The sequence below is a fragment of the Streptomyces sp. NPDC045021 genome, from assembly GCF_056432645.1.
Genome location: NZ_JBWKIQ010000022.1, coordinates 57,672 through 104,821 on the forward strand (window position 1 = coordinate 57,672; position 47,150 = coordinate 104,821).

The 47,150-nt window shown below is 71.2% G+C and carries 36 protein-coding genes (1 of these 36 only partly in view); 17 read left to right on the forward strand and 19 right to left on the reverse strand.

Features of this window, described 5'->3' with window-relative positions:
- The 3 genes from AC07DC_RS39320 to AC07DC_RS39330 all read right to left on the reverse strand — a co-directional run.
- On the reverse strand, positions 1-625 hold the 5' portion of the coding sequence (locus AC07DC_RS39320; protein WP_478919620.1) for a polysaccharide deacetylase family protein. It extends 146 nt beyond the left edge of the window; 625 of the gene's 771 nt are visible here — the first part of the coding sequence; the start codon lies at positions 623-625; its stop codon lies off the left edge, out of view.
- A gap of 106 nt (positions 626-731) precedes the next feature.
- On the reverse strand, positions 732-1,871 hold the full coding sequence (locus AC07DC_RS39325; RefSeq protein WP_478919622.1) for a CapA family protein: 1,140 nt from the start codon (positions 1,869-1,871) through the stop codon (positions 732-734).
- A 60-nt stretch (positions 1,872-1,931) separates the two neighbouring features.
- Positions 1,932-3,047, reverse strand: a complete 1,116-nt coding sequence (locus AC07DC_RS39330) for a ferritin-like domain-containing protein (RefSeq protein ID WP_478919623.1) — start codon at positions 3,045-3,047, stop codon at positions 1,932-1,934.
- Positions 3,048-3,208: 161 nt separating this feature from the next.
- On the opposite strand from AC07DC_RS39330, the gene AC07DC_RS39335 reads away from it, so the two are divergent.
- The 6 genes from AC07DC_RS39335 (at position 3,209) to AC07DC_RS39360 (ending at position 9,651) form a co-directional block, all read left to right on the forward strand.
- Positions 3,209-4,099, forward strand: coding sequence for an AurF N-oxygenase family protein (locus AC07DC_RS39335; protein ID WP_478919624.1), 891 nt, complete (start codon positions 3,209-3,211; stop codon positions 4,097-4,099).
- A gap of 80 nt (positions 4,100-4,179) precedes the next feature.
- Positions 4,180-4,935, forward strand: a complete 756-nt coding sequence (locus tag AC07DC_RS39340) for a TetR/AcrR family transcriptional regulator (protein WP_478919625.1) — start codon at positions 4,180-4,182, stop codon at positions 4,933-4,935.
- Positions 4,932-5,228, forward strand: a complete 297-nt coding sequence (locus tag AC07DC_RS39345; protein ID WP_478919626.1) for a hypothetical protein — start codon at positions 4,932-4,934, stop codon at positions 5,226-5,228. The genes AC07DC_RS39340 and AC07DC_RS39345 overlap by 4 nt, the downstream gene beginning before the upstream one ends.
- A gap of 162 nt (positions 5,229-5,390) precedes the next feature.
- Positions 5,391-7,016, forward strand: coding sequence for a chitinase (locus AC07DC_RS39350; protein WP_478919627.1), 1,626 nt, complete (start codon positions 5,391-5,393; stop codon positions 7,014-7,016).
- A gap of 104 nt (positions 7,017-7,120) precedes the next feature.
- The gene (locus AC07DC_RS39355; protein WP_478919628.1) at positions 7,121-8,359 is read left to right on the forward strand and encodes an outer membrane protein assembly factor BamB family protein; all 1,239 of its coding nucleotides are present in this window, start codon (positions 7,121-7,123) and stop codon (positions 8,357-8,359) included.
- Between the two features lie 176 nt (positions 8,360-8,535).
- Positions 8,536-9,651, forward strand: coding sequence for a C40 family peptidase (locus AC07DC_RS39360; RefSeq protein WP_478919630.1), 1,116 nt, complete (start codon positions 8,536-8,538; stop codon positions 9,649-9,651).
- 60 nt (positions 9,652-9,711) lie between these two features.
- Here the strand turns inward: AC07DC_RS39360 and AC07DC_RS39365 are convergent, their stop codons facing one another.
- Genes AC07DC_RS39365 through AC07DC_RS39385 form a run of 5 tightly spaced genes read right to left on the reverse strand, consistent with a single transcriptional unit; the run spans position 9,712 to position 14,922 of the window.
- Positions 9,712-10,965: a styrene monooxygenase/indole monooxygenase family protein gene (locus AC07DC_RS39365; protein WP_478919631.1), complete on the reverse strand. Its 1,254-nt coding sequence runs from the start codon at positions 10,963-10,965 to the stop codon at positions 9,712-9,714.
- 43 nt (positions 10,966-11,008) lie between these two features.
- Entirely contained in the window at positions 11,009-11,617 is a 609-nt protein-coding gene (locus AC07DC_RS39370) for a GTP-binding protein (RefSeq protein ID WP_478919632.1), read from the reverse strand.
- Entirely contained in the window at positions 11,598-11,996 is a 399-nt protein-coding gene (locus AC07DC_RS39375; RefSeq protein ID WP_478919633.1) for a DUF742 domain-containing protein, read from the reverse strand. Before AC07DC_RS39375 ends, AC07DC_RS39370 begins: the two co-directional genes overlap by 20 nt.
- Complete coding sequence (locus tag AC07DC_RS39380; RefSeq protein WP_478919635.1) at positions 11,996-12,511, reverse strand: roadblock/LC7 domain-containing protein; 516 nt, start codon at positions 12,509-12,511, stop codon at positions 11,996-11,998. The genes AC07DC_RS39375 and AC07DC_RS39380 overlap by 1 nt, the downstream gene beginning before the upstream one ends.
- Positions 12,508-14,922: a sensor histidine kinase gene (locus AC07DC_RS39385; RefSeq protein ID WP_478919636.1), complete on the reverse strand. Its 2,415-nt coding sequence runs from the start codon at positions 14,920-14,922 to the stop codon at positions 12,508-12,510. The genes AC07DC_RS39380 and AC07DC_RS39385 overlap by 4 nt, the downstream gene beginning before the upstream one ends.
- Before the next feature lie 311 nt (positions 14,923-15,233).
- On the opposite strand from AC07DC_RS39385, the gene AC07DC_RS39390 reads away from it, so the two are divergent.
- Complete coding sequence (locus AC07DC_RS39390) at positions 15,234-16,004, forward strand: hypothetical protein (protein WP_478919637.1); 771 nt, start codon at positions 15,234-15,236, stop codon at positions 16,002-16,004.
- A gap of 46 nt (positions 16,005-16,050) precedes the next feature.
- Here AC07DC_RS39390 and AC07DC_RS39395 read toward each other — a convergent pair whose 3' ends face one another.
- Positions 16,051-16,476 (reverse strand): MarR family winged helix-turn-helix transcriptional regulator, encoded by a 426-nt coding sequence (locus AC07DC_RS39395; protein ID WP_478919668.1) that lies wholly within the window; start codon positions 16,474-16,476, stop codon positions 16,051-16,053.
- A 211-nt stretch (positions 16,477-16,687) separates the two neighbouring features.
- On the opposite strand from AC07DC_RS39395, the gene AC07DC_RS39400 reads away from it, so the two are divergent.
- Positions 16,688-17,545: a lysozyme gene (locus AC07DC_RS39400; RefSeq protein WP_478919639.1), complete on the forward strand. Its 858-nt coding sequence runs from the start codon at positions 16,688-16,690 to the stop codon at positions 17,543-17,545.
- A gap of 102 nt (positions 17,546-17,647) precedes the next feature.
- On the opposite strand, the gene lon is transcribed toward AC07DC_RS39400, so the two are convergent.
- Positions 17,648-20,065, reverse strand: a complete 2,418-nt coding sequence (lon, locus tag AC07DC_RS39405) for an endopeptidase La (protein WP_478919640.1) — start codon at positions 20,063-20,065, stop codon at positions 17,648-17,650.
- A gap of 202 nt (positions 20,066-20,267) precedes the next feature.
- Between lon and AC07DC_RS39410 the strand changes: the two genes are divergently transcribed.
- From AC07DC_RS39410 to AC07DC_RS39420, 3 genes are all read left to right on the forward strand, one after another.
- The gene (locus tag AC07DC_RS39410; RefSeq protein WP_138350883.1) at positions 20,268-20,984 is read left to right on the forward strand and encodes a response regulator transcription factor; all 717 of its coding nucleotides are present in this window, start codon (positions 20,268-20,270) and stop codon (positions 20,982-20,984) included.
- Positions 20,981-22,057, forward strand: a complete 1,077-nt coding sequence (locus AC07DC_RS39415; RefSeq protein ID WP_478919642.1) for a HAMP domain-containing sensor histidine kinase — start codon at positions 20,981-20,983, stop codon at positions 22,055-22,057. The genes AC07DC_RS39410 and AC07DC_RS39415 overlap by 4 nt, the downstream gene beginning before the upstream one ends.
- Positions 22,058-22,287: 230 nt before the next feature.
- Positions 22,288-26,064, forward strand: a complete 3,777-nt coding sequence (locus AC07DC_RS39420; RefSeq protein ID WP_478919644.1) for a multifunctional oxoglutarate decarboxylase/oxoglutarate dehydrogenase thiamine pyrophosphate-binding subunit/dihydrolipoyllysine-residue succinyltransferase subunit — start codon at positions 22,288-22,290, stop codon at positions 26,062-26,064.
- Between the two features lie 104 nt (positions 26,065-26,168).
- Here the strand turns inward: AC07DC_RS39420 and fxsT are convergent, their stop codons facing one another.
- The 7 genes from fxsT to AC07DC_RS39455 form a co-directional block, all read right to left on the reverse strand.
- Positions 26,169-29,165 (reverse strand): FxSxx-COOH system tetratricopeptide repeat protein, encoded by a 2,997-nt coding sequence (fxsT, locus tag AC07DC_RS39425; RefSeq protein ID WP_478919646.1) that lies wholly within the window; start codon positions 29,163-29,165, stop codon positions 26,169-26,171.
- A gap of 49 nt (positions 29,166-29,214) precedes the next feature.
- Positions 29,215-30,651, reverse strand: coding sequence for an aKG-HExxH-type peptide beta-hydroxylase (locus AC07DC_RS39430; RefSeq protein WP_478919647.1), 1,437 nt, complete (start codon positions 30,649-30,651; stop codon positions 29,215-29,217).
- Positions 30,648-31,838, reverse strand: a complete 1,191-nt coding sequence (locus AC07DC_RS39435; RefSeq protein WP_478919649.1) for an FxsB family cyclophane-forming radical SAM/SPASM peptide maturase — start codon at positions 31,836-31,838, stop codon at positions 30,648-30,650. The genes AC07DC_RS39430 and AC07DC_RS39435 overlap by 4 nt, the downstream gene beginning before the upstream one ends.
- A gap of 115 nt (positions 31,839-31,953) precedes the next feature.
- Positions 31,954-32,181, reverse strand: a complete 228-nt coding sequence (gene fxsA, locus AC07DC_RS39440; protein WP_478919651.1) for an FxSxx-COOH cyclophane-containing RiPP peptide — start codon at positions 32,179-32,181, stop codon at positions 31,954-31,956.
- A gap of 97 nt (positions 32,182-32,278) precedes the next feature.
- Positions 32,279-35,716 (reverse strand): SAV_2336 N-terminal domain-related protein, encoded by a 3,438-nt coding sequence (locus AC07DC_RS39445; RefSeq protein ID WP_478919652.1) that lies wholly within the window; start codon positions 35,714-35,716, stop codon positions 32,279-32,281.
- 4 nt (positions 35,717-35,720) lie between these two features.
- The gene (locus AC07DC_RS39450; protein WP_478919653.1) at positions 35,721-36,770 is read right to left on the reverse strand and encodes an AAA family ATPase; all 1,050 of its coding nucleotides are present in this window, start codon (positions 36,768-36,770) and stop codon (positions 35,721-35,723) included.
- A 100-nt stretch (positions 36,771-36,870) separates the two neighbouring features.
- Positions 36,871-38,982: a VMAP-C domain-containing protein gene (locus AC07DC_RS39455; RefSeq protein ID WP_478919654.1), complete on the reverse strand. Its 2,112-nt coding sequence runs from the start codon at positions 38,980-38,982 to the stop codon at positions 36,871-36,873.
- Between the two features lie 169 nt (positions 38,983-39,151).
- Between AC07DC_RS39455 and AC07DC_RS39460 the strand changes: the two genes are divergently transcribed.
- From AC07DC_RS39460 to AC07DC_RS39470, 3 genes are all read left to right on the forward strand, one after another.
- The gene (locus tag AC07DC_RS39460) at positions 39,152-39,334 is read left to right on the forward strand and encodes a DUF6104 family protein (RefSeq protein WP_478919655.1); all 183 of its coding nucleotides are present in this window, start codon (positions 39,152-39,154) and stop codon (positions 39,332-39,334) included.
- Positions 39,335-39,503: 169 nt separating this feature from the next.
- The gene (locus AC07DC_RS39465; protein WP_478919657.1) at positions 39,504-40,385 is read left to right on the forward strand and encodes a DUF4097 family beta strand repeat-containing protein; all 882 of its coding nucleotides are present in this window, start codon (positions 39,504-39,506) and stop codon (positions 40,383-40,385) included.
- Between the two features lies 1 nt (position 40,386).
- The gene (locus tag AC07DC_RS39470) at positions 40,387-41,361 is read left to right on the forward strand and encodes a PadR family transcriptional regulator (protein ID WP_478919658.1); all 975 of its coding nucleotides are present in this window, start codon (positions 40,387-40,389) and stop codon (positions 41,359-41,361) included.
- 56 nt (positions 41,362-41,417) lie between these two features.
- Here the strand turns inward: AC07DC_RS39470 and AC07DC_RS39475 are convergent, their stop codons facing one another.
- Together AC07DC_RS39475 and AC07DC_RS39480 are read right to left on the reverse strand one after the other, a co-directional pair.
- Complete coding sequence (locus AC07DC_RS39475; protein ID WP_478919660.1) at positions 41,418-42,383, reverse strand: zinc-binding dehydrogenase; 966 nt, start codon at positions 42,381-42,383, stop codon at positions 41,418-41,420.
- Positions 42,384-42,587: 204 nt separating this feature from the next.
- Entirely contained in the window at positions 42,588-43,784 is a 1,197-nt protein-coding gene (locus AC07DC_RS39480; protein WP_478919661.1) for an NAD(P)-dependent malic enzyme, read from the reverse strand.
- A gap of 514 nt (positions 43,785-44,298) precedes the next feature.
- On the opposite strand from AC07DC_RS39480, the gene AC07DC_RS39485 reads away from it, so the two are divergent.
- The 3 genes from AC07DC_RS39485 to AC07DC_RS39495 are packed head-to-tail and all read left to right on the forward strand — an operon-like array spanning position 44,299 to position 46,996.
- A complete protein-coding gene (locus AC07DC_RS39485; protein WP_478919662.1) occupies positions 44,299-45,255 on the forward strand; it encodes an ABC transporter substrate-binding protein in 957 nt (318 codons plus the stop codon).
- A gap of 29 nt (positions 45,256-45,284) precedes the next feature.
- Positions 45,285-46,232, forward strand: a complete 948-nt coding sequence (locus AC07DC_RS39490; RefSeq protein ID WP_478919663.1) for an amino acid ABC transporter permease — start codon at positions 45,285-45,287, stop codon at positions 46,230-46,232.
- Positions 46,229-46,996: an amino acid ABC transporter ATP-binding protein gene (locus tag AC07DC_RS39495; protein ID WP_478919665.1), complete on the forward strand. Its 768-nt coding sequence runs from the start codon at positions 46,229-46,231 to the stop codon at positions 46,994-46,996. The genes AC07DC_RS39490 and AC07DC_RS39495 overlap by 4 nt, the downstream gene beginning before the upstream one ends.
- Positions 46,997-47,150 lie beyond the last annotated feature (154 nt).

Here is a 47,150-nt window from a genome sequence, read left to right on the forward strand (position 1 = left end):
TGTTCACGATCGTGCTGACACCGGGCTTGGTGAAGTCCTTGGAGTCCACGTTCCAGCCGAGCGGCCGCATCCCGTGCGCCGCGGCGAGCTTGCGGTTGAAGGGGGTGAAGGCACCGCCCGGGGCCCGCCAGTACTGCACCTTGACGCCGCCCGAGGCCTCCTCGATCAGCTTCTGCGCGTCGAGGATCTCCTGGCTCTGGTAGGCCTCGGACTTCTTGTCCATCCCCGTGTCGTGGGTCATCGAGTGGTCGCAGAGCCGGTGGCCGGCCGCCACGATCTGCTGGATGAGTTCAGGGTGGGCCTTCGCCTGCGGACCGATCACGCAGAAGACGGCCTTCACGTCGTACTGCTTCAGCACCTCGAGCACCTTCGGCGTCCAGGTGGGGTCAGGGCCGTCGTCGATGGTGATGTTGACGGCCTTGCCGCCGCTCTCCGGCGCGTGCACGATCTCGATCGGCACCGGCCGGGCGGGCTTCGCGTCCACCACGGGCTTGGATTCCTTCGCCTGCGCCTGGGCCTTGTTGTACCCGGCGACCGCCAAGGCTCCGGCTATCGCGGCTATCAGGGCGATGACCGAAGCCACGGTTATCGCTATGTTCCGCTGGCTCGCGGTGAGTCGCGCCATGGGTTGAGTCCCCTTCTCTCGTCGCGTCGCAGCACGGCAGGACTGAACACACAGCCAAACCCCCGTACATCTGCACTGATAGATGCCGACAACAGCGCGGCGGTTCCTACTTTTTCGGCGCCGCTGTCAAACCCGTGCAGCCGCGCAGCCCGGCGCGACGGTCGTTGATGCGCTTGGCCCCGGCGTCCTCCTGGGGCATGGGCACACCGCGGTTGTCGACGAAGGCGGGGGCGAAGCCCTCGCCGGCGACCTTCCCCTTGGCGATCGTCAGGGTGGTGATGCCGGTGTCGTTGGAGTTCGGGTAGGGCGAGGTGCCGTACCAGAGCAGATTGCCCATGCCGTAGGCGACATAGGTCTTGCGCAGCATCCCCGAGCCCAGCATCACGTGCGCGTGCGTGCCGACGACCGCGGTCGCCCCGGCCGCCGCCAGCTTGGCCGCGATGGACTTCTGCTCGGGCCCCGGGCAGGACTGCCCCTCGGTGCCCCAGTGCAGATAGACGACCACGACGTCGGCCTGCTTCCTGGCCGCCTTGACCGCCGCCACCAGCTTCGTCGGATCCAGCGCCGAGGCGATGCCCGGCTTGGACGCCGTGGCGCGCCAGTTCTGGTTGGTGATGTCCTGCACCTGGCTGGCGGCGAGGACGGCGAGCTTCACACCGCGGATCGTCTTCAGGTACGGGCGGTAGGCCTGGGCCTCGTTCGCACCGATGCCCACAACGGGGATCGGCGCGTCCTTGACCGCCGCGAGGGTGTCCGTCAGCCCCTGCGCGCCGTAGTCGACGGCGTGGTTGTTCGCCATGGAGACCGCGTCCACGCCCGAGTTCTTGAGCACGTCGAGCGCGTTGGCGGGGGTCCTGAAGTGGTACGTCTTGGGCTGCGGAGTGCCCCGGGTGGTGATCGCCGTCTCCAGGTTGACCATGGAGAAGTCGGCCGCCGCGAGGGTCTTGGAGAGCGGGCCGATCGCCGGCTCGGTCATCCCGTTGACCAGCCGGGGCTGCGTGCGCTCGGTGAAGTGCACATCGCCGCCGAACGCCAGGGTGATCGTCCCGGGTGGCGCCGGTGCCTTCGCCTCCGGCGCCACCGACCCCTCCGGTTGGCCGTACACCTGCGTGGTGGGCGCGCCGGACACCGGCGCCATCACCTCGGGTGACGACTCGGAGCCGGATCCACAGGCGGCGCTGAGGGTCAGCAGTGCGAGCCCCAGCGCCATGCGTACGCGCCGCCGCGCTCTCGGTCCTTCAAGCATCGAGCAAGCGTACGACTCCCGAGCGGATGTTTTTGACGTCCCGGGGAACTCGCTCCGGGTTCAGGCGGTCTCCGTTCCCGAGCCGAGCGTGATCGCGTCGGCGACCTCCGCGACGCGGGCCGACTCCTCGGCGGCGAAACGTTCGGCGTCGAGTTTCTCGGCGATCTCCTCGTCCTCGGCCATGAGCAGGTCGAGATTGGAGTCGCCCATCTCGAAGACACCCATATCGACATAGGCCTGCTGCAATCGCGGGCCCCACAGACCGATGTCCTTGACGCAGGGCACGATCCGGCTGAAGAGCAGTTTCCGGAACAGGTGAAGGTACTCGGAGTTCTCGCTGAGTTCCTCGGAGTCCTTTCGCGGGATTCCGAAGTTCTCCAGGACCTCCACGCCGCGCAGCCGGTCGCGCATCAGATAGCAGCCCTCGATGACGAATTCCTCGCGTTCGCGGAGTTCACCGTCGCTGAGCTGCTGGTAGTAGTCGCGCAGTGCCATCCGGCCGAAAGCGACGTGCCGCGCCTCGTCCTGCATGATGTAGGCCAGGATCTGCTTGGGCAGCGGTTTGTCGGTGGTGTCGCGGAGCATGCCGAAAGCGGCGAGCGCGAGCCCCTCGATGAGGACCTGCATTCCGAGGTAGGGCATGTCCCAGCGGGAATCGCGCAACGTGTCACCGAGCAGGCCCTGCAGGGAATCATTGATCGGATAGAGCATTCCGACCTTCTCCTGCAGGAACCGGGCGTATATCTCGGCGTGCCGGGCCTCGTCCATCGTCTGGGTCGCGGAGTAGAACTTGGCGTCCAGGTCGGGGACGGATTCGACGATGCGGGCGGCGCAGATCATGGCGCCCTGCTCGCCGTGCAGGAACTGGCTGAACTGCCAGGACGCGTAGTGCCGTCGCAGGTCCTTTTTGTTCTGTTCGTTCATCTTGTCCCAATAGGGAGTCCCATAGACCGTGAGCGCCTCGTCCGGGACGCCCAACGGGTCGTAGGGGTCGACCTCCAGGTCCCAGTCGATCCGCCGGACGGCGTCCCACTGCTTGTCCTTGCCCTTCTGGTACAGGGCCAGCAGCCGGTCGCGTCCGTCGTCGTACTCCCAGGAGAAGCGGGCCGCGCCGCTCGCCGGGACCTCCCAGAGCGCTTCGGTCGGTGCTTTCGTGTAGAGCTCGTGCGTCGACACTGACGCCTCCTCGTCACTCGCCCGAATTCGTTACGGGGTCCGGTCGTTGGCCGTGCAGTCGTTGGCAGACTCACACGCCGGTTACCGCCGGGTCAACAAGTTCTGCGCGAGGGATTGACGTCCTTGCTGACACGCAGTCTCATAAGCGTATGGCCCCCATCATGACCAAAATCACGGAGCGCGAGAAGGTCGCCGAGCGGCTGCTCGACGCTTCCGCCAAGCACTCCTTCGACCCCGACACCGAGCTGGACTGGGACGCCCCGTTCGAGGACGGCAAGTGGTTCTGGCCCCCGGAGCTGTGCTCGCTCTACGACACGCCGCTGTGGAAGCACATGTCGCAGGAGCAGCGGATCGAGCTGAGCCGGCACGAGGGCGCGAGCATCGCCTCGATGGGCATCTGGTTCGAGATCATCCTGATGCAGCTGCTCGCCCGGCACATCTACACCCTCGACCCGACCAGCCAACATGTCCGGTACGCGCTGACCGAGGTCGCCGACGAGTGCCGGCACTCGCTGATGTTCGGCCGGCTGGTCAAGAAGTCCGGCACCCCGGTCTACCGGCCCAGCCGGCTCCATCTGCACCTCGGCCGGATTCTGAAGACGTGCTCCACCACGCCGGGCGCCTTCACCGGGACGCTGCTCGTCGAGGAGATCCTCGACTGGATGCAGCGGCTGACCTTCCCGGACGAGCGCGTCCAGCCCCTGGTGCGCGGGGTGACCCGCATCCACGTGGTCGAGGAGGCCCGGCATGTGCGGTACGCCCGCGAGGAGCTGACCCGCCAGATGGCGACCGCCCCGCGCTGGGAGCGCGAGCTCACCCGGCTGACCTCCGGCGAGACCGCCAGGATCGTGGCGAGCTCGCTGGTCAGTCCGAAGGTGTACGAGTCGGTCGGGCTCAACCCGGCGTACGCGATGGCGCAGGTGAAGGCCAGCGGCCACCGCCGGGACATCATGCTGCAGTCCGCGAAGCGGCTCGTCGAGTTCCTGGAGGAGATCGATGTGCTGCGCGGGCCCGGCCGCAGGCTGTGGCGCGCCTCGGGCCTGCTCGCCTGACCGTCCGCCCTGACGACCTGACGACCCGACCCACCGTCGTCACCGGACCCGCGCCGTGCCCCAGCGGTTAGGCTGCGCCCATGAACGGCAGCGCGGCGCCCGCATACCGCCGACTCAGCGTCGAGCAACGCCGTACGCAGTTGCTCGCGGCAGCGGTGGACCTCTTCGGGCACCACCGTCCCGAGGATGTCTCGGTCGACGACGTCGCGGCCGCCGCCGGGGTGTCCCGGCCGCTGGTCTACCGGTACTTCCCTGGTGGCAAACAGCAGTTGTACGAGGCCGCGATGCACAATGCCGCCGATGAGCTGCGCAAATGCTTCATCGAACCCTCGCAGGGTGCGCCGACGCAGCGACTGGCGCACGCCCTGGACCGTTATCTCGCGTTCGTCGACGAGCACGACGCCGCCTACTCGGCGCTGCTGCGCGGCGGCAGCGTGGCCGAGACCAGCCGGACGGGCGCGATCGTCGACGGGGTGCGGCGGAGCGCGGCCGAGCAGGTGCTGCTGCACCTGGGCGCGCCGGATCCCGGCCCACGGCTGGCGATGATGGTCCGCTCCTGGATCGCCTCGGTGGAGGCCGTGTCGCTGACCTGGCTCGACGAGGGAAAGCAGCCGCCGCTGCCGGAGCTGCGCGGCTGGCTGGTCGACCACCTCACCGGTCTGTTGCTGATCACCGCGACCACCGATCCGGAGACGGCCGAGGTCGCCGCGGCGGCGCTGGCCCAGGAGACCCCCGACAGCCCGGCCGGCGAACTGGCCCGGCGGCTTGCCCCGATCGTGGAAGCCGTCACGCATCTGCTCCCCGACAGCGGCGACCGTGGGATGCTGGGCCCGTGAGAAGCGAGAACACGGAGTTCGTCGGCGGCCCGCTGGACGGGCGCCTGATGGGCGTCCTGGTCGGGGCGACCGGACAGCCGCCGAAGGTGTACACCGTGCCCGTACCGGATGCCCACGGGGGCAAACCCGTGGTGCACGTCTACCACCGCGAACCGAGCCCCGGCCCGCGTGCGGCGCGGCAGACCCGCTGGGTCTTCGTGTACGACCCCGAGGGGACCGTGCCGGACACCCGGCTGAAGTGGCCGTGGTCGAAGAGCGTACGGAACAAGGGGACGCGTCCGCCCCGGGATTGATGACATAACGGCGGATGACGGCCGCGCGGCGGCGCGGTGACCGCCGGGCGTCGCACGGGTGTTGGTTCAGACCATTGACAGGATTGGTCCAGACCTGTTTGCTGCGCCTTGTCATGCGCACTGCGTCATGCGCACTCCTTGAAGCAGAAGGAGCATCCCCCCGTGCTCACATCCCCCTTCCGCGGCCGGTCGAGATCCGTCATCGCCGGCACAGCCACCCTCGCCTGCGCCGTCACCCTCGGCGGCCTGGTCGCGCTCGCCCCCTCCGCCTCCGCCGGCGAGTTCCTGACCAACGGCGGATTCGAGACCGGATCCCTGTCCGGCTGGACCTGTGACGCGAGCGCCAAGGCCGTCACCGGCCAGGCCAGGAGCGGGAGTTACGCGCTCGCCGGCACGCCCGGCGCGAGCGACACCGCCCAGTGCAAGCAGACCGTCACCGTCGCGCCGAACACCGCCTACACCTTCTCCGCCCAGGTCAAGGGCTCGTACGTGTACATCGGCGTGGACGGCGGCACCAGCACCTGGACGCCGGGCACCGGCGGCGCGTACCAGCAGCTGAGCGTCAACTTCACGACCGGCGCGAGCCAGACCAGCGCCACGGTCTATCTGCACGGCTGGTACGGCCAGCCGGTCTACTACGCCGACGACGCCTCGCTCAGCGGGCCGGGCGGCCCGACCACCCCGCCCACGACACCGCCGACAACCCCGCCGACGACGCCGCCGACCACTCCTCCCACCACGCCGCCCACCACCCCGCCGCCCTCCGGCGGACTGCCCACCCACGCGCTGGTCGGCTACCTCCACGCGAGCTTCGCCAACGGCGCGGGCTACACGCGCATGGCCGACGTTCCCAGCACCTGGAACGTCATCGACCTGGCCTTCGGCGAGCCGACCTCCGTCACCTCGGGAGACATCCGCTTCAACCGCTGCCCGGCGACCGAGTGCGCCGGCGTCGAGTCCGACGCCGACTTCAAGGCGGCCATCCAGGCCAAGCAGGCCCAGGGCAAGAAGGTCGTCATCTCCATCGGCGGCCAGAACGGCCAGGTGCAGCTGACCACCACCGCGGCGCGCGACACCTTCGTCTCCTCGGTGAGCGCGATCATCGACAAGTGGGGGCTCAACGGCCTCGACATCGACTTCGAGGGCCACTCGCTCTCCCTCAACACCGGCGACACCGACTTCAAGAACCCGACGACACCGGTCGTGGTGAACCTGATCTCCGCGCTGAAGACCCTCAAGGCCAAGTACGGCAGCGGCTTCGTTCTGACGATGGCCCCGGAGACGTTCTTCGTCCAGCTCGGCTACCAGTACTACGGCTCGGGCCCGTGGGGCGGCCAGGACCCGCGCGCGGGCGCCTATCTGCCCGTCATCTACGCGATGCGCGGTGATCTGACCCTGCTGCACGTCCAGGACTACAACTCGGGTTCGATCATGGGCCTGGACAACCAGTACCACTCCATGGGCGGCGCGGACTTCCACATCGCCATGACGGACATGCTGCTCACCGGCTTCCCCGTCGCGGGCAACACCGCCAACATGTTCCCGCCGCTGGCGCCCTCGCAGATCGCCATCGGCCTGCCCGCGAGCACCAACGCCGGCAACGGCTACACCGCCCCCGCCGAGGTGAACAAGGCGCTGGACTGCCTCACCAAGAAGACGTACTGCGGCAGCTACACCACCCACGGCACCTGGCCCGCCCTGCGCGGCCTGATGACCTGGTCGGTGAACTGGGACAAGTACAGCAACTGGGAGTTCTCCAACAATTTCCGGTCGTACTTCGGAAGCTGAGACCAACCAGCAGCAACCACGCACCGCCCCCGGCCGAACTGGATTCCGGCCGGGGGCGGTCGTAGTCTCCCTCGACAGGCCCAGGCCAGAGGGGACACGCACGCATGTCGGACCAGCCCGCCGGGATGTCACGCCGGGCTCTGCTGACGGTGTCCTTCGGCGGCGCCGCGATGGCGAGCGCGGCCGGCATCGCCTGGCTGCGCAGCGCCCCCGGCAAGCCGCACACGGACGTCGGCGCCGACGGCACCACCCCCTCCGGCGACCGGTCCTCGCACCCCCGCCCCAAGGGGTCCCGGCCGCCCGGCAGCGCGCCGCCCCCGCTGTGGACGTACGACGGTCCCGAGCTGGTGGACGTCGCGCCGGTGGCGGTCGGCGACACCCTGCTCGTCCTCAAGGGGTACGACGGTCTGATCGGCCTCGACGCCCGCACCGGCAAACCGCTGTGGACCGCCGGCGGCTTCGAACCCGACGGCTCGCCACTGCCCACCGGTGACGGCCTGCTGGCGGACGTGGCCTACACCGTCGGCGCCGCGGCCCCGCGCGCGGTCGATCCGGCCGCCAAGGGCCGGGTCCGCTGGACCCTGGAGCCCGCGGGCGGTCTGCGGTTCGCCCAGGACGCGCTGCTGGCCTCCGACAGCGGCGCGCTGTACCTGACGGCGTCCCAGGGCAGCCCGCTCGACGACGACTACGCCGCCCTGCTGCTCGCCTACGACCTCAAGGACCGCCGCGAGCTGTGGCGGGCGACCGCGGGGCACGCCCCCTCCGAGGCGCCGGCCGCGGTGCTGCCCGGCGAGCGGCTGCTGTACTGCGACGGCAGCGCCCTGACCTCCCTCGACCGGCGGACCGGTGACCGGCAGTGGAGGCGCGCCCTGCGCGGCACCGGCAACGGCCGGCCGGCGGTCGCCGGTCCGCGCGCCTACGTGGCGGGCGCCGGAGTCACCGCCGTCGCTCTGGACGACGGCGCGGTCGCCTGGCGGTACGGCCCGCGCGGCCGGACGTACAGCGACCCGGTGATCGCCGACGGCGTCCTGTACGCCACCGGGTCCGACACGGGCGTGCTCGCCCTCGACGCCCGCACCGGCGGCCCGCTGTGGGAGAGCGGTCCGGCGATCCCGCTGGGCACGCAGTGCGCGCCGGTGGTGCACGGCGGGGTGCTGCACGCGCCCATCGCGGGCGGCCGCCCGTGCGTCGCGGCGTTCGACCTCCGTACCCGTAGGGCGGTATGGAGCTGTCGGGTTCCGGGGACGGGGACCGGCGCCGCCACGGGCATACGCCTCGCCGCCCGGAGTAGCGTCCTGTTCGTCCAGAACGGGAACGCGGTGACGGCCCTGCCGATGGGCTGAGCAGGCGAGGGGGATTCACCGCGAGGGTGACCCTATTGGGCGGATTCGCCCATTCCCACTGTCGAAGATACGACAACTCGTGACAGGATCTTGGCGCAGCAGGTGATCACCGCTGTGCGACCGAAGGTGAGGGGATGTCAGTGGCCCGACGGAACCGTGGGTGGATCCATCGAGCGGTGATATGCGGCGCGCTCCTCGCGGCCGCCGCCCTCTCGCTCCCCGCCCAGCAGGCGGCCGCCGCGCCCCATGACCCCCCGTCACAGCCGCTGCCCCAGCTGCTGACACAGCTCCAGACGCTGTATCTGCAGACCGAGCAGGCCACCGAGGCGTTCAACAAGGCCAAGGAGGCCGCCACCAAGCAGCGCGCCACGGCCGTCCTGCTGGACAAGCAGCTGGCCGACCAGCGGGTCGCGGTCGCCGAGGCCCGCGACCAGATCGGGCTGCTCGCCCGCCGGCAGTACCAGGACGGCGGAGTCTCGCCGTACCTCAACCTGCTGGTCGGCGACGACCCGCAGGGGCTCTTCTCCCAGAAGCACCTGCTGCAGCGGGCCGCCGGCAGCGAGGCCGACGTCCTGGAGCAGCTGAAGAGCGGCGAGGCGCGGATCGCCGTGCTGAACGCCGGCGCCCAGAGCGCGCTCGACAAGGCGCAACTGCTGCAGACCCAGCAGGGGGTCGCCAAGACCCAGGTCGAGGAGCACCTCAAGCGCGTCGAGACGATCATCGCGGGTCTGACGGGCGTTCAGCTCGACGAGCTCCAGCAGCTCGAGGAGAAGGGCATCAACCAGGCCCAGAGCGACTTCCTGGACTCCAAGGCCCTCGGCACCGGCAGCCGGGCGCCCTCCGAGGCGGGCAATCGCGCGGTCGGCTATGCGTTCCTGCAGCTCAGCAAGCCGTACGTGTGGGGCTCCGAAGGACCGGCCTCGTACGACTGCTCGGGGCTCACGTCCCAGGCGTGGCTGCACGCCGGGCGGGCCATCCCGCGCACCAGCCAGGAGCAGTGGGCGCAGCTTCCGAAGGTGCCGCTGAGCCTGCTGCGCCCCGGCGACCTCGTCGTCTACTTCCCGGGCGCCACGCATGTCGCCATCTACATCGGCGGCGGGCTCGTCATCCAGGCGCCGCGTCCGGGCTCCGTCGTGAAGGTCTCCCCCATCGCCGCCAATCCGATCCTCGGGGCGGTCCGGCCCGACTCCGCGCAGGGCCCGATGAAGGGCTACGTCCCGCCGGTGATCCCCAACGCGGACGCCGCGAAGCCGGTCACCGGTGGCTCCGACGAGGGCAACAACGTCGGCTAGCGGCGAGTAGGTTCCGGGGCCGGGCGGGCTCGTGTCACGGGCCCGCCCGGCCCCGCCGCGTTACGCGCTCTGTTCGGCCTGTTCGGCCTGGACCTCGCCGAGGTAGGCCGCGGCCAGGTCCGGGTCGAAGAACCACTGCTCGTAGTCGGCCGGGTCGTCGAACCCGTTGGCGAAGCGGTCCGCGACGGGCTGCAGCCCGCCCGCGGCCCCGATCAGCTGGAGGATGTGCTCGGGCGGCGGCGCGAGCATCGCGTTCGTCCACTTGGTGACGGGCTCGGCGATCTGCCAGTACCGGTCGAAGGCGGACTGCATCCACGCGCCGTCGAAGGGCTGGTCGCCGCGCTCGGTGATGCTCTCCAGGTACGAGGCCGCGCACTTGGCGGCGTTGTTGGAGCCCTGCCCGGTGATCGGATCGTTCGCGACGACGACATCGGCGACACCCAGGACGAGGCCGCCCGACGGCAGTTCGGCGACGCCCTGCCGGACGGTGGGCGCGTAACGGCCGGCGAGGGTGCCGTTCGCGTCGGTGAGCTCCACCGCGCGGGCCCGGTCGTACTCCCACGGAGTGAACTGCCGCATCAGGTCCAGGGTGAGGCGCAGTTGCTCCCCGGGGTCCTTGACGCTCTGGAAGGCATCCAGCGGACCGCCGGGTATGCCCTCCCAGAAGAGGATGTCGGCGGGGCCCGAAGTCGTGAAGGTCGGGATGACGATCAGCTCGCCGATGCCCGGCACCAGGTTGACGTTGACCGCGAGCCGGCCCTCGCTCTCCGGGCGCGGTGCGAGGCCGTGCACGTACGACACGGCCAGCGAGCGCTGCGGGGCCTCGTAGGGCGAGCGGGACGCGTCGCGGCGGAACATGGAGACCAGTTCGCCCTTGCCCGCGGCGACCAGCACCAGGTCGTAGGCGCGCGAGAAGTAGTCGAGGTCGGAGACGGCGACGCCGTGGATGACCAGCTTGCCGCCGCGCTCGGCGAAGGTCTCCATCCAGCCGGCCATCTTCACCCGCTGGTCGACGGATTGCGCGTAGCCGTCCAGCCGGCCGACCCAGTCGATGGGGCGTGACGCGTCCGGGGCCGCGACCGAGACACCGAGACCCTCGATGCGCGGGGTCTGGTCCTCCCAGAAGTTGATGCCCAGATCCCGCTCGTGCTGCAGCGCGGTGTCGAACATGCACTGGGTGGACAGCACCCGGCCGTCGCGTATCTCGTCGGCCGTGCGGTTGGACATGAGGGTGACTTCATAGCCACGGCCCTGCAGACCCAGGGCCAATTGGAGCCCGGCCTGCCCGGCTCCGACGATGAGTATCTTGCGCATGATGAAGGTCCGGCTTTCGTCAAAAAGTTCGTGAACGTATCGCTCAGAGAGGCTGTTCGGCCAGGGCGTGCGCCACCAGCGCCATGAGTGCCTCGACGACCGAATACCGCTTCCGGGCATCGCAGATCAACACCGGTATGTGCGGAGGTACGGCGAGCGCCTCGCGGACGTCCTGCTCGGTGTACTCCGGCGTGCCCTCGAACTGGTTGACCGCCACGGTGTACGGCAGTCCGCAGCTCTCGAAGTAGTCGAGCGCGGGGAAGCACTCGGCCAGCCGCCGGGTGTCCGCCAGCACGATCGCACCGATCGCACCGCGCACCAGGTCGTCCCACATGAACCAGAACCGCTGCTGGCCGGGGGTGCCGAAGACGTACAGGACGAGGTCGTCGTCCAGGGTGATCCGGCCGAAGTCCATCGCGACGGTGGTCGTCGTCTTGTCCGGGGTCGAGCCGAGGTCGTCCACCGACTCGCTGGCCCGCGTCATCACCGCCTCGGTGGTGAGCGGGGTGATCTCGGAGATCGAGCCGACGAACGTCGTCTTGCCCACGCCGAATCCGCCTGCGACCACGATCTTGGTGGAGACCGGCGCGCGTCCGCGCTCCGTCTGCCACGCCTGCGTGCCGCCGGTCTCCTCAAAGCCTGCGAAGTCCACCGAGCACCCTTTCCAGCAGCGCGCGATCCGGGCTACCGGGGCCGTGCCCCGTGCCGTAGACGCGGATCCTTCCCTGGTCAGCCAGGTCGCTGAGCAGTACGCGGACGACGCCGAGCGGCATCCGCAGCAGTGCCGAGATCTCGGCCACCGAACGCATTCTGCGGCACAACTCCACGATGGCGCGCATCTCCGGCATGACCCGCTCGGCCCAGCGGCCGGCGGTCAGCACGAAATTCGGTTCCTGGCCGTCGATGCTCGCCACGAACGTCTCGACGAACAGCACATGGCCGAAGCGGGTGCGACCGCCCGTCAGCGCGTACGGGCGGACCCGGGCGGTGCGGCGGTCGGCGCCGCGCTGCGGCAGGGACATGGCGGACATCAGCGACCGCCCCCGCTCTCGGCGCCGGCGGCTTCCTGGGTCCGGCGCAACTCGTTGCGGAGCGCCGGGGTCAGGACGTGTCCGGCCCGGCCGACGAACAGGGCCATGTGGTAGCCGACGACGCTCATGTCGCAGTCGGCGGAGGCGTGGACGCCGAGCAGCGACCCGTCGCTGATCGACATCACGAACAGGCTGCCCTCGTCCATGGCGACAGCGGTCTGCCGGACCCGGCCGCCGTCCATCAGGCGCGCCGCGCCGTCGGTGAGCGAGGCGAGGCCGGAGACGACGGTGGCCAGGTCCGCATGGGCGTCCGCGGGGCCGGCCGGCGGCTGCTGCCCGCCGGCTTCCGCGGCTGCCTCCGGGTCCGGGTTGGAGGTGATCAGCAGCAGTCCGTCGGAGGAGACCACGGCGACCGAGTGGACACCCGGCACCTCCTCGACGAAGTTGCTCAGCAACCACCGCAGATTCTGGGCTTCATGGCTCAGGTCCTTCGTGTCCGTACTCGCCGCGTTCAACGGCTCGCCTCCTCGATGGTTCCAGCTGCGCCTGCGCCCCCCGTTGGGCCTGTCTTCTCCGGGTCTGCCGCCCGGGTCTCCTGTTCCGCGTCCCGTCGTCCGTCCCGAAGTCCTTGTTGCAATCCGCCGAACTTACGCCGTAGCGCCTCCGCGTCCACCGGCCCGGTCCGCTCCGGCCGCCGCGCGGCCGGCTCTCCGGCCAGCCCGGTGCTGCGCGGCACGCGCTGCGGCAGGCCCTTGCCGGTGATGGCGCCCTCGGACCCGGCAGGTTCCGCGGGGATGTCGTCCGGCGCCTGCCGCGGCCGTACGACGCTGTCTGCGGCCCGGTCGTCCGCCGGCTCCTCCCCCGGTCCCGAATGCTCCGCGGAAGCTTCCCCGGCGGTCCCTGCGGCCCCGGCCGGAACCGCTTCCGGGCCGGCGGGTACCCGCACCGGCATCGGCTCGCCGGCGATCGCGGCCTCGACCGGGTTGGCCGGGGCGTCGTCGGGCCGGTTGGCGGGCAGCAGCCGGCGCGGCAGGATGACGACGGCCGCGATGCCGCCCTGCTTCTGCTCGCGCAACTGGACGCGGATCCCGTGGCGGGCGGCGAGCCGGGCCACGACGTACAGGCCCATACCGGTCGCGTTGCCGGGCGCGGCCGGCTCGGGGTCGGTGAGCAGCGCGTTCAGCTCGGCGAGCCGCTCCGGCGGAGCGCCGATGCCCTGGTCCTCGACGGAGATCATGACCTCGCCGTTCTCCAGCATCCAGCCGGAGAGCTGCACTTCGGCCTGCGGCGGTGAGAACGCGGTTGCGTTGTCGAGCAGTTCGGCCACCAGATGGCTGGTGTCGTCGGCCGCGTGCCCGGCGAGCTGACCGGCGGGCAGCGCCTGGATCCGTACCCGCTCGTAGCGCTCGATCTCGGAGATCGCGGCGCGGGCCACATCGACCAGCGGCACGGGCTTGGAGCCGCCGCCATGGCTGTGCTCGGTGCCCGCGAGGACCAGCAGATTCTCGCTGTTGCGGCGCATCCGGGTCGCGAGATGGTCCAGCCGGAAGAGCGTCTCCAGCCGGTCCGGGTCCTGCTCGCGCTCCTCCAGGCCCTCGATCAGGGCGAGCTGGCGCTCCACCAGGCCCAGGGTGCGCAGCGAGAGGTTGACGTACGTGGTGTGCGCGCCGGTCCGGTCGGTGCCGGGCCCGGCGCTCACGGCGCTCGCCGCGCTCATGGCGTCCCGCTCGCGCAGCAGGCTGTCGCGTTCCGCGGCGAGCGCGTCGCGGATGCCGCGCAGCCGGGTCTGCTCCGCGCCGAGTTCCAGGCCGCGGGCCTGTACGGCGCGCAGCTCCGTGACGAGCACGTTGATGCGGCGGGCGACCGTCGCGAACTCGTCGTTGCCGACGACGCGCGCCTCCTCGGACTTGCCGGTGGCGAAGCGGTGCAGCGCGGCGAGCGGCCGGGTGAGGGAGCGGGCGGTGGAGACGAGGACGCCGACGGCGATCAGCAGGCACAGCGCGGTCAGGGCGACGCGCAGTTCGAGGGCGGTCACCGCGTCGTCGCGCCGTTCGCTCGCCGCGTCGGCGCCCGCGGTGGCGAGCGAGGACTCGACGCTGCGCATCAGGTCGATCCTGGCGGTGAGCGCGGCCTTCACCTCGGCCGTGCCGAGCGCCCGGTCGGAGCCGGTCAGCTGCGGCTGGTCGGTGAGGAGGCGCAGGTCGTTCTCGGCCTCGGTGACGTCCGCGCCGGTGACGGTCTGGCTGTACTGGTCGCGCAGGTCCTGGGGGGCGGTGGCGCGGAAGTCGGCGAGCGCTGCCCGCTCCTGCACCGCGACGGTCTGCGCGTCGGTGGCGAGCTGCCGCTGGGAGCCGGTACCGGTGAGCGCGCTCACCAGGAGCCCGCGCTCGATGGCGGCCAGCGCGGCGGCGCGGCTGAGCGGTGAGGCCGTCGGCCCCGTCACGCGCCCCAGGGCGTCCAGCAGCGGGGTGTACGCGGCGACGACGGCCTGCGGCGGACCCGTTCCGGTCAGCGCGTCCTGCCGGATCTGCGGGAGGGTCGCCAGCACTTCGCGCAGTTCCGCGGCGGTGTCCTCGTCGGCCGAGAGGCTCTGGGTCTGCCGGTCCACCCGGTTGCGCTGCGATTCGGAGAGGCCGGGGGCGCCGGTGCCGGGGGCGGCGGAGCGGCCGCCCGCGACGAAGGCGGCCATGTCGTCACGTTCATCGGCCAGGGAGTGCGCCAGCGAGATCGCCCGGATGGCCAACTCGGCGCTCGTCACCTCGTCCTGCGCGTCGGACACGTCGCCCACGGCGACCGCCAGACCGGGCGCGGCCGCGGCCGGCACGATGACAGCACAGATCAACAGGGCGGCCAGCAGCCGTCCGCGCACCCGTCCCTTGCCCGCCGCCGGGGGGACCCCGTCGCGCGGTTCACGTCGTCTTCGCACCGGAGCTCGCAATCCCGTCTCGCCTGGTCAATGGGCCCGACCTTCTCAGCCCTTTGTAGACGGGGCCGCGCGTCCCCCTCCCCGACACCCGAACGAGTGAATCGCACCCATGAGTTGACGGACAAGTCCGGCGCGGAACGTCTCAATCCGTGATCGACGGGCGGGTTTGGCGCCGCGCCCGCGCCCTGGCAGGATGCCCGCCCGCATCCCATCCCCCCATGTCAGACGCCTTGGGATCAGGACGGAGCCGGCTCCGGAGCCCGCAAGGTACGGACCAAGAGGTTCGAACGGCGGTCCGGCAGAATTGAGCCATGCGCATCGAGAGCAGCACCGAGCCCGGCACCCCCGACCTCCCCAACGAGGACTTCATCTCGCTGGCCCTGCCCGCTTCCGGGCAAGGTGGCGTGCTGGTTCTGCTGGATGGCGTGACGCCGAGGCCCGGCAACGGCGACTGCATCCACTCGGTGCCCTGGTTCGTGGCGCGGCTCGGCGGCAGCCTGCTCGAACTGTCCGTTTCGCGCCCGGAGATGACACTCTCCGACTGTTTGGCGACCGCAATTGCCCGTACGGCGGACGCACATCGCGACACCTGTGATCTTTATCACCAGCTCACACCGCAGGCCACAGTGGTCACAGTCCGGTGGAACCGGGACAGCGTGGAGCATCTGGTGCTCTCCGATTCGGTGCTGCTCCTCGAAGCCCCCGACGGCAAGATCACGCCGGTGCTGGACGACCGCATCGACCGGCTGGTGGCCGAGGGCCGGGCCGTCCCGGCCCTGCGCAATGCCGAGGGCGGCTTCTTCACCGCCGCCGCCGATCCCTCCGTGGTCTCCCGCGCGGTCACCGGCACCACGCCGCGCGCCGACGTCCGCGCGTTCGCGGCACTGACCGACGGGGCGACCCGGCTCGTCGAGGTCTTCCACTCGGACGACTGGGCCGGCACCTTCGCACTGTTGCGCGAGGAGGGACCGCAGACGCTGATTCGGCGGGTGCGTGCCGCGGAGGCCGCCGACCCCGAGGGCCGTGCCGTCCCGCGCGGAAAGCCGTTCGACGACGCGACGGCCGCCCTCGTGGAGTTCTGACGCGCCCGGTCCTGATCGACCCCGCCGAGAGCGATCGGCCCGGGTCCTACTCCTCCGAGCCCTGCAGTTCGTTCAGCCGCTGCAGCAGCCGGGCGAGTTCGCTGACCTCGCCGCGGTCCCAGGCCGCCAGCCGCCGGACGTAACGGGAGCGCCGGGCGGCGCGCACCCGGGAGAAGCGTTCGCGGCCCTCGGACGTCATCCGCATCAGGAAGGCGCGGCCGTCGGCGGGATCCGGCTCGCGGGTGACCAGTCCCAGCTCCTCCAGCGCGCGCAGCTGCCGGCTCATGGTGGCCTTGCCGACGCCGAAGTACGCGGCGAGATCGGTGGCGCGCTCGGGCTCGCACTCCTGGAGCCGGACGAGGAGTCCGTAGGCGGCGGGTTCCAGTTCCGGGTGCAGCTCGCGGGCCATCTCGCCGGAAGACGCGCGGGCCCGCCGGTAGAACACCGTCAGCTCGCGTTCCAGGGCTTCCATCTGCTCGTCCACAGCGCTCCCGCTTTCAGGGGGCTGAAAGTTTCTTTCAGCGATCGTCGTTCCCGCAGCTGCTCAAGTATTTCGTAGGTGTAGACCAACGGCGGTTCCCGGGGACTCTTCCACGCGCGTAGTTTTCGCCCCTACCTTCATCCTGTCATGGCCATCCCAAGGTCATGGTGCGCGTCAGGCCCCGTCCCCCATGGAGGAACGTATGTCCTTCGGAGCCCAATCCGCCGTGCACAGATCAGGATTCTTCCGCAGCAGAATCGCCCTCGCGGCCGGGCTGCTCGTCACTCTCCTCGCCCTCTTACTCACCCTGCCGAACACCGCCGCCGCGGTCGGCAGCGGCCCGATGACCCACCCCGAACTCGACTGGATGGGCTCGACCATCCGCGCCCACGAGGGCGGCAGCACCACCGGACACGTGGCCACCCCACTGGTCACCCAGACTCCGGGCATGGACGTCAGCGGCTACCAGGGCAACGTCAACTGGTCGGCGGCCTGGTCCAACGGTGGACGGTTCGCCTACATCAAGGCCACCGAGGGCACCTCGTACACCAATCCCTACTTCGCCCAGCAGTACAACGGCTCGTACAACGTCGGGATGATCCGCGGCTCGTACCACTTCGCGCTGCCCGACAACTCCGGCGGCGCCGCCCAGGCCGACTACTTCGTCAACCACGGCGGCGGCTGGTCCGGTGACGGCAAGACGCTGCCGGGCGCGCTCGACATCGAGTACAACCCGTACGGCGCCACCTGTTACGGCCTGAGCGCGGGCAGCATGGTCAACTGGATCGCCGCGTTCAGCAACGAGTACCGCGCCCGTACCGGCCGCTACCCGACGATCTACTCCTCCACCAACTGGTGGACCCAGTGCACCGGCAACAGCAGCGCCTTCGCGGCCAACAACCCCCTGTGGATCGCCCGCTACTCCACCAGCGTCGGCACCCTGCCGGCCGGCTGGGGCTTCCACACCATCTGGCAGTACGCCGACTCCGGCGTCTTCCCCGGTGACCAGGACCGCTTCAACGGGGCCTACGACCGGCTGCAGGCCTTCGCCAACGGATAGCCGTCGGGTCGCGGGACCGCACACGGGAACAGGGCGCCGCCCCTCCGCACGGGACGGAGGGGAGCGCCCTGTTCACCGCTGTACCCGCAGCGGCGTCTACGGTCAGGCGGCGACCGGGATCCGGTCGTCCGCCACCGACTGCTCCAGCGCCAGCTTCAGCACCTGCCGGACGTCGGTGACCGGGTGGACCTCGAGCTTCTCCAGGATCTCGGCAGGCACGTCGTCCAGGTCGGGCTCGTTGCGCTTCGGGATGATCACCGTGGTGATCCCGGCCCGGTGCGCCGCCAGCAGCTTCTGCTTGACACCGCCGATCGGCAGCACCCGCCCGGTCAGCGACACCTCACCGGTCATGGCCACGTCGGTGCGGACCCGCTGCCCCGACAGGAGCGAGGCGAGCGCCGTCGTCATCGTGACGCCCGCGCTCGGGCCGTCCTTGGGGATGCCGCCGGCGGGCACGTGGATGTGCACACCGCGCTCCTTCAGGTCGCCGACCGGCAGCTCCAGTTCCGCGCCGTGCGAGCGCAGGAAGGAGAGCGCGATCTGAGCCGACTCCTTCATCACGTCGCCGAGCTGGCCGGTGAGGGTCAGCCCCGAGCCGCCCGTCTCCGGGTCGGCCAGCGACGCCTCGATGAACAGGACGTCACCTCCCGCACCGGTCACGGCCAGGCCGGTCGCCACGCCGGGGACGGCGGTACGCCGCTCGTCCGGCTCCTGCGCGGACTCCGGGGTGTGGTGCGGCCGCCCGATCAGCGCCCGCAGATCCCCGTCGGTGACGGTGAACGGCAGCTTCTGCTCGCCCAGTTCGTGCCGGGCCGCGATCTTCCGCAGGATGCGGGCGATCGACCGCTCCAGGGTGCGCACGCCCGCCTCTCGGGTGTACTCCCCGGCGAGCTTGCGCAGCGCCGAGTCGTCGAGCGACACCTCGTCGGTGACGAGACCGGCCCGCTCCAACTGGCGCGGGACCAGGTGGTCACGCGCGATGGTGACCTTCTCGTCCTCGGTGTAGCCGTCCAGCCTGACCAGTTCCATCCGGTCGAGCAGCGGCTCGGGGATCGAGTCCAGGACGTTGGCGGTGGCCAGGAAGACCACGTCGCTCAGGTCCAGTTCGACCTCCAGGTAGTGGTCCCGGAAGGTGTGGTTCTGCGCCGGGTCCAGGACCTCCAGCAGGGCGGCCGCCGGGTCGCCCCGGTAGTCGGAGCCGACCTTGTCGATCTCGTCGAGCAGCACCACCGGGTTCATCGACCCGGCTTCCTTGATGGCCCGGACGATCCGGCCGGGCAGCGCGCCGACGTAGGTGCGCCGGTGGCCGCGGATCTCCGCCTCGTCCCGGACGCCGCCGAGCGAGACCCGGACGAACTTCCGTCCCATCGCCTTCGCGACGGACTCACCGAGCGAGGTCTTTCCGACACCGGGAGGCCCGACGAGCGCCAGCACCGCGCCGCCGCGCCGTCCGCCGACCACGCCCAGACCGCGGTCCGAGCGGCGCTTGCGCACCGCCAGGTACTCGGTGATGCGCTCCTTGACGTCGTCGAGGCCCGCGTGGTCCGCGTCGAGCACCGAGCGCGCGCCCGGGATGTCGTACACGTCGTCCGTGGTGGTGTTCCACGGCAGTTCGAGCACCGTGTCCAGCCAGGTGCGGATCCAACTGCCCTCGGGCGAGGCGTCGGAGGAGCGCTCCAGCTTCTCGACCTCCTTGAGCGCGGCCTCGCGGACCTTCTCCGGCAGATCGGCGGCCTCGACGCGGGCCCGGTAGTCACCGGCCTCGTCCTCCGGCTCGCCGTTCAGCTCGGAGAGCTCCTTGCGGACCGCGTCCAGCTGCTGGCGGAGCAGGAACTCGCGCTGCGCCTTCTCCATCCCCTCCTGCACGTCCTTGCGGATGGTGTCCGCGACGTCCTGCTCCGCGAGGTGGTCGCGCAGCGTGGCGACGGCGATGCGCAGCCGCTCCACCGGGTCGCTGGTCTCCAGCAGCTGCACTCGCTGCTCGGTCGTCAGGAACGACGAGTAGCCGGAGTTGTCCGCGAGCTGCGAGACGTCCTCGATCTGCTGCACCCGGTCCACGACCTGCCAGGCGCCGCGCTTGCGCAGCCAGCTGGTGGCCAGCGCCTTGTACTCCTTGACCAGCTCCGCGACCGCGCCGGGCGCCTCGGTGACCGCCGGCTCCTCGACCTTGGTCGCCTCCACCCACAGCGCGGCGCCGGGACCGGTCGTACCGGCTCCGATCCGCACCCTCGACACTCCGCGGATGACCGCTCCCGGGTCCCCGTCGGGCAGCCGGCCGACCTGTTCGATCCAGCCGAGCGTGCCGACGGCGGCGTAATTGCCGTCGATCCGTGGAACAAGCAGCACCTGCGGCTTGCTCTTACTTCCTGAGACGTGCGCGGATTGCGCGGCCTCCACGGCCGCGCGTACCTCGGTGTCCGTCAGGTCCAGTGGCACCACCATGCCGGGCAGCACCACAGCGTCATCCAGTGGCAGCACGGGCAGGGTGAGCGGTCCGGACGATGCGGATATTGCAGCCATGATCTCTCCCTAAGCAAGCAAGTTGAGCTATGTGGACTCAATGCACTTGATGCCCCTGGTGTTCCCCAACGGGTGTTCGCTCTGAGCGATCACGTTCGTGACGCCCGCAAAGGGCGCCAGGTGCCCGTTTTGGGCCACGTAGCCGAGCGCCTCGACCGCCCCGTACGCTGCATGCCAACCGGGACGACCTTGTGGGGCGGCAATGGACAGCACACAGACGACACCAGGCGCACAGCGCCGGGTGCTGGTGGTGGAGGACGATCCGACGATCGCCGACGCCATCGCGGCCAGGCTGCGCGCCGAGGGGTTCCAGGTCCGCACAGCGGGCGACGGTCCCACCGCGGTGGAGACCGCGATCGCCTGGCAGCCCGACCTGCTGGTGCTCGACGTCATGCTGCCCGGCTACGACGGCCTGGAGGTCTGCCGCCGGGTCCAGGCTCAGCGGCCGGTGCCGGTGCTGATGCTGACCGCGCGTGACGACGAGACGGACATGCTCGTCGGCCTCGGGGTCGGCGCGGACGACTACATGACCAAGCCGTTCTCCATGCGGGAGCTGGCAGCCCGGGTGCATGTGCTGCTGCGCCGCGTCGAGCGCGCGACGATAGCCGCGCACAGCCCGCGCGGCGGCAGCCTGCAACTGGGCGACCTGGAGATCGACAACTCCCAGAGACGGGTCAGGGTCCGCGGCACGGATGTGCACCTCACCCCGACCGAGTTCGATCTGCTGGTGTGCCTGGCCCAGCAGCCGCGCGCCGTCCTCTCCCGCGAGCAGCTGCTCGCGGAGGTCTGGGACTGGGCCGACGCGTCCGGCACCCGCACCGTCGACAGCCACGTCAAGGCGCTGCGCCGCAAGATCGGCGCCGAGCGGATCCGTACGGTGCACGGCGTCGGCTACGCGTTGGAGACCCCGGCCCCATGAGGCTGTGGGCGCGCCTGTGGGCGGCGCTGAGGCCCTACGACCCGCTCCGGTCGATCAAGGCGGCCCTGCAGCTGCTGGTCGTCGTGTCGGTGCTGATCACGACGCTGCTGGTGATCGTCGCGATCCACTCGGCCACCGAGCTGCGGGTGATCACGATCTTCTCGATCATCGCCTGCCTGCTGATCACCCAGTTCGTGGCGCACGGCCTGACGGCGCCGCTGCGCGAGATGACCGCGGTCGCGCGGGCCATGGCGCAGGGCGACTACAGCCGCCGGGTGACGAAGGTACGGCGCGACGAGGTCGGCGAGCTGGCGGAGACGTTCAACCGCATGGCGGCCGATCTGGAGGCCGTCGACCAGCACCGCAAGGAGCTGGTGGCGAATGTCTCACATGAGCTCCGGACGCCCATCGCGGCGCTGCGGGCGGTCCTGGAGAACGTCGTCGACGGGGTCTCCGAGGCCGACCCGGAGACGATGCGCACCGCTCTGCAGCAGACCGAGCGGCTGGGCAAGCTGGTCAGCCAGCTGCTGGACCTGTCCCGGCTGGACAGCGGCGCGGTGCACCTGGACGCCAAGCGCTTCGAGGTCTGGCCCTATCTGTCGGCCGTGCTGAAGACCGCCAGCCTGGGCATGGAGGGCGCCGCCCGCGCCGGCTCGCGCAGCCGCCCGCGCGCCGATGTCCATCTGCACCTGGACGTCTCACCGCCGGAACTGACCGCGTACGCCGACGCCGAGCGGCTGCACCAGGTGGTGGCCAACCTCGTCGACAACGCCGTCAAGCACAGCCCGCCCGGCGGCCGGGTCACCGTCCGCGCCCGGCGCGGGGCCGTGCCCGGGAGCCTGGACCTGGATGTGCGGGACGAGGGTCCCGGCATCCCCGAGTCCGAGCGCAACCGGGTCTTCGACCGCTTCAACCGGGGCACCCACCCGGGCGGCGACGGCGGTACGGGGCTGGGGCTGGCCATCGCGCGCTGGGCGGTCGATCTGCACGGCGGGGACATCGAGGTGGCCGAATCCCCCCGTGGCTGCCGTATCCGCGTCACGCTTCCGGGTTCGGTTCCCGCGCAACGTTGACATAGGCTGGCAATACGGGTGCGGCGGACAGCGGGCCGTATTCGTACGGGGGACTGCCGTCACAACCCCTTAAGAGGGACCAATTTCCCGCCATGCACAGCGCCGAAACCCCTCTTCCGGTGTGACTTACGCGACGACTGACCCCCGGGCCTGCGCCGAACGGTCCGGTAGGCGTAGCCTTTATTCCCGCTGTCCACCATCTTGTGAAGCGGAAGAGGGCGGTTGCCGCCGTGTCGCCACAGTCCCCCAATAGCTCGAGTACCTCGATCGAGACCAACGGTCAGGGCAAGAGCCCTGCCGCGGGCTTCGGCCCCAACGAGTGGCTCGTCGATGAGATCTACCAGCAGTACCTCCAGGACCCGAACTCGGTAGACCGAGCCTGGTGGGACTTCTTCGCCGATTACAAGCCGGGAACGGACACGGGATCCTCCGTGGCCGCGCCGGCTCCGGCCGCGCCGGCCGCGGCTGCTGTCCCTGCCCCACAGGCCGCGCCGGCCCCCGCGAAGGCCGCCGCTCCGGCGCCGGCCGCCGCGGCAGCCACGCCCGCGGCCACCACCCCGGCCCCCGCCAAGCCGGCTGCTGCTTCCGCGAAGCCCGCGGCAGCAGCAGCCAAGGCCGCGGACCCGGCCCCGGCTCCCGAGGGACCGGAGTACGTCACGCTGCGCGGCCCGTCGGCCGCCGTCGCGAAGAACATGAACGCCAGCCTCGAACTGCCGACGGCGACCAGCGTTCGCGCGATCCCCGTGAAGCTGCTGTTCGACAACCGCATCGTCATCAACAACCACCTCAAGCGCGCCCGGGGCGGGAAGGTCTCCTTCACGCACCTCATCGGGTACGCGATGGTGCAGGCCCTCAAGGCCATGCCGTCGATGAACCACTCCTTCACGGAGAAGGACGGCAAGCCGACGCTGGTCAAGCCGGCCCACGTCAACCTGGGCCTGGCCATCGACCTGGTGAAGCCCAACGGTGACCGCCAGCTGGTCGTCGCGGCCATCAAGAAGGCCGAGACGCTCAACTTCTTCGAGTTCTGGCAGGCGTACGAGGACATCGTCCGCCGCGCCCGCGCGAACAAGCTGACGATGGACGACTTCACCGGCGTCACCGCGTCGCTGACCAACCCCGGCGGCATCGGCACCGTGCACTCCGTGCCGCGTCTGATGCCCGGACAGGGTCTGATCCTCGGCGTCGGCGCGATGGACTACCCGGCGGAGTTCCAGGGCACGTCGCAGGACACCCTGAACAAGCTCGGTATCTCCAAGGTCATGACGCTGACCAGCACCTACGACCACCGGGTCATCCAGGGTGCGGCGTCCGGCGAGTTCCTGCGCCAGATGAGCCTGCTGCTGCTGGGCGAGAACGGCTTCTTCGACGACATCTTCGAGTCGCTGCGGATCCCGTACGAGCCGGTCCGCTGGCGGACCGACATCGACACCGCGCACGACGACGACGTCACCAAGGCCGCGCGGGTCTTCGAGCTGATCCACTCCTACCGGGTCCGCGGCCACGTCATGGCCGACACCGACCCGCTGGAGTACCGCCAGCGCAAGCACCCGGACCTGGACGTCCTGGAGCACGGCCTCACCCTGTGGGACCTGGAGCGCGAGTTCGCGGTCGGCGGTTTCGCCGGCAAGTCGCTGATGAAGCTCCGCGACATCCTCGGTGTGCTGCGCGACTCGTACTGCCGCACCGTCGGCGTCGAGTTCATGCACATCCAGGACCCGAAGCAGCGCCGGTGGATCCAGGACCGCGTCGAGCGGTCGCACACCAAGCCGGAGCGCGACGAGCAGCTGCGGATCCTGCGCCGGCTGAACGCGGCCGAAGCGTTCGAGACGTTCCTGCAGACCAAGTACGTCGGCCAGAAGCGGTTCTCGCTGGAGGGCGGCGAGTCCGTCATCCCGCTGCTCGACGCCGTCATCGACGCGGCCGCCGAGTCGCGTCTCGACGAGGTCGTCATCGGCATGGCCCACCGCGGCCGGCTCAACGTGCTGGCGAACATCGTCGGCAAGTCGTACGCGCAGATCTTCCGCGAGTTCGAGGGCAACCTCGACCCGAAGTCGATGCACGGCTCGGGCGACGTGAAGTACCACCTGGGCGCGCAGGGCACCTTCACCGGTCTGGACGGCGAGCAGATCACCGTCTCGCTGGCGGCGAACCCCTCGCACCTGGAGGCGGTCGACCCGATCGTCGAGGGCATCGCGCGTGCCAAGCAGGACATCATCAACAAGGCGGGCACCGACTTCACCGTCATGCCGGTCGCGCTGCACGGCGACGCGGCCTTCGCCGGCCAGGGCGTGGTCGCGGAGACGCTGAACATGTCGCAGCTGCGCGGCTACCGCACCGGCGGCACCGTGCACATCGTGATCAACAACCAGGTCGGCTTCACCGCCGCCCCGGCCGCGTCGCGCTCGTCGATGTACTGCACCGACGTCGCCCGCATGATCGAGGCGCCGATCTTCCACGTGAACGGTGACGACCCGGAGGCCGTGGTCCGCGTCGCGCGGCTCGCCTTCGAGTTCCGCCAGACGTTCAACAAGGACGTCGTGATCGACCTCGTCTGCTACCGCCGCCGCGGTCACAACGAGGCCGACAACCCGTCGTTCACCCAGCCCCTGATGTACGACCTGATCGACAAGAAGCGCTCGGTGCGCAAGCTCTACACCGAGTCCCTCATCGGCCGGGGCGACATCACCCTGGAAGAGGCCGAGCAGGCCCTGCAGGACTACCAGGGTCAGCTGGAGAAGGTCTTCACCGAGGTCCGCGAGGCCGCCGCCACCCCTGCCGCCACCGAAATGCCGGTGCCGACGCAGGAGTTCCCGGTCAAGCTGGACACGGCGATCAGCCAGGAGACCATCAAGCGGATCGCCGCGGCCCAGGTCAACATCCCGGACCGCATCACCGTCCACCCGCGCCTGCTGCCGCAGCTGCAGCGCCGCGCGGCCAGCGTCGAGGACGGCACGATCGACTGGGCGATGGGCGAGACCCTCGCCGTCGGCTCGCTGCTCATGGAGGGCACCCCGGTCCGGCTCGCCGGCCAGGACTCCCGCCGTGGCACGTTCGGCCAGCGGCACGCCGTGCTGGTCGACCGGGAGACCGGCGAGGACTACACCCCGCTGCTCTACCTCTCCGAGGACCAGGCCCGTTACAACGTCTACGACTCGCTGCTCAGCGAGTACGCGGCGATGGGCTTCGAGTACGGCTACTCGCTGGCCCGGCCCGAGGCGCTGGTGATGTGGGAGGCCCAGTTCGGTGACTTCGTCAACGGCGCGCAGACCGTCGTCGACGAGTTCATCTCCTCCGCCGAGCAGAAGTGGGGCCAGACGTCCGGCGTCACCCTGCTGCTGCCGCACGGCTACGAGGGACAGGGCCCGGACCACTCCTCGGCCCGCATCGAGCGGTTCCTGGCGATGTGCGCGCAGAACAACATGACGGTCGCCAGCCCCACCACACCGGCGAACTACTTCCACCTGCTGCGCTGGCAGGTCCACAACCCGCACCACAAGCCGCTCATCGTCTTCACCCCGAAGTCGATGCTGCGACTGAAGGCCGCGAACTCCCGGTCCGAGGACTTCACCTCGGGCGGGTTCCAGCCGGTCATCGGTGACACGACGGTCAGCCCGTCCGCCGTCCGCAAGGTGGTCTTCTGCTCCGGCAAGGTCTACTACGACCTGATCGCGGCACGTGAGGCCAAGGGCGCGAACGAGGTCGCCATCGTCCGGATCGAGCGGCTGTACCCGCTCCCCGGCAAGGAGATCCAGTCCGAGCTGGCGCGGTACACCGGTGCCCAGAAGTACGTGTGGGCGCAGGACGAGCCGGCCAACCAGGGTGCCTGGCCGTTCATCGCCCTGAACCTGATCGACCACCTGGACCTGGTGCTGGGCGCCGCTCCCGACAACGCCGACCGACTGCGCCGGGTCTCCCGCCCGTCGTCCTCGTCGCCGGCCGTCGGCTCCGCCAAGCGCCACCAGGCCGAGCAGGAGTCCCTGGTCAACGAGGTCTTCGAGATCTGACCACGGGTCGCATGACGGCATGACCGTACGACGAAGGGCCGGGCCCGCCACCTGATGTCAGGTGGCGGGCCCGGCCCTTTGTGCTCTCCCGAACGACGCCGGCCCTAGTTGACCTGGGGCTCGAAGTCCCAGAAGGGGCGGGTGCGGGAGCGGGCCGAGACGGTGTGGACGTGCTGGGCGCCCAGCGTCGAGGCGAGCGTCGCGAGCGCCTCCTCCTCGACCTTCCCCGCCTCCTGGACCTTGCGCAGCCCCCGCAGGTCCGCGGCGAGCGCGATACGGGCGGAGAGCGTCAGCGGGTGTTGGGCGCCGAGGGTGGCCGCGGCCCGGGCCGCGGTGTCGCGGCTGAGTTCCGCGGCCGCCTCCGGGTCACCGGAGAAGTTCCGGGTGGCGGTGGCGTTCAGGGCGCAGCCCAGCGTCCAGGGGTGGTCGGGGCCGACGGCCTCGATCATGCCGGCGAGCGCCTCCTCGACCAGCTCCTGCGACTGCTCGCGTTCGCCGGCCGCGCGCAGCACCAGTCCGTTGTTGCCGACGGTGCCCAGCACGTACGGGTGGTTGGAGCCGAGGGTGGCGCGGTAGCGCCGGGTGACGGCCTCGCCGACGGCACGCGCCCGGTCCAGGTCGCCGTGTTCACGCGCCACGCAGCAGTAGCTGGCGGCGACCATCAGCGACAGCGGGTCGCTCTCGCCGAGCACCCGCTCCACCCGCTCCAGCAGCCGGGCCAGTACCGTCTGGGCGCGGCGGTCACCGACCCGGTACTGGCCCATGGCGAGGTTGTGCTCGGCGCGCAGCGTCTGCGGGTTGTCCGCGCCCATGACGTCACGGTGGGTGCGGACGCTGCGGTCCTGCACCGAGACGGCCTCCTCGTACCGGCCGAGCAGCCTGAGGTCGTAGGCGTAGTTGTTCTCCGACATCAGCGTCCAGTTGTGCCGCGGACGCAGGGCCTCGCGCCGGATGTCGAGGGTCTGCCGGTCGAGGTCCAGGGCCTCCTCGTAGCGGCCGAGGAGCCGCAGCGAGACCGCGAGGTTGCTGCGGGCGCTGAGGGTGCGTGAATCGCGTTCGCCCACGAGGTCGAGGTAGCCCTCCAGGACCAGCCGGGACACCTCGTACGCCTCGTCGTAGCGGGCCAGGCCGCGCAGCGAGGCGGCCAGTCCTGAGGCGGCGCGCAACAGGTCGAGGTCCTGCTGGCCGCGCTCCTCCCGAAGGTGGTCGACGGCGATCCGCGAGATCGCCTCGGCCTTCGCGTAGTCGCCCGTCGAGTGCAGCAGGTTGGCGTAGTGGTGGCCGACGTCCCAGATCCTGGGGTGGAGCTCGCCGAGCAGTGCCTTCCAGGCGACCAGGGCGCGTTCGGCCAGCTTCAGCCCGGACTTGTACTCGCCGGACAGGTACATGTAGCGCAGCGAGTTCAGCACCAGCTGCTGGACGTCCGGGTTGGTGCTCTCCAGCACCCCGGCCGCCTTGAGGTGCGGCGTCAGCTCGGCGTAGCGCGGCCACAGCCGGGTGTCGGTGGGGCGGCCGGGGTCGGCGGCGGCCAGCGCCCGGCGCACCACGCCCGCGTACTCGCGCCGGTCGGCCTCGGGCATGCCGTCGCGCACGGTCTGGTGGACCATCCGGTGCATGTGCAGGATCTCGGAGCCGCCGCCCGGCTCGTCACCGCCCACGTCGTGGGACTCGCGGCGGACCACCGAGTACTGGACGAGCTTGGCGGTGGCGTCGTTCCAGCGCAGCGGGTCGTTCATCAGCCCGACGAGCTGTTCCGGGAGGTCGCGCAGGGGCAACTCGCGCAGCAGCCGGACGGGGATCGGCCCGGGTGCGAAGAAGACGCACAGCCGCAGCAGTTCGATCGACGCCGGTTCGGTGTCACGCAGCTGGTTGAGCAGTATCGACCAGGCGGTCTGGAAGGTCATCGGGAAGTCGGCGGCGACCTTGAGACCGGCCTCGGCGTTGGATCCCGTGGTCAGCAGCCCGATGTACTCGTCGACGGACATCGTGGAGTCGCTGAGCCAGCCGGCGGTCTGGTCGAGCAGCAGCGGCAGGTCCTCCAGCGCCTCCGCGAGGCGGTCGGCGTCGGTCTCGTCGAGACGGCCGGCCCGGCGGCGGACGAAGGCGACGCTCTCCTCGCGGGAGTAGACCGGGATCTCCATCAGGGAGGTGTTGTGCTCGCCCCAGGCCCGGTTCTGCGAGGTGATCAGGACATGGCCGGGACCGCTGGGCAGCAGGTCCGCGATGTCCCCGACCTGGTCGGCGCCGTCCAGGACGAGCAGCCAGCGCGCGTACGGGTTACCGCGGCGCAGCGAGTCGAGGACGGCGCGCAGCCGCTCGCCGTACTCGGGCCCGGTGGTGAGGCCGAGGGCCGGGGCGAGTTCGGCCAACCGCTGGCGCAGGGTGCCTCGCTGGTCGGCGGGGACCCACCAGACGGCGTCGTACTCGGAGCCGAAGCGGTAGACGTACTCGGCGGCGATCTGGGTCTTGCCGACGCCTGACATGCCGAGCAGGGTGACGACGGCGGCGCCCTGTTCGGCCTGCTGCAGCCGGTGGTAGATGTCGCCGAGCAGGTTCTCCCGGCCGGTGAAGCGGATGTTGCGGCGCGGTACGCCGCCCCACACGCGTGGCTGGTCGTAGGGGAAGCGCGGGCCCGAGCGGCCGGGTGCGTCCTCCGGCGGCGCGGTGTCGGTGGTGCCGATCCGGGCCAGCAGGCGGCGTTCGGCCTCGTGCGCGCCGATGCCCCACAGCGAGGACGCGCTCAGGGCGGTGGTCGCGGTGGGCAGCGAGGCGTTGGTGACCGAGACCGCCGCGAAGCGGTCGGGGTTGGTCGCGACGACGGAGCGCAGCGCCTGGTTCCACTCGTCGTGGGTGCGCGGGCCGAGCTGGAAGTACCAGTCGCTGAGGATCACGAGGATGCGTCCCTCGGCGAGCAACAGGTCTTCCAGTGCCTGCTCGATGGTGGTGCCAGGAGGCGGGTCGAAGCGCGCGAAGGCGACCCGGTGCCCCTGGCGTTCGAGACGGTCGCCGATCCACGCGGCCCAGGCTCGGTTGAATCCCGCGAAGCTGATGGTGACGGGCTGCCTTTCGGCCGTTGCCGCCGACTTCCGCACTACGGCCATGCGACCGTCTCCCTCGTGATGCGAACAAACGTACGGCCTCGACGGACCGTCAGATCCCTTTGCTGGGAACATACACCGGAGGTTCCCCTCCCGAGGTCTGCCTCCGCCACATCCTGCGGGCGGTCTCCACATAGGCGCTCGCACGGGCCAAGTGCCCCTCGGGCGGGGGATGATCCTTCAATCGGGTGAGCTGTCGGACCATGGCGTGGACGAACACCCTTCCCTCGCGGGTGAGGCTCTGCGATCCGGCCAGCGCGGGCAGCGCGGCGCCAACCTGTTCGCGGCAGCGGGAGTGCTCGGCCCACGCCTTGTCGCGTTCCGCCGGTTCCTTGGCGACCAGGGCGAACAGCTGCCAGTACTCGGCGAGCGCCAGATGCGAGTACGCGCCCTGCAGCAGCCCGTCGAACGGCCGGGCGTCGGGCCGCCAGGGCGCCCAGTACCGGTGCTGGGCGCCCGCCGTGTGCAGGGCGACGAGATCGGCCAGCGCCCCCAGCTTGGCGTGCTGCAACTCGTGCACGAGGGTCGCGGCGAGGTAGGCGGGGGTCCGCGGCGTGCTGCTGAGCACCGCGCCGAAGGCCTCGCGGCGGGTGCCGCTGCAATGTGCGGCACCACTGCCGTGCGGGGCCGCCCCGGGCGGCGGGGCCAGCGGCACGACGCAGTCCAGCAGTCCGGCCACCTCGTCGGAGCGCACCGTCCCGCCGAGCGCGATCAGCGGCAGGGAGCCGGTCCAGGCCGACTGCCACTGGTCCGCCTCCGCGGCGCTCAGCCGCTCCCCGGCCCGCAGCCCGTGGCGCTCCAGGCCGCTGTCCGCCGTACGGAAGGGGTCGATCTCGTCGAGCAGGACCGGTCGCGGCCCGCCGGTGAGGACCCGCAGCGAGAACCAGCGCGGATCCTCCGACCGCCAGGTCCCGTCGATGCGGCGGCGGATCGCTACGGGCGCGCCGCCTTCCGGGGTGATCGTCAGCAGGCGGCCGTCGAAGCGGAGTTCCGCCGTACCAGACTCCTGGCGACCGGGGCCGTCGGGCGTACTCAGGGCGCCCAGGGTCGGCAGCGTCAGGGCGCCGTCCCCTTCGGCGAGCCGGAGGGTGAACGGCAGGCCGGCGCGTACCGCGGCGGCCGCCGCGAGGGCGCCGAGGTGGGCGAGCTCGCGGCTGAGCTCCGGCCCGTCTCCCCCGCTGCCGAGACGGCGCAGGCAGCGGCGGACCCAGGGGCCGACGAGCGGGTAGAACAGCACCCGGCGGGCCGCGGCGCGGTCGGCCCGCTCGGCCGCCTCCAGCAGCGCCCAGTGCCGGCGGCACCGTACGGCGTCCGGGCCGGGTGTCTCGGCGACCGCGTCGAGCAGGGCGCGCAGTTGGAGCAGCCGCAGCGTGTGCTGACCGGCGGCGAGCAGCGCGAACGTACCGGGTCCGCCGTGGGTCCCGCCGAGCTCCCGGAGCACGGATTCGGAGATGCCGGCGGGTACTCCGAAGGAGCGGCCTGCGGTCATGCCGCGGCCGCCTCGGCGAGCCGGGCCGCGACATGGCGGATCAGACGCTGCAGGTCGGCGCAGTACACCGACGGGTGGCGGAAGCCCTCGCCGGCGAGGTACCGGTGGGCGTAGTGCCCGCCGCCGCACACCTGGACCAGCGGGCAGCGCCGGCACTGTCCGGCCAGCGCGGCGACCCCGCCGTGCCGGGCGGCGACACCCGGGTGGGTGAGGGCCTCGTCGAAGGCGTGGTGGAAGACATCGAGCCCGGTGGCCGCGGCACCCTCGTAGGCGGACTTGAGCGAGTCCACCTGCTCGATGCTGCCGTCGGTCTCCACCACCACGGCGTCGAACGGCCGCAGCCCCAGCGATTCGGTGGCCGCGGGGACGCCGAGGAGCAGCGCGAGGCACTCCTCGAAGATCCGCACCCGGACCCGGCGGCGGTCGGACCGCCACCACCGGTCGAAGACGGTGCAGAGCCAGTCGCCGTACGGGGCCGGCCGCTCCGCGGGCGCGGGCAGGCCGGGCGGCGGCACGCTCCAGTTGCCGTGCGGGAGGAGGAAGTCCAAGGCCGGAGGCCCGAAATCGAGCAGCGAGTCGTAGACCTCGGCGGGATCGGAGGCGAGGTCCACGACGCAGAGCACGCCCGCGTAGCTCGCCCGGTGCCGGTCCTCGGCGAGCAGCCGCAGCCCGCGGGCGGCTGCCGGCCACGACGGGCGTCCCGCGTGGTCCACGCGCGCCCGGTTGTGGCCGGGCAGTCCGCCGTCGAGGCTCACGCCGACCCGGATCCGGTGGGCGGCGAGGGTACGCAGCCGGTCCTCGTCGAGCAGCGTGCCGTTGGTCTGGACGGTGGCGTGCACGGTGCAGTCCGCGGGCACCGCGGCCCGTACCCGGTCGACGACGGCGCCCAGCACGGCGGCTTCGGCGAGCAGCGGTTCGCCGCCGTGCAGGACGACGGCGATGTCGCCGAGCCCGTGCGCGGCGGCGTGTTCGGCGATCCGCGCGGCGGTGGCGTCGAGCACCGGGGCGGCGGGCGCGGCGGGGCGGCCCCGCCAGCCGCTGTCAGGGCCCGCGTAGAGGTAGCAGTAGCGGCAGGCGAGGTTGCAGCGGCCGTTCATCTTGAGGATGAACTGGCGGAAGGGGACCGGACGGGGTCCGTCCGTATCCGCCTCCCACGGCGTCCGCTCTTCCTCCGCCTGCTGCCTCACGTGAAATCCCCCGTCCCCCGGTCCGTGGCGGAACCTTCCTTCCGGCGTGGAGACGCAAACCCCGAAGGATCGACGTTGTCCGGATCGGCGCCACACACGACCGAAACCGGGCCGATCAAAAGGCGTTGCCGAATCCCCAGAGCATTTCCGTCGGTTCGCCGAGCCGGGTGCGCAGGCCCTCCAGCACCTCGGACAGCACGGGATGGTCCAGCTCCCGCAACGTCTCCAGATCCAGGTCCAGCAGATCCGGCAGTCCCGCCGCGCTCTGCGGCGCCCCGGCATCCTTCGATGGCCCGGATTCCGCCGCCATTCCGGTACGCTCCGCGTTCTCTTGCTGACGCATCGTCACACCACCCTCAATTCCCCGCAGTTGGGGCCCATCTGGGATGCCCGCCCGCCGGGCGGCCAAAACCCCCGGCGCGGCGTCCGGGACGCCGCGCCTACCGTCCGCCGCCCAGACCGGCCAGCCGTTCCGCCGTCCAGTCGGCATCCCGGCCGCCGCCGTCCGGCAGTCTGCGCCACTCCTCCAGGGCCGCCCGGTACGCCTCCCGCGCGGCGCGCGGCCGCTGCGCGGACTCGTACACCACACCGCGCCAGTGGTGCGCCTCCGCGGCCAGCCGCACCGCCGCCGACGGGTCGAGCAACCCCTCCTCGGCCGTCCTGGCCGTCTCCGCCGCCCTGCGGAAGGCGTCGGCCGCCTGGTCCAGCCGGTCGGATCCCCCGGTGTGCCGGAAGTTCAGCCGGTTCGCCTCGCCCAACTCCAGCCAGGCGCCCGCCCGCACCAGCGGCGCGCCGCCGTTCCTGGCCGCGAGCCCGAAGATGTGCTCCGCCTCCCGGAGATCCACCAGGTCCTCACGGGTCCGGTAGCGCAGCAGCAGCGCCCGGCCCAGCATCATCAGCCGCTGCGTGAGCCGGGGATGGCCGGCCGGGGACTGCATCCGGCAGTCCCGCAGCACCCGGATCGCGCGGGAGACGAACGCCGTGCCGCCCGCCAGCTCCGCCCGCTGGAGCAGGACCGCGCCCCACTCCTCCATCAGCTCGCCGTACTCGGGGCGGTCCCGCTGCATCTGCCGGCCCGCCTCCTGGAACCGGTCGGCGGCCTCGTCCAGATCCGACGGCGGCCCGCCCGCCGCGTACCGGTGCACCCACAGCCGGGCGGACCGGACCAGCGCCTCGGCCCGGAGCGACTGCTCCCTGACGTCCTCCAGCGTCCGCGCCACCAGCCTGCCGGCCTGCTCCAGCCGGTCGCCCGCCAGCAGCAGCGCGTCGGTCAGCAGCAGTTGGACCCGGACCCGGTCCTCCATCGGCGCCTGCTCGGCGGCCAGCGCGGCGCAGGCGTACTCCAGCGACTCGGCGGCCTGCCCGGCGTATACCCGGGACCGTTCGGCGTCCTCGCCGGTCCCGGCCAGCATCAGCAGCGCCCGCCCGCGGGCCAGCGACAGCCCGGCCGGCTGGGGTATGTCCTCCCCCGCCCAGGGTCGGCCGTCGGAGAACGCCTCCAGCATGCCGATGGTCTCCTGCAGCGGCCCGGTGTCACCGCTCAGCCGCCACTGCTCCTCCAGCACCTCCGCGCGCTGCAGGGTGATCCGCAGCGTCTCGTCCGGCTCCAGGCCCACCGCCGCGCCGGCCGCCGTGAACTCCCGGTCCGCGCGCCGCAGCAGCTCCAGCGCGGCCTGCCGCTGGCCCACTCCGCGCAGGTCGGAGGCGGCGGCGTGCAGCACCCGGGCCAGTACCGCGCGGGCCCGCACCGCGCCGGGCGAGGCGGCGGCGGTCTCCGCGGCCTCCTGCGCCTCGCGCAGCAGCGCGGCCCCGCCCTGCAGCCGCCACAGCCGCAGCAGGTTCTGCGCCAGCTCGCTCCACAGCTCGGGATCGGCCTCGGTCGGCAGCCCGGCCGCCGCTGCCCGGCGCAGCAACTGCACGGCGTCCAGCAGGCTCTGCACCATGCCGTCGGACTCGAAGCGCCCGACGAGCACCCGGGCCCGTTCCAGCGCCGCCTCGGAACGGGGAGCGCCGGTGCCCGTGGCGCCCATCTGCTCGGCCACGTCCGTCAGCGGGATGAAGCGCTCCAGCACCTTCGCCGCCACCTGGGCGAACGGCTGCGCGGCCCGCCGGGCCGAGTCCTCCACGCTGCCGTCCAGGGTGGGCATCCGGCCGCGGGCGGGCTCCTCGCCGCGGTCGTCCGCCAGCTGGGCGATGGCCAGCGCCGGGAAGTTGGGGCCGCCGAGCCCGAAGCGCTGCTCGACGTACTCGGAGCAGTGCTTGAGCACCAGCAGCGCCTCGTCCCGCCCCAACGGGCCCAGCAGGACGTCCTGGACGCCCTCGGCGAACTCGTACCACTGCGCCGGCGGACGCGCCGGCGGCACCTCGCCGATCACGGTGCCGTACGCGGGCGTGTCCATCACCGTGCCGTACGGGGGTGTCTCCGTCCCCGGGCCGCCGGAGCCGCCCGAGCCCGCCCGGGTCAGCAGCCCGCTGAGCAGCACCTCGGAGAGTTCCGCGGGTCCGGAATCGGGCAGCATCGTGCGCTGCACCAACTGCATGACCGGCAGGTAGAGCGGCGCCGCGGCGACGTACACCGCGAGCTGCGCCGCGCCCGGCGAGGCGGCGGACCGGAAGCGGGCGACCAGCTCGGCCGGGGCCAGCGGTCTGCGCGGCCGGGCCGGCGGCGCGGCCGGCTGGTCCGCGCGCACCCAGCCCACCGCGGCCGGCACCGGTCCGGTGCCGGTCCCGGACAGCAGCCGCGCCCACGCGCCCAGCGCGGCGGCGGTCGGCGGCAGCACCGGGATCGGGACCATGCCGGGAGGCTCCAGCGCGCCCTCCCCCTCGAAGTGCAGCGACGCCGACTGCCCGGGCCCCTGCCCGCGCATCAGCAGTCCGTACGAGGTCGGCAGCCGGGTACGGGACCACAGCCGCTGCGGCAGCGGCTGCAGCACGGCGACGGGCGCGTGCCGGGAGAGCCGGTGCAGCAGCCGGTGCGCCTCGCCGCTGCGCCACAGCGGGCCGGCGCAGTCGCTGACCAGCACGGTCACCTGACGTCCCGTCGGGTCGTTGAGCTGGTCGGCGGAGCGCAGCCCGGCGGCGCCCGGCTCGAAGCGGCGGCTGACGGCGGCGCCGCCGTCCGGGGACTGGTGCAGATACTGCACATGGACATCGCGGAAGGCGCCCAGTTGGCCGAAGACCTGCTGGAACTCGCCGAGCATGCGCTCCCACACGTACATCGAGGACGACGCGTCCATCAGCAACTGCAGCGAGGCGTCGCCCCGCGAGACGCTGCGGAAGACCGGCATCAGCAGGCCGCCGGCACGCGCGCTGCACTCCGCCGTGGCCGACTCGTCCAGCTCGCTGCGGATCGGCGGCGCGGCGCTGTGGTACCGCTGCAACGGGCGCAGCGCCCGCTGCAGTTCCAGCAGTCCCGGCAGTGCGGCCGCCTCGGGCACGCCGATGGAGATGGCGCCGCCCGGCAGCGCCGCACCCCGCTCGCCGCCGGCCGTGCGGTCCCCCGGGTACAGCGCGACGCTTCCTCCGAGCAGGCCGCCGCCGGATTGGCCGGATCCCGCCCCCGCACCGTCGCCGCGGTCGGCCGCGTCGCCGGCCGGTGCCTGCGGCCGGTCCGGTGCGCCGGTGCCGGCCGCCCCTGCCGCCCGGTCCGCGGGGCGCGGACCGTCGGCCCATTCGCCGGGCTCCGCGCCGGCTCCTGCGGGCTGCGACCAGCGGGCGAGCCACACGGCATCGGCCAGTTCACCCAGGTCGGGATCGAGACCCGCCCCGCGCAGCCGCTCGATGATCTCCGCGAGCGGATCGCGGCGGGGCAGCGGCGGCTGCGCCGAAAGTGACTCCGACGGAGGCGGCTGCGGCTGCGACGGGGGTGGCGATGTCACACCCTCACCTCGGCCTGTCGAGTCGCTGGATGAGCATGTCGGCGAGCCGGTCGCGGGACGGCGGCGCGGCGTGGTGCGTGAGGTATATGGCGTTCAACAGCTGGTCGGCGGCGAGAAGTTCGCTGCGGGAGCGCTCCAGGAAGCGGGTGATCAGGTCGTCGCCGATCCGGGCCGCCTCGGTCCCCAGGTGAGCCCGGACCACGGTGGCCAGCCGCTTGTGGTCGGGCTGCCCCAGTTCGAGGTGGATGCAGCGCCGCAGCAGCGGGGCGGGGAAGTCGCGTTCGCCGTTGCTGGTGAGGACGACGAAGGGAAAGGCCCGGCAGCCGACCCGGCCGTCCTCGACGGTGACCTTCGTGCTGTCGTCGGTGAGCACCTCGACCCTGGGCTCGCGCTCCGCGAGCCGTTCGAGCTCGGGGATGGCGAACTCGCCCTCCTCCAGCACGTTCAACAGGTCATTGGGAAGATCGATATCGCTTTTGTCTAGTTCGTCCACGAGAAGGACGCGCGGCCGGGCCGTCGGCAGCAGCGCCGTGCCGAGCGGCCCCAGCCGGATGTAGCTGCCGATGCCGCCCGGCGTCTGCGCCCGGCCGCTCGCCGCGATCTGGGTGTCCTGGAGCCGGGCGATGGCGTCGTAACGGTAGAGGCCGTCCTGCAGCGTGGTGCGGCTGACGATGGGCCAGCGCAGCACCCGGCCGAGGCCGAGTTCGTACGCGACGGCATGCGCCAGGGTGCTCTTGCCCGTGCCGGGACTGCCGGTGACCAGCAGCGGACGGCGCAGGTACAGGGCCGCGTTGACGATCTCCAGCTCTTCGGGGCTCGGCCGGTGCAGCTGCGCCATGTGCCGGTACGCGCCGAGGCGGCGGGTCGAGGCGCTGTCCGTGCCGGGGCCGGGCTCCACGAGCGGGCCGCCGTCGAAATCCCGCCAGGGCGGCGGGTCGGGCAGCGCGCTGATGCCGTCATGGGGCTCCCCGGCACCCCGGTAGATGAGCCATTCGTTCTCTTCGTTGCCGTCGGTCCCGGCATTCGCGTCGGGCCGCGCGTTGATGTCAGGCACTACATGCTCCTCGTCGCTCGTACGTCGATGGCAGGAGCGCAGACCACGTATCGACCGTCCCACGGAGTGGGGGCGGAACATAAGGGGTGTGTTCGGCCGGTCATGGCGTCTCCAGCGGCTGATCGGTGCCGGGCAGCGGGCGGGTGGGGTCGTCGTACAGCAGGATCAGTCCCTTGGAGAAGTAGGCCTCGGGCTCGCGACGGGCGAGATCGGCACGCAGCTTACGCACCGCCTCCGGAAGCCGGTCCGCCTGCGCTGCGGCCGCGACCGTACGCTCCACCCCCCGGTGGAAGTCCGAGCACACCAGGTCCCGTTCGGCCCGTTCGCGGCGCCACAGGACCACTCCGTAGCCGGCGTTGGTGACCCGCCGCAGATTCGCCGGACCGTCCTCGGAGTCCGAGGCCCGGCACAGCACCGGCACCGAGTACAGCCCCCGGAAGCGCAGTTCGGCGTCGGCGGGCACCGGCGCCGGCGCCCCGCCGTCGCAGTCCAGGATCACCGGCTCCATCGGCCCGGCCTGCACCCGCTTCCAGCGGGCCCGCCGCAGGGCCGCGTCCTCGCCGACCTCGTCCGGGTCGTACTCCGGGTCGGCCCGGCGCACGACCACCGGGCGCAGCTCGCCCAGCGGCGGCCCGTCCGCCGGCATCCGCCAGGTGTCCACCGGCAGTCCGAGCAGCGCTCTGACCAGCGCCACCTGCAGGACCGCCCGGCGGTCCGGCTCGTCGCAGCGGCGGAACGCCTCGGCGAGCGGGGCGCTCAGCCGCAGCGGCAGCTCGCCGAGGTGCGTGCCGTCGGCGCCCTCGGCCACCGGCCGGACGTCGCCCGCCGCGTCCACGATGGCGATCCGCCAGTCGTAGCTGTCCCGTTCCCAGCCGCGGCGGTCGATCTCCAGCAGCACCGAGGGGTACGAGACCGCCTCGTGGGCGGGCGGACCGCCGACGCCCGGGGTCCGCACTCCGGACGGGCCGGGGTCCGTCCTGCGGTCGTTGATCCGGGCGAGCCATTCGCGGCCCAGCTCGTTGCGGAAGCCGCGCGACAACTCCCGCTCGCTCGCGGCGACGGCGGCCGCCCAGTTCCACAGCCGGCGCTCGGCGCCGTGCGCCGCCTCGTACGGGCGCTCCGCCGTCGCCACGTGCACGCAGTAGCGCAGCACCGTCTCCAACTCGCTCTGGCCGCGCCGCAGTTCGTACAGGAGCCCGAGGCCGTCGCGCCAGCCGCGCGGGGCCAGCGGCAGGTTCTCGCAGGGCTGGCCACGCAGCTCGTTGACGGTCGCCAGCAGGCTCACGGTGCTGACCGGCGGCGGGAGTTCGGCGAGCAGACCGAGCAGCTCGGTGCGCATCCCGGGCGACAGCGCGCGCCCGGCGGTGGCGCCCAGCAGGTTGTGGGCGTCGGTCCAGGTCGTGCGGTTGGTGTCGGCGAGCCGGTGGCGGTCGGCGTGGTGCCGGTCGTGGGCGTGGACCACCCGCTGGAAGAGGTCGTCGGCTTCGGCCCCGACCGGGCCCTGCGGCAGCGGCAGGCCGCGCAACTGCACGACGGACACGGCCAGTCCGCCGTCCTGGCCGCCGCGCCGGGCCTTGAGCACGCCGATCACCTCGCCGCGCGCGAGGTCGACGACCGGGCCGCCGGAGGCGCCCGACGGGATCTCGTCCTCGTTGCCGAGACGGAGCTTGCCGTCCTTGCCCAGTTCGCCGCGGATCGTGCACCGGCCGCTGACGTCCTCGACCTCGCCGTCGACCTCCATGCAGCCGAAGAAAGCGACTTCCTTGCGGGTGAACACCTTGGAGGTGCGTTCGGTGAGCCAGACGCAGGCGTGCGGCGCCGGTTCCAGCAGCCGGATCAGCGCGAGATCGGGGGCCGGCCACAGCCCCGAGCCGGGATTCTCCAGCGGCTCGGCCCATTCGACGCGGCCGCGGACCGTGCGGCCGTCGAAGGTGATTCCGACTTCACGCCCACCGTCAGCCACAGCGCCTCCCTCGCCCCGCAGCGCCACATGGGCGCAGGTGAGCACCCAGTTGGGGGCGACGAAAAAGCCGCTGCCCCACGGGCGGACGGCGACGTCCCCGGCGGCCGGACCGCCGGACCCGTCCGGGGCATACCCGGGCGGCGGGGCATGAACACGTACGGTGGCGGCTCTCACCAGGGGCGCCAGGGTCTCGAAGGGATCCGAGTCCTCGTCCTGTGCGTCCTGTGCGCCCCCATACCCCCCTGTCACGCCGCGTCACCCCCCGTTCGGCCAGCTGTAACGAAAGGCTAGCGGCCTGCGCGGACCCGCGCGAGGGAGTGTGGGAATGCTGCCTATCCTTGCCTGGAATGTCCCACCGTCCCCGTGTCGCGGTGTCCGTGTGCACCGGTGACCCCCGCTTGGAGCTATGGAGCATCCCGTGTACTTCACCGATCGCGGTATCGAGGAGCTGGAGAGCCGGCGCGGCGAGGAAGAGGTCACCTTCGAGTGGCTCGCCTCCCGGCTGCGGGAGTTCGTCGACCTCAATCCCGACTTCGAGATCCCCGTGGAGCGGCTGGCCACCTGGCTGGCCCGGCTGGACGACGAGGACGACGAGGAGTGACGGCCCGCGCGGGCGCCGCTCCGGCGCCCGCCGACTCCGCCCGGCAACGGCTCGCGTACCGCTCAAGACCGCGGAACAGGTCGCTTGACTTCTCCAGTACGCGATATATCGTGTCTATCAACAGACGCGATATGTTGCGTTGCCTGGCGTACCACCGAGGAGGGTCGACATGAGCGGAACGTCGGAATGGACCGTGACGGAACCACAGAAGCTCGTCTTCGACGCGCATGTCGACACGGTGCGCGTGCGCATCGTCGGCGGTGCGGTGAACGTCGTCGGTGTCGAGGAGGGCCCGGCCCGGCTGGAGGTCAGTGAGCTCGACGGACCGCCGCTGATCGTCAGCCTCAAGGGCGGCGTCCTCACGGTCAGCTATGACGACCTGCCCTGGAAGGGCTTCCTGAAGTGGCTCGGCGGCAAGGGCTGGGAGCGGCACGCGGTCGTCTCGCTCGCCGTGCCGCAGCGCACCCGCGTCGAGGTCGGTGTGGTCGGCGCCAGCGCGGTGATCTCCGGTATCTCCGAGGGCACCCAGGTACGCGGGGTCAACGGGGACGTCACCCTGGTCGGTGTGGCCGGCACGGTCAGCGCCACCACCGTCTCCGGCAACGTGGAGGCCCAGGCGATCTCCGGCGACCTGAGTGTCAACACCGTCTCCGGTGACCTGACCGTCGTCGAGGGCAGCGGCGCCCGTATCAAGGCCGAGTCCGTCAGCGGCAACATGGTGCTCGACCTGGCCCCCGTCGAAACGCCACCGGGCGCCGACGTCCGGCTGGCCACCGTCTCCGGCGAGATCGCCATCCGCATCCCCGAACCCGCCAACGCCGAGGTCGACGCCAACACCACCAGCGGCGCGGTCTCCTGCGCCTTCGAGGACCTGCGGGTCACCGGCCAGTGGGGCGCCAAGCGCATCACCGGCCGGGTCGGCTCCGGAGGTGCGCACCTCAAGGCCACCACCGTCTCCGGCGCCATCGCCCTGCTGCGCCGCCCACCCGTCGACGACGAGCCGGCCGACGCGTCGACCGACGAGACCCCCTCACTCCGGAAGGACATCTGAGATGGCCCCCGTCTTCGCCCACGGCCGTCTGCGGCTGTACCTCCTCAAGCTCCTGGACGAGGCACCGCGGCACGGCTACGAGGTCATCCGGCTTCTCGAAGAACGCTTCCACGGCCTCTACGCGCCCTCCGCCGGCACCGTCTACCCGCGGCTGGCCAAGCTGGAGAAGGAGGGCCTGGTCACCCACAGCACCGAGGGCGGCCGCAAGGTGTACTCCATCTCCGACGCGGGCCGCGCTGAACTGGCCGCCAGGGCCGACGAGATCGCCGACCTGGAGAACGAGATCCGCGAGTCGGTCTCGACGCTGGCCGCCGAGATCCGCGAGGACGTCCGCGGCGCCGCCGGCGACCTGCGCCGCGAGATCAGGGCCGCCGCGCAGCAGGCCCGCAGCGCCCCCGCGGGCGGCGGCCCCGGCACCGACTTCCGCGCCATGAAGCAGGAGTGGAAGGACCAGGCACGCCGCGCCAAGGAGGAGAGCCGCCGGGCCAAGGAGGACGCGCGCACCGCGCGCCTCCAGGCCAAGGAGGCACAGGACTTCGCCCGCGACGAGGTGCAGCGGATCGCCAAGCAGGTCCAGGAGCAGGTGCAGTCCCACGTCCGCGAGGGCGACTGGCAGGGCGGCCTCAAGGAGGGCCTCGCCGAACTCAATCGCGAACTGGGCGCGCTGGGCCGGGCCACCGGCCACATGTCGACCTCCTGGCCCGGCTACCTCAAGAACGACCCGGACGGCACCACGGCCGAGGCGGAGACCGAGGCTCCGGTGGACGAGCCGGAGTGGGCCAGGGAGAGCGACTCCGAGGACGCCGCGGCCGACCCGGCCCGCGAACTCGAACGCCTCCTGGACCGTTTTCGCGACGACATCCGTGACGCGGCCCGCGACCGGGGCGTGGACGCCGGCCAGTTGCGCGAGACCCGCCGCCATCTGTCGACGGCGGCGGCCCGGATCGGCGCCGTGCTGCGCGGCCGCAAGAGCTGACGCCACAACGGGCAGCGGGCTCCACCGGTCGGAGCCCGCTGCCCGTCGGCCCGTCGTCAGCCCGTCGTGAGCACGATCTTTCCGAACAGCTCGCCGCCCGCCATCTTCTCGAAGCCCTCGCGGGCCCGTTCGAGCGGCAGTACGGAGTCGATCACCGGCCGGACGCCGGTGGCCGCGCAGAAGCTGAGCAGATCCTCCAGCTCGTCCTTGGTGCCCATCGTCGAGCCGACGACCTTCAGCTCCAGGAAGAAGATCCGGGTGAGTTCGGCGGCCGGCGGGTTCGAGCCGCTCGTGGCGCCCGAGATCACCAGAGTGCCGCCGGGCCTGAGCGACTTCACCGAGTGCGACCAGGTGGCGGCGCCCACCGTCTCGATCACCGCGTCGACCCGCCGGGGCAGCCGCGCGCCCGGCTCGAAGGCCGCCTCCGCGCCCAGCTCCACCGCGCGCTCGCGCTTGGCCTTGTCCCGGCTCGTCGCGAACACCCGCAGCCCCGCGGCCTTCGCCAGCACGATCGCCGCCGTCGCGACCCCGCCGCCGGCGCCCTGCACCAGAACGGAATCCCCCGGCCGCACGCCCGCGTTGGTGAAGAGCATCCGGTACGCGGTCAGCCACGCGGTCGGCAGGCAGGCCGCCTCCTCGAAGGAGAGCTCGGCCGGCTTGGGCAGCACGTTCCAGGTCGGCACCGACACCCGCTCGGCGAACGTCCCCTGGTACCGCTCGGTGAGGATCGAGCGCGGCTCGTCCGGTCCGACGCCGTGCCCGGACTGCCCGATGACCGAGTGCAGGACGACCTCGTTGCCGTCCTCGTCGACCCCCGCCGCGTCGCAGCCGAGGATCATCGGCAGCCGCTCCTGCCCGAGCCCCACCCCGCGCAGCGACCACAGGTCGTGGTGGTTGAGGGACGCGGCGCGCACCGTCACCGTCGTCCACCCCTCCCGGCGTTCCGGCTCCGGGCGTTCCCCCAGCTCCAGGCCTTTGAGTGGCTGGTCACGGTCGATACGTGCGGCATAGGCAGCGAACATGCCCAGAAACTATCGGCGCGATCGACATCCGGTGAAGACCCCGCCGTACGAAGCGACATACGTCACCCCGACCGCGGTGCAACCTCCCGCGCCTCCCACCCCACTGACGAAGTGACGGGCTGTCCGCGGATGCGGGCACGCACGGAAACGCACCGGCGCCGGTGACCGCCCCGCGGGGTGGTCACCGGCGTCCGCGCGTACCGGTCATCGGCGGGCGACGCCCTCCGCGCGGGCGGCGGCGGCGACCGCGGCGGTGACGGCCGGGGCGACGCGCTCGTCGAACGGGGACGGGATGACGCAGTCGGCGCTGAGCTCGTCGGCGATGACGGCGGCCAGCGCCTCGGCGGCGGCGATCTTCATGCCCTCGGTGATGCGCGAGGCGCGCACCTGGAGGGCGCCGGCGAAGATGCCGGGGAACGCCAGTACGTTGTTGATCTGGTTCGGGTAGTCGCTGCGGCCGGTGGCGACCACGGCCGCGTACTTGTGCGCGACGTCCGGGTGGATCTCCGGCGTCGGGTTGGCCATCGCGAAGATGAAGGCGCCCGGGGCCATGGTGGCCACCGCCTCCTCGCGGACGGTTCCGCCGGAGACGCCGATGAAGACGTCCGCCCCGTCCAGGGCGGTCTCCAGCGAGCCGGAAAGACCAGCCTTATTGGTGTACGAGGCCAGCTCGCGCTTGACGGAGTTCAGGTCGTCACGGCCGCCGTGCACGATTCCCTTACGGTCGGTGACGGCGACATCGCCGATCCCGGCCTCGACGAGGATCTTCGCGATGGCGACGCCGGCCGCACCCGCGCCCGAGATCACCGCGCGCAGCTGGCCCAGCGACCGGTCGGTGAGCTTGGCGGCGTTGCGCAGCGCGGCGAGCGTCACGACGGCGGTGCCGTGCTGGTCGTCGTGGAAGACCGGGATGTCGAGGCGCTCCTGGAGCTTCCGCTCGATCTCGAAGCAGCGGGGGGCGGAGATGTCCTCCAGGTTGACGCCACCGAAGGACGGGGCCATCCGCACCACGGTCTCGACGATCTCGTCCACGTCCGTGCAGGCCAGCGCGATGGGGACCGCGTCGACCCCGCCGAACTGCTTGAAGAGGATGGCCTTGCCCTCCATCACCGGCAGGGAGGCCTCCGGGCCGATGTCACCGAGTCCGAGCACCGCGGTGCCGTCCGTGACCACGGCCACGACGTTGGACTTCCAGGTGTAGTCGTTCACCAGATCGGGCTGCTCGGCAATGGCCGTGCACACCTTCGCGACACCCGGCGTGTAGGCGAGGGACAGATCGTCCGCATCGCGCACCGGCACGGTCGCGGTCACCTCCATCTTTCCGCCGCGGTGCAGGGCGAAGACCGGATCGATGGGAAACGTGTCCGTATCGGTCCGAGTATTGACGATCTCCGCTGCCACAATTGACCCCTTTGTCTGATTTGGTTTCGAGGGTACTACCTCCAGAAATGGAGATAGGCGGGCTCGGCATCGGTACACCCAGGCACTTGAGTGGTCCTGAAGGCACCGGTGCCAGGCATGCCGCACGCATGCCATGGGCCCCGGGATGAGGGGTAAGGATCCGTTCTACCGGAAGACTGATTCCGCTGACGAGTCCAATTCGGCTGCATCAAGGTGGCGCAGATCGGAATTGTCGGCATACAGCGCGGCAAAATGTCCGAATGGAGGGACGGCGCGGATACTGTGTGCGACTGGTCGGCGTGGCCTCACCGCGGTCCGGCCTTGGTGTGCCGGCCTGGTGAGAGCCCGGGGATCGCCCGTTATCCGATATTGACACAACTGGACCCCTGGCTGGGTCTGAGCGGATGGCAAGATGCGGAGATCACACTGGGTGGCGGCACACAAAGTGCAGTGTCCGACCCCATATGTCCGTTTCTACTCACCCCTCACCCTCTCTCCGCAGGAGGAACCAGCAATGACCGCACGCATCACCCGCCGTCTGACCGCCACCTCTCGAATCACCGCGGTCGGCGCGATCGCGGTCGCGGGCACCCTGCTGCTCAGCGGCTGTGGCGACCAGACCAACAAGTCCGGCACGAGCACCAGCACCAGCGCCGGCGCCTCGAGCGGCACCGCGACGCTGTTCTCGAAACTGCCGAAGAAGTACCAGGACTCCAAGGTCATCAAGGTCGGCACCGACGCGTCGTACGCCCCGATGGAGTCCACCGAGGGCAGCAAGATCATCGGTATCGACCCCGACATCGCCGACGCGCTCGGCAAGGTGCTGGGTGTGAAGTTCCAGTTCACCAACGGCACCTTCGACGGCCTGCTGACCTCGGTCTACACCGGTCGCCAGGACGTCGCCATGACCGCCATGAGCGACACCAAGGCGCGCCAGCAGGGCCTGGACGACAAGGGTCAGAAGATCGGCAAGGGCGTCGACTTCGTCGACTACTTCAACTCGGGTGCGTCCCTCATCGTGAAGAAGGGCAACCCGAAGGGCATCAAGTCGCTGGACGACCTGTGCGGCCAGACGGTGGCCGTCCAGCGCGGCACCATCTACGAGACCATCTTCAAGAAGCAGGCCGAGAAGTGCGGTAGCAAGAAGCTCGCCATCGAGTCCTTCGACACCGACACCGAGGCGCAGACCCGGGTGAAGGCCGGCGGCGCCGTCGCGGACATGAACGACTACCCGGTGGCCGCGTACATCGCGAAGACCTCCGGTGGCGGCAACGACTTCGAGGTCGCGGGCTCGCCGACGGACGCCGGGCCGTTCGGTATCGCGGTCGACAAGAGCAACACCCAGCTGCGCGACGCCCTCAAGGAGGCCGTGGACGCAATCATCAAGGACGGCTCGTACCAGAAGGTCCTGGAGAAGTGGCAGGTCACGGACAGTGCCCTCAAGCAGGCGACCATCAACGCCGGCTCCTGATCCACGCGCACTTCTGAAGGGCAGTCACAGTGACTGACAAGTTCGACAAGGTGCCGGCCGAGACCCCACCTCCCCGGCCCCCGGCTCCGCACACCCCGTACGAGGCCATCAAAGCCATCCCGATCCGCCACTACGGCCGCTGGGTGAGCGGCGTGGTGGTGGTCGGCCTGCTCGGCTGGCTCGTCTACGCGTTCTCGCAGGGCGACGTCATCTGGTCCACCGTCGGGGACAAGCTCTTCGACCCGGAGGTCCTCAAGGGCCTCTGGCACACCGTGGTGATCAGCGTCATCTCCATGGCGCTGGGCCTGGTGCTCGGCGTCGTCTTCGCGGTGATGCGGCTCTCGAAGAACCCGGTGACGGGCGGTGTGGCCTGGCTGTACATCTGGTTCTTCCGCGGCACTCCGGTGTACGTGCAGCTGCTGATGTGGTTCAACCTGGCGCTGATCTTCCCCATCCTCAATCTCGGGTTCTACAAGAACGAGATGGTCGATGTCATGACCCCGTTCGTCGTGGCCCTGCTGGGCCTCGGTCTGAACGAGGGCGCCTACATGGCGGAGATCGTCCGGGCCGGCATCCAGTCGGTCGACGAGGGCCAGACCGAGGCGTCCCACGCCCTCGGTATGACCAGCGGACGGACCATGCGCCGCATCGTGCTCCCGCAGGCGATGCGGGTGATCATCCCGCCGACCGGCAACGAGTTCATCAACATGCTGAAGACCTCGTCGCTGGTGTCCGCGGTGCAGTACGTGGAACTGCTGCGTGCCACCTCGAACATCGGTTCGGCATCGGGTGCGGTCATGGAGATGTTCTTCGTCGCCTCGATCTGGTACCTGGCTCTGACCAGCGTGTTCAGCGTCGGGCAGTACTATCTTGAGCGGCGGTACGCCCGTGGCTCGCTGCGCAGCCTGCCGCCCACGCCGTGGCAGCGCATCAAGCGGAACCTCGGCACGTTCCGCCGTACGGAGGTGGCCCGATGACCGCTCAGCCCATGGTCAAGGCCGAGGCCGTCCACAAGTCCTTCGGCCTCGCCCACATCCTCAAGGGGATCGAGCTGGAGGTCGCGCCGCGCGAGGTGTTCTGCCTCGTCGGCCCGTCCGGCTCGGGCAAGTCCACCTTCCTGCGGTGCATCAACCACCTGGAGCAGATCAACGCCGGCCGCCTGTGGGTGGACGGCGAGCTGGTCGGCTACCGGCAGAAGGGCGACAAGCTCTACGAGCTGAAGGACAGCGAGGTGGCGGCGAAGCGGCGGGACATCGGCATGGTGTTCCAGCGCTTCAACCTCTTCCCGCACATGACGGCGATCGAGAACGTCATGGAGGCCCCCGTCCAGGTCAAGGGCGAGACCAAGGCCACCGCCCGGGCCCGCGCGGAGCGGCTGCTCGACCGGGTCGGCCTGGCCGACAAGGCGGCCCAGTATCCGTCGCAGCTGTCCGGTGGGCAGCAGCAGCGGGTGGCCATCGCCCGCGCGCTGGCGATGGAGCCGAAGCTGATGCTCTTCGACGAGCCGACCTCCGCACTCGACCCCGAGCTCGTCGGTGACGTCCTCGACGTCATGCGCGGTCTCGCCGAGGACGGCATGACGATGATCGTCGTCACCCACGAGATGGGCTTCGCCCGCGAGGTGGGCGACGCGCTGGTCTTCATGGACGACGGTGTCGTCGTCGAGGCGGGAAACCCGCGCGACGTCCTGAGCAACCCGCAGCACGACCGCACCAAGGCGTTCCTGTCCAAGGTGCTGTGACCCGAACGGAGAGGCGGGGGGGGGGGGGGCCGGGGGCCCCGCCGCCCTGTCACTGTGCCGGGCGGAGCCGGTGCGTGGATCAGGATTCGCGGGCCGAGATCTGGGTCAGGCAGGTGAGCAGACTCCGGTTGAAGGTGGCGATGAAACCCTCCGG

Coding starts and splice junctions, on each gene's coding strand:
- AC07DC_RS39325 (WP_478919622.1), bottom strand. CDS start 1,871: ATGCTTGAAGGACCGAGAGCGCGGCGGCGCGTACGCATGGCGCTGGGG.
- AC07DC_RS39335 (WP_478919624.1), top strand. CDS start 3,209: ATGACCAAAATCACGGAGCGCGAGAAGGTCGCCGAGCGGCTGCTCGAC.
- AC07DC_RS39340 (WP_478919625.1), top strand. CDS start 4,180: ATGAACGGCAGCGCGGCGCCCGCATACCGCCGACTCAGCGTCGAGCAA.
- AC07DC_RS39355 (WP_478919628.1), top strand. CDS start 7,121: ATGTCGGACCAGCCCGCCGGGATGTCACGCCGGGCTCTGCTGACGGTG.
- AC07DC_RS39365 (WP_478919631.1), bottom strand. CDS start 10,965: ATGCGCAAGATACTCATCGTCGGAGCCGGGCAGGCCGGGCTCCAATTG.
- AC07DC_RS39375 (WP_478919633.1), bottom strand. CDS start 11,996: ATGTCCGCCATGTCCCTGCCGCAGCGCGGCGCCGACCGCCGCACCGCC.
- AC07DC_RS39390 (WP_478919637.1), top strand. CDS start 15,234: ATGCGCATCGAGAGCAGCACCGAGCCCGGCACCCCCGACCTCCCCAAC.
- AC07DC_RS39395 (WP_478919668.1), bottom strand. CDS start 16,476: ATGGAAGCCCTGGAACGCGAGCTGACGGTGTTCTACCGGCGGGCCCGC.
- AC07DC_RS39400 (WP_478919639.1), top strand. CDS start 16,688: ATGTCCTTCGGAGCCCAATCCGCCGTGCACAGATCAGGATTCTTCCGC.
- lon (WP_478919640.1), bottom strand. CDS start 20,065: ATGGCTGCAATATCCGCATCGTCCGGACCGCTCACCCTGCCCGTGCTG.
- AC07DC_RS39410 (WP_138350883.1), top strand. CDS start 20,268: ATGGACAGCACACAGACGACACCAGGCGCACAGCGCCGGGTGCTGGTG.
- AC07DC_RS39415 (WP_478919642.1), top strand. CDS start 20,981: ATGAGGCTGTGGGCGCGCCTGTGGGCGGCGCTGAGGCCCTACGACCCG.
- fxsT (WP_478919646.1), bottom strand. CDS start 29,165: ATGGCCGTAGTGCGGAAGTCGGCGGCAACGGCCGAAAGGCAGCCCGTC.
- AC07DC_RS39430 (WP_478919647.1), bottom strand. CDS start 30,651: ATGACCGCAGGCCGCTCCTTCGGAGTACCCGCCGGCATCTCCGAATCC.
- fxsA (WP_478919651.1), bottom strand. CDS start 32,181: ATGCGTCAGCAAGAGAACGCGGAGCGTACCGGAATGGCGGCGGAATCC.
- AC07DC_RS39465 (WP_478919657.1), top strand. CDS start 39,504: ATGAGCGGAACGTCGGAATGGACCGTGACGGAACCACAGAAGCTCGTC.
- AC07DC_RS39470 (WP_478919658.1), top strand. CDS start 40,387: ATGGCCCCCGTCTTCGCCCACGGCCGTCTGCGGCTGTACCTCCTCAAG.
- AC07DC_RS39475 (WP_478919660.1), bottom strand. CDS start 42,383: ATGTTCGCTGCCTATGCCGCACGTATCGACCGTGACCAGCCACTCAAA.
- AC07DC_RS39485 (WP_478919662.1), top strand. CDS start 44,299: ATGACCGCACGCATCACCCGCCGTCTGACCGCCACCTCTCGAATCACC.
- AC07DC_RS39495 (WP_478919665.1), top strand. CDS start 46,229: ATGACCGCTCAGCCCATGGTCAAGGCCGAGGCCGTCCACAAGTCCTTC.